This is a genomic window from Microbacterium sp. ZW T6_19 (genome assembly GCF_044987465.1).
Lineage (GTDB): Bacteria > Actinomycetota > Actinomycetes > Actinomycetales > Microbacteriaceae > Microbacterium > Microbacterium natoriense_A.
The window spans coordinates 1-57,217 of the sequence record NZ_JBJDRH010000017.1 but is presented as its reverse complement, the minus strand read 5'-3'; the positions used below and the strand labels follow the sequence as shown (position 1 = coordinate 57,217).

Annotated in this window: 47 protein-coding genes and 2 tRNA genes (1 of these 49 cut by a window edge); 21 read left to right on the top strand and 28 right to left on the bottom strand. The window is 68.8% G+C overall.

Features of this window, described 5'->3' with window-relative positions:
* On the top strand, window positions 1-636 hold the final stretch of the coding sequence (lysS, locus tag ACI3KT_RS18140; RefSeq protein ID WP_404905825.1) for a lysine--tRNA ligase. The gene continues 891 nt to the left of window position 1, outside the view; the window shows 636 of its 1,527 coding nt (coding positions 892-1,527); the start codon falls outside the window, past its left edge; it ends in the stop codon at window positions 634-636.
* Between the two features lies 1 nt (window position 637).
* On the opposite strand, the gene ACI3KT_RS18135 is transcribed toward lysS, so the two are convergent.
* Complete coding sequence (locus ACI3KT_RS18135; RefSeq protein WP_404905824.1) at window positions 638-1,735, bottom strand: DUF4192 family protein; 1,098 nt, start codon at window positions 1,733-1,735, stop codon at window positions 638-640.
* A gap of 112 nt (window positions 1,736-1,847) precedes the next feature.
* On the opposite strand from ACI3KT_RS18135, the gene ACI3KT_RS18130 reads away from it, so the two are divergent.
* The 3 genes from ACI3KT_RS18130 (at window position 1,848) to ACI3KT_RS18120 (ending at window position 4,349) form a co-directional block, all read left to right on the top strand.
* Entirely contained in the window at window positions 1,848-2,021 is a 174-nt protein-coding gene (locus ACI3KT_RS18130) for a hypothetical protein (protein WP_292907379.1), read from the top strand.
* Window positions 2,022-2,118: 97 nt separating this feature from the next.
* On the top strand, window positions 2,119-3,579 hold the full coding sequence (gene cls, locus ACI3KT_RS18125; RefSeq protein WP_292907377.1) for a cardiolipin synthase: 1,461 nt from the start codon (window positions 2,119-2,121) through the stop codon (window positions 3,577-3,579).
* A 32-nt stretch (window positions 3,580-3,611) separates the two neighbouring features.
* On the top strand, window positions 3,612-4,349 hold the full coding sequence (locus tag ACI3KT_RS18120; protein WP_404905823.1) for a hypothetical protein: 738 nt from the start codon (window positions 3,612-3,614) through the stop codon (window positions 4,347-4,349).
* A 2-nt stretch (window positions 4,350-4,351) separates the two neighbouring features.
* On the opposite strand, the gene ACI3KT_RS18115 is transcribed toward ACI3KT_RS18120, so the two are convergent.
* Complete coding sequence (locus ACI3KT_RS18115) at window positions 4,352-5,350, bottom strand: diacylglycerol kinase family protein (protein ID WP_292907373.1); 999 nt, start codon at window positions 5,348-5,350, stop codon at window positions 4,352-4,354.
* A gap of 55 nt (window positions 5,351-5,405) precedes the next feature.
* Here ACI3KT_RS18115 and ACI3KT_RS18110 point away from each other — a divergent pair, with 55 nt between their 5' ends.
* The gene (locus ACI3KT_RS18110; protein WP_404905822.1) at window positions 5,406-5,927 is read left to right on the top strand and encodes an RNA polymerase sigma factor; all 522 of its coding nucleotides are present in this window, start codon (window positions 5,406-5,408) and stop codon (window positions 5,925-5,927) included.
* A 32-nt stretch (window positions 5,928-5,959) separates the two neighbouring features.
* Here the strand turns inward: ACI3KT_RS18110 and ACI3KT_RS18105 are convergent, their stop codons facing one another.
* Complete coding sequence (locus ACI3KT_RS18105; RefSeq protein ID WP_307294424.1) at window positions 5,960-6,340, bottom strand: nuclear transport factor 2 family protein; 381 nt, start codon at window positions 6,338-6,340, stop codon at window positions 5,960-5,962.
* A gap of 113 nt (window positions 6,341-6,453) precedes the next feature.
* Here ACI3KT_RS18105 and serS point away from each other — a divergent pair, with 113 nt between their 5' ends.
* The 4 genes from serS (at window position 6,454) to ACI3KT_RS18085 (ending at window position 10,022) form a co-directional block, all read left to right on the top strand.
* A complete protein-coding gene (serS, locus tag ACI3KT_RS18100; protein ID WP_404905821.1) occupies window positions 6,454-7,743 on the top strand; it encodes a serine--tRNA ligase in 1,290 nt (429 codons plus the stop codon).
* The gene (locus ACI3KT_RS18095; RefSeq protein WP_404905820.1) at window positions 7,740-8,582 is read left to right on the top strand and encodes an HAD family hydrolase; all 843 of its coding nucleotides are present in this window, start codon (window positions 7,740-7,742) and stop codon (window positions 8,580-8,582) included. Before serS ends, ACI3KT_RS18095 begins: the two co-directional genes overlap by 4 nt.
* Window positions 8,583-8,624: 42 nt before the next feature.
* Window positions 8,625-8,709 (top strand) — tRNA-Ser (locus tag ACI3KT_RS18090).
* A gap of 59 nt (window positions 8,710-8,768) precedes the next feature.
* Window positions 8,769-10,022: an LCP family protein gene (locus ACI3KT_RS18085; RefSeq protein ID WP_292907363.1), complete on the top strand. Its 1,254-nt coding sequence runs from the start codon at window positions 8,769-8,771 to the stop codon at window positions 10,020-10,022.
* Between the two features lie 101 nt (window positions 10,023-10,123).
* On the opposite strand, the gene ACI3KT_RS18080 is transcribed toward ACI3KT_RS18085, so the two are convergent.
* Window positions 10,124-10,699, bottom strand: coding sequence for a TetR/AcrR family transcriptional regulator (locus ACI3KT_RS18080; RefSeq protein ID WP_404905819.1), 576 nt, complete (start codon window positions 10,697-10,699; stop codon window positions 10,124-10,126).
* Between the two features lie 93 nt (window positions 10,700-10,792).
* On the opposite strand from ACI3KT_RS18080, the gene ACI3KT_RS18075 reads away from it, so the two are divergent.
* On the top strand, window positions 10,793-13,084 hold the full coding sequence (locus ACI3KT_RS18075; protein ID WP_404905818.1) for a glycoside hydrolase family 3 C-terminal domain-containing protein: 2,292 nt from the start codon (window positions 10,793-10,795) through the stop codon (window positions 13,082-13,084).
* 138 nt (window positions 13,085-13,222) lie between these two features.
* On the opposite strand, the gene ACI3KT_RS18070 is transcribed toward ACI3KT_RS18075, so the two are convergent.
* Window positions 13,223-13,678 (bottom strand): MarR family winged helix-turn-helix transcriptional regulator, encoded by a 456-nt coding sequence (locus tag ACI3KT_RS18070; RefSeq protein WP_404905817.1) that lies wholly within the window; start codon window positions 13,676-13,678, stop codon window positions 13,223-13,225.
* Window positions 13,679-13,756: 78 nt separating this feature from the next.
* On the opposite strand from ACI3KT_RS18070, the gene ACI3KT_RS18065 reads away from it, so the two are divergent.
* Window positions 13,757-14,614 (top strand): SDR family NAD(P)-dependent oxidoreductase, encoded by an 858-nt coding sequence (locus ACI3KT_RS18065; RefSeq protein WP_404905816.1) that lies wholly within the window; start codon window positions 13,757-13,759, stop codon window positions 14,612-14,614.
* Here the strand turns inward: ACI3KT_RS18065 and ACI3KT_RS18060 are convergent.
* Window positions 14,600-15,811, bottom strand: a complete 1,212-nt coding sequence (locus ACI3KT_RS18060) for a low temperature requirement protein A (RefSeq protein ID WP_404905815.1) — start codon at window positions 15,809-15,811, stop codon at window positions 14,600-14,602. The genes ACI3KT_RS18065 and ACI3KT_RS18060 overlap by 15 nt on opposite strands.
* A gap of 28 nt (window positions 15,812-15,839) precedes the next feature.
* Window positions 15,840-16,619: an SDR family NAD(P)-dependent oxidoreductase gene (locus ACI3KT_RS18055; protein ID WP_404905814.1), complete on the bottom strand. Its 780-nt coding sequence runs from the start codon at window positions 16,617-16,619 to the stop codon at window positions 15,840-15,842.
* Window positions 16,620-16,741: 122 nt separating this feature from the next.
* On the opposite strand from ACI3KT_RS18055, the gene ACI3KT_RS18050 reads away from it, so the two are divergent.
* On the top strand, window positions 16,742-17,638 hold the full coding sequence (locus ACI3KT_RS18050) for an AraC family transcriptional regulator (protein WP_307294447.1): 897 nt from the start codon (window positions 16,742-16,744) through the stop codon (window positions 17,636-17,638).
* A gap of 70 nt (window positions 17,639-17,708) precedes the next feature.
* Here the strand turns inward: ACI3KT_RS18050 and ACI3KT_RS18045 are convergent, their stop codons facing one another.
* The 9 genes from ACI3KT_RS18045 to ACI3KT_RS18005 all read right to left on the bottom strand — a co-directional run bounded on the left by ACI3KT_RS18045 (window position 17,709) and on the right by ACI3KT_RS18005 (window position 32,639).
* Window positions 17,709-19,463, bottom strand: a complete 1,755-nt coding sequence (locus ACI3KT_RS18045) for a DUF5605 domain-containing protein (protein WP_404905813.1) — start codon at window positions 19,461-19,463, stop codon at window positions 17,709-17,711.
* A gap of 39 nt (window positions 19,464-19,502) precedes the next feature.
* A complete protein-coding gene (locus ACI3KT_RS18040; protein WP_404905812.1) occupies window positions 19,503-22,286 on the bottom strand; it encodes a family 78 glycoside hydrolase catalytic domain in 2,784 nt (927 codons plus the stop codon).
* On the bottom strand, window positions 22,283-23,797 hold the full coding sequence (locus tag ACI3KT_RS18035; RefSeq protein WP_404905811.1) for a family 43 glycosylhydrolase: 1,515 nt from the start codon (window positions 23,795-23,797) through the stop codon (window positions 22,283-22,285). Before ACI3KT_RS18035 ends, ACI3KT_RS18040 begins: the two co-directional genes overlap by 4 nt.
* Before the next feature lie 29 nt (window positions 23,798-23,826).
* Window positions 23,827-24,957: a serine hydrolase domain-containing protein gene (locus ACI3KT_RS18030; protein WP_404905810.1), complete on the bottom strand. Its 1,131-nt coding sequence runs from the start codon at window positions 24,955-24,957 to the stop codon at window positions 23,827-23,829.
* Entirely contained in the window at window positions 24,954-27,359 is a 2,406-nt protein-coding gene (locus ACI3KT_RS18025; RefSeq protein WP_404905809.1) for a glycoside hydrolase family 3 protein, read from the bottom strand. Before ACI3KT_RS18025 ends, ACI3KT_RS18030 begins: the two co-directional genes overlap by 4 nt.
* Window positions 27,356-28,207 (bottom strand): ATP-binding cassette domain-containing protein, encoded by an 852-nt coding sequence (locus ACI3KT_RS18020; RefSeq protein WP_404905808.1) that lies wholly within the window; start codon window positions 28,205-28,207, stop codon window positions 27,356-27,358. Before ACI3KT_RS18020 ends, ACI3KT_RS18025 begins: the two co-directional genes overlap by 4 nt.
* Window positions 28,204-30,099, bottom strand: coding sequence for a dipeptide/oligopeptide/nickel ABC transporter permease/ATP-binding protein (locus tag ACI3KT_RS18015; RefSeq protein WP_404905807.1), 1,896 nt, complete (start codon window positions 30,097-30,099; stop codon window positions 28,204-28,206). The genes ACI3KT_RS18020 and ACI3KT_RS18015 overlap by 4 nt, the downstream gene beginning before the upstream one ends.
* Window positions 30,096-31,037 carry an ABC transporter permease gene (locus tag ACI3KT_RS18010; RefSeq protein WP_292907333.1) on the bottom strand — a complete coding sequence of 314 codons (942 nt, stop codon included), beginning with the start codon at window positions 31,035-31,037 and terminating at the stop codon, window positions 30,096-30,098. Before ACI3KT_RS18010 ends, ACI3KT_RS18015 begins: the two co-directional genes overlap by 4 nt.
* Before the next feature lie 72 nt (window positions 31,038-31,109).
* Complete coding sequence (locus tag ACI3KT_RS18005; protein ID WP_404905806.1) at window positions 31,110-32,639, bottom strand: ABC transporter substrate-binding protein; 1,530 nt, start codon at window positions 32,637-32,639, stop codon at window positions 31,110-31,112.
* A 189-nt stretch (window positions 32,640-32,828) separates the two neighbouring features.
* Between ACI3KT_RS18005 and ACI3KT_RS18000 the strand changes: the two genes are divergently transcribed.
* The gene (locus ACI3KT_RS18000; protein ID WP_404905805.1) at window positions 32,829-33,509 is read left to right on the top strand and encodes a TetR/AcrR family transcriptional regulator; all 681 of its coding nucleotides are present in this window, start codon (window positions 32,829-32,831) and stop codon (window positions 33,507-33,509) included.
* Complete coding sequence (locus tag ACI3KT_RS17995) at window positions 33,506-35,923, top strand: glycoside hydrolase family 2 TIM barrel-domain containing protein (RefSeq protein ID WP_404905804.1); 2,418 nt, start codon at window positions 33,506-33,508, stop codon at window positions 35,921-35,923. Before ACI3KT_RS18000 ends, ACI3KT_RS17995 begins: the two co-directional genes overlap by 4 nt.
* 251 nt (window positions 35,924-36,174) lie before the next feature.
* Here ACI3KT_RS17995 and ACI3KT_RS17990 read toward each other — a convergent pair whose 3' ends face one another.
* From ACI3KT_RS17990 to ACI3KT_RS17935, 12 genes are all read right to left on the bottom strand, one after another.
* Entirely contained in the window at window positions 36,175-37,569 is a 1,395-nt protein-coding gene (locus ACI3KT_RS17990; RefSeq protein WP_404905803.1) for a rhamnulokinase family protein, read from the bottom strand.
* Between the two features lie 163 nt (window positions 37,570-37,732).
* A complete protein-coding gene (locus ACI3KT_RS17985) occupies window positions 37,733-39,769 on the bottom strand; it encodes a bifunctional aldolase/short-chain dehydrogenase (protein WP_404905802.1) in 2,037 nt (678 codons plus the stop codon).
* 37 nt (window positions 39,770-39,806) lie between these two features.
* Window positions 39,807-40,973, bottom strand: a complete 1,167-nt coding sequence (rhaI, locus tag ACI3KT_RS17980) for an L-rhamnose isomerase (RefSeq protein ID WP_404905801.1) — start codon at window positions 40,971-40,973, stop codon at window positions 39,807-39,809.
* A 2-nt stretch (window positions 40,974-40,975) separates the two neighbouring features.
* Window positions 40,976-41,341 carry an L-rhamnose mutarotase gene (locus tag ACI3KT_RS17975; RefSeq protein WP_404905800.1) on the bottom strand — a complete coding sequence of 122 codons (366 nt, stop codon included), beginning with the start codon at window positions 41,339-41,341 and terminating at the stop codon, window positions 40,976-40,978.
* Between the two features lie 144 nt (window positions 41,342-41,485).
* Window positions 41,486-43,162 carry a hypothetical protein gene (locus tag ACI3KT_RS17970; protein WP_404905799.1) on the bottom strand — a complete coding sequence of 559 codons (1,677 nt, stop codon included), beginning with the start codon at window positions 43,160-43,162 and terminating at the stop codon, window positions 41,486-41,488.
* Entirely contained in the window at window positions 43,159-43,914 is a 756-nt protein-coding gene (locus tag ACI3KT_RS17965; RefSeq protein WP_292907319.1) for an SDR family NAD(P)-dependent oxidoreductase, read from the bottom strand. The genes ACI3KT_RS17970 and ACI3KT_RS17965 overlap by 4 nt, the downstream gene beginning before the upstream one ends.
* Before the next feature lie 3 nt (window positions 43,915-43,917).
* Window positions 43,918-44,811 (bottom strand): phosphogluconate dehydrogenase C-terminal domain-containing protein, encoded by an 894-nt coding sequence (locus tag ACI3KT_RS17960; RefSeq protein WP_404905798.1) that lies wholly within the window; start codon window positions 44,809-44,811, stop codon window positions 43,918-43,920.
* A complete protein-coding gene (locus ACI3KT_RS17955; protein WP_404905797.1) occupies window positions 44,808-45,602 on the bottom strand; it encodes a sugar phosphate isomerase/epimerase family protein in 795 nt (264 codons plus the stop codon). Before ACI3KT_RS17955 ends, ACI3KT_RS17960 begins: the two co-directional genes overlap by 4 nt.
* Window positions 45,599-46,483 carry a triose-phosphate isomerase family protein gene (locus ACI3KT_RS17950; RefSeq protein WP_404905796.1) on the bottom strand — a complete coding sequence of 295 codons (885 nt, stop codon included), beginning with the start codon at window positions 46,481-46,483 and terminating at the stop codon, window positions 45,599-45,601. The genes ACI3KT_RS17955 and ACI3KT_RS17950 overlap by 4 nt, the downstream gene beginning before the upstream one ends.
* Complete coding sequence (locus ACI3KT_RS17945; RefSeq protein ID WP_307294503.1) at window positions 46,483-46,953, bottom strand: ribose-5-phosphate isomerase; 471 nt, start codon at window positions 46,951-46,953, stop codon at window positions 46,483-46,485. Before ACI3KT_RS17945 ends, ACI3KT_RS17950 begins: the two co-directional genes overlap by 1 nt.
* Before the next feature lie 8 nt (window positions 46,954-46,961).
* Window positions 46,962-48,794 carry a dihydroxyacetone kinase family protein gene (locus ACI3KT_RS17940; RefSeq protein WP_404905795.1) on the bottom strand — a complete coding sequence of 611 codons (1,833 nt, stop codon included), beginning with the start codon at window positions 48,792-48,794 and terminating at the stop codon, window positions 46,962-46,964.
* Entirely contained in the window at window positions 48,791-50,050 is a 1,260-nt protein-coding gene (locus ACI3KT_RS17935; protein WP_307299363.1) for an MFS transporter, read from the bottom strand. Before ACI3KT_RS17935 ends, ACI3KT_RS17940 begins: the two co-directional genes overlap by 4 nt.
* A 228-nt stretch (window positions 50,051-50,278) precedes the next feature.
* Here ACI3KT_RS17935 and ACI3KT_RS17930 point away from each other — a divergent pair, with 228 nt between their 5' ends.
* From ACI3KT_RS17930 to ACI3KT_RS17900, 7 genes are all read left to right on the top strand, one after another.
* Complete coding sequence (locus ACI3KT_RS17930) at window positions 50,279-51,016, top strand: FadR/GntR family transcriptional regulator (RefSeq protein WP_307294507.1); 738 nt, start codon at window positions 50,279-50,281, stop codon at window positions 51,014-51,016.
* A gap of 118 nt (window positions 51,017-51,134) precedes the next feature.
* Complete coding sequence (locus ACI3KT_RS17925; protein ID WP_404905794.1) at window positions 51,135-52,142, top strand: LacI family DNA-binding transcriptional regulator; 1,008 nt, start codon at window positions 51,135-51,137, stop codon at window positions 52,140-52,142.
* 59 nt (window positions 52,143-52,201) lie between these two features.
* Window positions 52,202-52,290, top strand: a tRNA-Ser gene (locus ACI3KT_RS17920).
* 216 nt (window positions 52,291-52,506) lie between these two features.
* Window positions 52,507-53,547, top strand: coding sequence for a LacI family DNA-binding transcriptional regulator (locus tag ACI3KT_RS17915; RefSeq protein WP_404905793.1), 1,041 nt, complete (start codon window positions 52,507-52,509; stop codon window positions 53,545-53,547).
* Window positions 53,544-54,506 (top strand): ABC transporter permease, encoded by a 963-nt coding sequence (locus ACI3KT_RS17910; protein WP_404905792.1) that lies wholly within the window; start codon window positions 53,544-53,546, stop codon window positions 54,504-54,506. The genes ACI3KT_RS17915 and ACI3KT_RS17910 overlap by 4 nt, the downstream gene beginning before the upstream one ends.
* Window positions 54,507-54,513: 7 nt before the next feature.
* Window positions 54,514-55,494 (top strand): carbohydrate ABC transporter permease, encoded by a 981-nt coding sequence (locus ACI3KT_RS17905; protein ID WP_292907281.1) that lies wholly within the window; start codon window positions 54,514-54,516, stop codon window positions 55,492-55,494.
* A 39-nt stretch (window positions 55,495-55,533) separates the two neighbouring features.
* Complete coding sequence (locus ACI3KT_RS17900) at window positions 55,534-57,147, top strand: ABC transporter substrate-binding protein (RefSeq protein ID WP_404905791.1); 1,614 nt, start codon at window positions 55,534-55,536, stop codon at window positions 57,145-57,147.
* Window positions 57,148-57,217 lie beyond the last annotated feature (70 nt).

Below are 57,217 nucleotides of genomic sequence, written 5' to 3'. Positions count from 1 at the left end.
GCGGCGCTCACGCAGGAGCTCGTGCAGAACGCGGCAGTGGCGGTGTCAGGTTCCACGACCGTGACCTGGGCCGACGGCACCGAGTACGACCTCGGCGGCGAGTGGGACCGTGTCTCGATGTACGAGTCGCTCTCGGCCGCGGCCGGTCGCGAATTCACCCCGCAGGATCCGGTCGAAGATCTCATCGTGTTCGCCGAGGCGAACGGCGTCGACCTTCCGCCGCAGGCCACCCACGGCAAGCTCATCGAGGAGCTGTGGGAGCACTTCGTGAAGGGCGACCTCGTGCGTCCGACCTTCGTTATGGACTTCCCCGTCGACACCTCTCCGCTCGTGCGCGAGCACCGTTCGGTCGAGGGCGTCGTGGAGAAGTGGGACCTGTACATCCGCGGCTTCGAGCTCGCCACCGGATACTCCGAGCTGGTCGACCCGGTGATCCAGCGCGAGCGCTTCGTGGAGCAGGCCAAGCTCGCGGCGCGCGGCGACGTCGAGGCGATGCCGGTGGACGAAGAGTTCCTGCGTGCTCTCGAGCACGCGATGCCGCCATCCGGGGGCATGGGCATGGGCATCGATCGGCTGCTCATGGCGATCACCGGCCTCGGCATCCGCGAGACGATCCTCTTCCCGCTCGTCAAGTAGTTCACGCCGCGTCTCGCGGTCCGCGCCGGAACGCCCACTCGGGCAGCATCCCGGCGCCGACTATCGTGCCCAGCAGCTCGGCCAGGCCGTACTCCGGGTCGATCTCGCGCACGAGCTGCAGGTAGTGCTCCGCGTGCGTCGCGTGCCCGAGAGCCCATGACAGCCACGCCGCGATCGTCAGTGGGGCGGGGCGCAGCCCGCGGGGCGCGCGGGCTGCAGCGAGCCTCGCCACGGTGAGCGCGTGCCGAAGCCGGTCGACATCGGGGGAGGGGCCGTGCCCGAGGAAGACGTCGCCCAGGTCGTCGGGGATCGCTGAGCCCGTGTCGGCGAACGCGTACTGCGCCTCGAGCGTGCGGACGCCGTCGTCGAAGGACGTCGCCCATTGCACGAGCGCGACGTCCCGCAGGAGCGGCCGGTCGAGACACCACAGCAGGGCGGCCGTGGCGAACGGCGGCTGCTCGTCGGGCGAGTCCAGCAGGGTCTCGAAGAACTCGGGGATGTCTTCGAGCATGACGAGCGCCGCGATCGCCAGCGGGTTCTCCGAGCCGTCGAGACGACTGTGCGCCTCGCGATCGAGCATCGCGCCGATGTCACGCAGCGCTCGCCCGACGTGCTCCTTCTCGACGAGATCGGCTACCGGCAGCTCGGCGCCGGCATGCTGGTCGCCCGCGAGCGGGTCCGATGCGGGAAGCGCGGCGAGCTCCGGGTCGTCTTCCAGATAGCTCGACCAGCCGGCCGGCGTCACGCACAGGGCGTCGACGATGCGCAGCCCTGCGTCTTCGGCGCACCCGAGCAGTTCATCGACCTGCACGATCAGCGGCAGCACGAGACCGTCGGGGGTGCGGCACGGGGTGTCGTCGCAGTACACGACGATCGCGACGGCATCCGCCCCCTCGACCTTCGCGATGAAGCCGATGGCCGCATTCGCATAGTCTTCGGGCGAGACGTCGTCGCGCGGCAGATCCAGACGCATGGCGCCGTGCGCCCGAGACCCGTGAAAGGGGAGCAGGACGAGGCTCTGCGAAGGGGCGAAGCCGGCGAGGGCGGGTACCAGGCCGAGGAACTCGGCGGAGTCGGATGCTCGGAGAAGTGTGGTCATTCCGAGAGTGTGCGAGATCCGGGATCGCCGTGGGGCCCTTCCACAGACGGAACCGTGCAAAGGCGGGGAAGCGCCGAATGTGCAGGAAGAGTGGCTCGCGTACCATGGAGGCATGGAGAACTTCTGGCTCACGGCTGCCTGGTCGATCCTGCCGACCCTCGCCGTGTGCACGGTCTTCTACTTCGTGATCCGCAGCATCCTTCGCTTCGACCGCACCGAGCGGCGCGTGCACGCCAAGATCGAGGCCGAGGAGCGCGCTGCTCGAGGTCTGCCTCCGCGCGCCTGAGCGAGGTCGCCGGCATCGGTTACTGTTAGCGAGAGCGCAGGATTCTGCGCTCGCCGCGACGATCCTCGCGGCACCGACTCGCTGAGAGGCTCCGCCGATGAGTGCCGATGCGTGGGGACTGTGGCTCGCCGCGGTCCTCGTCGTGATCGACATCTCGATCCGCATCACGGCGATCATCGTGATCCCGCGCAATCGTCGTCCGACGGCCGCGATGGCGTGGCTGCTCGCCGTGTTCTTCATCCCCTACATCGGCGTCTTCCTTTTCCTCCTGATCGGAAACCCGCGTCTGCCGCGCGCGCGCCGGCGCAAGCAGGACCAGATCAACGAGTACATCCACGAGACCAGCGAGCAGCTGCACTTCGGCACGCTTCGCCCCGACGCGCCGAACTGGTTCCCGCCGTTGGTCGAGATGAACCAGCGCCTCGGCGCTCTGCCGATCTCGGGCGACAACGGCGCGCACCTGATCGCCGACTACCAGGAGTCGCTCGACGCGATGGCCGAGGAGATCCGCAAGGCCACCGAGTACGTCCACGTCGAGTTCTACATCCTGCAGGCCGACGCCGCGACCGACAACTTCTTCCGCGCCCTCGAAGAGGTCTCCGCGCGGGGAGTGACCGTCCGGGTGCTGCTCGACCACTGGGCGAACCGCTGGAAGCCCCGCTACCGGGCGACGGTCAGGCGCCTGAACGGCATGGGCGCGGACTGGCACCTGATGCTGCCCGTGCAGCCTCTGAAGGGGCGGATGCAGCGCCCCGATCTGCGCAATCACCGCAAGCTCCTCGTGGTCGACGGCAAGGTCGCGTTCCTCGGCTCGCAGAACGTCACCGACTCCACCTACAACCTGCCGAAGAACATCAAGCGCGGCCTGCACTGGGTCGATCTGATGGTGCACATCGACGGGCCGGTCGTGCTCAGCATCAACGCGATCTTCGTGGCCGACTGGTACAGCGAGACCGACGACATCCTCGAGGAGATCGACATCACCTCGGCGCAGCCGGGCACGGGAGATCTCGACTGCCAGGTCGTGCCCTCCGGCCCTGGCTTCGAGGTCGAGAACAACCTGCGGCTCTTCCTCGGTCTTCTGTACGCGGCCAAAGAGAAGATCATGATCGTCAGCCCGTACTTCGTTCCAGACGAGGCACTGCTACTCGCCGTGACCGCGGCGGTCGATCGTGGCGTCGACGTCGAGCTGTTCGTCTCGGAAGAGGGCGATCAGGCGATGGTCTACCACGCTCAGCGCAGCTACTACGAGGTGCTGCTCAAGGCCGGTGTGCGCATCTGGATGTACCGGAAGCCGTACATCCTGCACACCAAGAGCCTCACGATCGACGACGAGGTGGCCGTGATCGGCTCGAGCAACATGGACATGCGCTCGTTCGGTCTGAACCTCGAGGTGTCGATGCTCGTGCGCGGTGAGGAGTTCGTCTCGGAGATGCGCGAGGTCGAGGCCCGGTACCGGGCGCTCAGCCGTGAGCTCACACTCGAGGAGTGGATGCAGCAGCCGTTGCGCTCGACCGTCCTCGACAACCTCGCCCGGCTCACGTCCGCCCTGCAGTAGCGGCTGTTCCGAGGGCTGGGTACCGTGGGGGCATGACCTCCCCCACGCGTCTGCTCCCCGTTCTCTCCGCGCTCGCCGGCGTCCTGCTGATCGCCGGATGCGCCTCGTCGAGCCCCGGGTCCACCACCCCGAGCAGCTCACCTGCTCCCTCGTCGAGCTCGTCCGGCGGCGACGACGCCGACCTCGACGGCACACTGCTCGACGACGGACGGATGTTCGCGGTCATCACCCAGGGATCGTCGTCGCTGGCGTGCACTCCCCAGATCACCCAGGTCACGGCGAAAGGCCAGGTGGTCGACGTGACCGTCGAGGACAAGACCGACCCCGCCGTGATGTGCACCGCCGACTACGCGCCGCGGGCCAGCATCGGGGCGCTCCCGGAGGGCGTCGACCCGACGAAGGAGATCACGCTGAACGTCACCTACGGCGAGGTCGTCGACGACGTCGATCTCGACGGCGACCCCGCGTTCACGGGGAAGCCCGGTTCATCGACCGACTACCTGCCCAGCGCCGGATGGATCGACGACGGTTCGCTCGTGCTGCTCACCTGGGGTTCGTCCACCTGCCCGCCGGTGGTTGAGTCGGTGGAGGGCGCGGGAGCGACAGGGACGGCGACCTTCGTCACCGATGACGGCGAGGTGTGCACCATGGACATGGCGCCGCGCGGGACGATCATCGCCTTCGCCGATGATCAGGTCGACGACGACGACGGCTTCACGCTGACGCTGGTCGGCGGCGGCCTCGACGGGACTGTCGACGTTCGCGGCTGAGGTCACAGCCGATCGGTCGGATGCCCGGCCGGAAGCGCGAGCAGCAGCGCTCCGGCATCCACCCGGCAGACCATGCGCACGGCCTCGCCGAACTCGTCGCCGTCGATCTGCACGGGAGTCGGCGCCGTGGCGGCGGCTTCGGCGGCTTCGCCGCGGAAATAGTGCACGGCCGCGTTCCGGCGATGGTGCTCGAGGGCCTTGCGCCCCACCTTGCTGCGGCGGAGCACGGAGTTGTCCCACCAGATCTTGCGCCACACGTTCAACCAGCCGAAGACGCCCGTGGGCTGGATGACCGCGATGTCGAGGGTGCCGTCGGCGATCGACGCCTCGGGTACCAGTTCGATGCCGGCGGGCAGCGTGCCGCAGTTGGCGAAGAGGATGCTGTGCACCTTCGCCGAATGCAGCCGCTCCTCGTCGACCTGGTACACGGCGCGGAAGGCCTGAGCCTTCGCGAGCGAGCGTGCGGCGCCATCGACGTAGGCGATCCAGCCGACCGTCTTCTTGAGATCGGAGCGCGTGTTCGCGATCATGTCGGCATCCAGCCCGATGCCGGCCAGCACGACGAAGGCGTGGGTCGACTTCTCACCGCCCAGCCTCGTGATCTCGGCCCAGCCGACGTCGATCGCTTGCCGGTTGTCGCCGAGAGCCGCGCGGATCATGGCTTCGGGTTCGGCGAGGGGAAGGCCGAGGTTTCGCGCGAGAAGGTTGCCGGTGCCGCTGGGGATGATGGCGAGAGGTACATCGGTCCCGGCCATCGCCTCCGACACCGCGCGTACCGTGCCGTCGCCGCCCGCGACGAGGACGACGGCGACGCCCCGTTCCAGAGCATCTCGGGTGAGACCCTGACCCGCGTCGGCCACGGTCGTCGGATAAAAGGCCGGATGCTCCCATCCCGCATCCCTCGACAGGGAGACCACCTGGGCGCGCAGGCGCTTCGCGTCGACCTTGAGCGGGTTGTAGACGAGAGCTGCCTGCGGTCGGGCCCCGGGGTAGGTCGTCATGGCGCTACTCTAATCCGGACGGAGGGCGGCGCCCCGACCTCGTGCGGGAGGGCATGTGAGCGACACGCAGGATCCGCGATCTCTGCTCGAGGCGATGGTGTCAGAAGACCCGCAGCGCCTGCGACGCCGCAGCATCTCCCTGGGCGTGGACCTCGACGATGCGGACGACGTCGCGCAGACCGCGCTGCTGAGAGCCTGGCGCTCGCTCGAGAGGCTCGAGATGCCAGAGCAGGGGGCCATGTGCTCCTGGCTCGACACGATCGCTCGGAACGTCGCGATCGACCTGGCCCGACGACGAGCCAGGCGCCCGGTCGGTGAGCTCGACCCGCAACAGGCGAGCGGCACACGCGTCGCCGAGCAGGTCGAGGTGCGGGTGATCCTCGATGGGGCGCTCGCCGCGGTGCGATCGCTGCCGGAGGCGCTGCGGGAGCCGCTGCTGCTCACCGTGGTCGACGGCCTCACGACGGCACAGGTCGCCGAGCGGCTGGGCATCGAGCCGGCAACCGCTCGGCAACGGATCTCGCGGGCGCGCAAGGCCATGAGCGCTTGCCGGAGATCAGGTATGGACGCGGACTGAGGGACCGGTCACGACCGGCCCCTCAACCCGCCTCAGGCCGTGCCGAAGGGATTGTCGACTGCATAGCGCCAGCCGTGCTCTTCGCTGTAGACGGCGACGTCGGCGGTCGTTCCCGCGAGCGAGATCTCGGAGCCGTCGGGTCCCGTGCCCGTGATCGTCCAGTCGGCGATCGCGAGCCCGACGCCCTCGGATTCGAACGTCTGGCGCACGGTCATCGTGATCGGCAGGTTCAGCCCCAGGAACTGCTCGAGCGCGCCGCGGACGCCGGCTTCGCCGGTGACGGGCTGACCCGGTGCGGGCACGAACACGACATCGGGTCGATTCAGTGCCATGAGGCCGTCGAGATCGCGCGCGTTGAAACGCGCGGCGAAGGCGAGGTTGAGCTGGTCGAGGGCGGTGACGGGAGTGGTCACGATGGATCCTTTCGCGGGGGATCGGCGCAGTGCCGACCTCTGCAGGGAAAGACGACGTCCGCCGTGGTTTGTGACGGACGGGGAGCATCGGAGTGCACACGTAGAATCGGAGGATGATCGACCTCGCTCTGCTTCGCGACAATCCCGAGATCGTCCGCCGCTCCCAGGCCGCCCGCGGAAACGACGTGGCGACCGTCGATGCGGCCCTCGAGGCCGACCGATCGCGCCGGGCGGCGCTCGCCGCGTTCGAAGAGCTGCGGGCCGAGCAGAACCTCTTCGGCAAGCAGGTCGCCAAGGCTCCGAAAGAGGAGAAGGCCGCCCTCGTCGCGCAGGCGAAGGATCTCGCAGACCGCGTCAAGCAGGCGCAGCAGACCGCGAACGAAGCCTCGGATGCTGCATCCGCCGCTCTCGCGCTGATCGAGAACGTCGTGATCGACGGCGTGCCGGCCGGCGGTGAAGCCGACTTCGTCGAGCTGCGACGGGTCGGCGACGTGCCCGCGTTCGGCTTCGAGCCTCGCGACCACCTCGAGATCGGCGAGATCCTCGGGGCGATCGACATGGAGCGCGGGGCGAAGGTGTCCGGAGCGCGCTTCTACTTCCTGAAGGGCATCGGCGCCCGCCTCGAGATCGCGCTGATGAACCTCGCGCTCGACAAGGCTCTGCAGAACGGCTTCACGCCGATGATCGTCCCGACTCTCGTGCGGCCCGAGATCATGCAGGGCACCGGGTTCCTCGGCGAGCACGCCGACGAGGTCTACCACCTCGACAAGGAGGATCTCTACCTCGTGGGCACGAGCGAGGTCCCGCTCGCCGGGTACCACAAGGACGAGATCGTCGACCTGTCGACGGGTGCCCTGCGGTACGCCGGCTGGTCGACCTGCTACCGCAGCGAGGCCGGATCGCACGGCAAGGACACCCGCGGGATCATCCGCGTGCATCAGTTCAACAAGCTCGAGATGTTCGTCTACACGAATCCCGAGGATGCCGAGGCCGAGCACCTTCGGCTGGTCGCCCTGCAGGAGGAGATGCTCACCTCTCTCGGTCTCGCCTACCGCGTGATCGACGTCGCCGCGGGCGATCTGGGTTCGAGCGCCGCGCGCAAGTACGACATCGAGGCGTGGGTGCCCACTCAGGGCGCGTTCCGCGAGCTCACCTCGACCTCGAACTGCACGACCTACCAGGCGCGCCGCCTCGAGACGCGCTATCGCCCCGATGACGGCGGCAAGACGCAGCCGGTCGCGACGCTGAACGGCACCCTCGCGACCACGCGGTGGATCGTGGCGCTCCTCGAGACACACCAGCAGGCCGACGGATCGGTCCGCGTGCCCGAGGTGCTCAGGCCCTACCTGGGCGGCATGGACGTGCTGGAGCCGACCCTTCGACAGGCTCAGGGACCCAAATGACCGACGCTTCGGCAGGCTCAGGGAATCCGTGGCTCATCGCCCTCGACGTCGACGGCACGATCCTGCTCCAGGACGAGACGATGAGCCCCGGTGTGCCCGAGGCGGTGGCCCGCCTTCGCGACGGCGGTCACCAGGTCACGATCGCGACCGGACGCAGCTGGATGGCCACGCAGCGGTGGGTCGAGGAGCTCGGTCTCGCACCGGAATTCGTGGTGTGCTCGAACGGCGCCGTGATCATGCGACTGGTTCAGGGCGAGTGGGTGCGCTGGAACGTCGAGACCTTCGATCCCTCGCCCGTGCTCGAGCTGCTCCGCGAGCGCCTGCCCGACGCGCGGTACATGGTCGAGCTCGGCTCCGGGCAGCGCCTGTACACGCAGCAGCTCGACGACTGGACTCTCGACGGCGGTCGTCAGGTGTCCTTCGACGAGCTCGCCGACGAACCCGTGTCGCGCATCGTGGTGGTCTCGCCGGGCCACGACGAGGAGGACTTCCACCGCTTGGTGGCGGATGCCGGACTCAACGAGGTCTCGTACGCGATCGGCTGGACGGCGTGGCTGGACATCGCGCCGAACGGCGTCGACAAGGGCACGGCGCTGGAACGCGTACGCACCGAGCTCGATGTCGACGGCGAGCGGGTGCTCGTCGCAGGAGACGGACGCAACGACATCGGGATGTTCGGCTGGTCCCGTTCGCTGGGCGGCCGCGCGGTGGCGATGGGGCAGGCTCCTGCGGAGGTGAAGGATGCTGCGGGTGAGGTGACGGACGACGTGCTCGACGGAGGTCTCGCGCGCGTCCTCAACACGCTTCCAGCGCCCGCCCAGGTCAGCGCGGGAGAATAGAACTCGGCTAGACTCACGGCTTGTCGGCAGATTCGTCTGTCGGGAGGGTTGTCCGAGCGGCCGATGGAGCTGGTCTTGAAAACCAGTGGGCAGAAATGTCTCAAGAGTTCGAATCTCTTACCCTCCGCTTCATGAGGGTGCGTCGCCGGGGAGGGAGGCGCATCACCGAGAACCGAAAGGCCCCGAGTGAGTCAGAACACCCGACGCCGCCGTACCATCGCGCGGCACGGCCAGCTGCGCACGCCGGGTCCGGTCAGTCAGCTCCTCAAGTTCATCGCGATCGGCCTCTCGGTCGTCCTGGTCAGCGGTGCAGCCGTCGTCGGTTACATCGTCTACGACTTCACGAGCACGGTGACCGCGAACGCCGTCGAGATCGAGGGCCAGAAGGAGCTCCCGCCGGACATCAGCGAGTACAAGGGCGGCTTCAACATGGTGCTCGCCGGCGTCGACACCTGTGAAGACGCGTACAAGCAGTACTTCGGCGCGCGTTGCACGGGCAAGGACTCGGAGGGCACCCTCAACGACGTCAACCTGCTCGTGCACGTCTCCGACGCGCCCCGCCGGATCACCGTGGTCAGCTTCCCGCGCGACCTGATGCTCCCGATCCCCGAATGCACCGACGCCGAGGGCGAGAGGCACTCGGCGATGAGCAAGCAGCCGCTCAACACCTCGTACACCGACGGAGGGCTCAACTGCGTCGTCCAGACGCTCGCGAAGCTCACCGGCCAGGAGATCCAGTTCGCGGCATCCGTCACCTTCGGCGGCGTGATCGAGATCACGAATGCGATCGGCGGCGTCGACGTGTGCCTCGCGAACCCGATCAAGGACAAGTACACGGGCCTCGACCTGCCCGCCGGCAACAAGACCCTGCAGGGCCTCGAGGCGCTGCAGTTCCTCCGTACCCGCCACGGCGTAGGCGACGGCAGCGACCTCGGTCGCATCGGCAACCAGCAGCAGTACATGTCGAACCTCGCCAAGAAGCTGATCAGCAGCGACACGCTCGGCAACGTGCCGGTCATGCTGAAGCTCGCGACGACCGCGATCGACAACCTCGAGACCAGCACGTCGCTGGCCGACCCGATGAAGATCGTGCAGATCGGCCTCGCCGTGAAGTCGGTGCCCTTCGAGGACATCGTGTTCCTGCAGTACCCGACGGCCACCGACCCCGACAACCCCAACAAGGTCGTGCCGAGCAAGGCGGCGGCGCAGGAGATGTGGGACGCGATCAACGCGAACGCCCAGCTGCAGATCACCTACGAGAACACCAAGAACGACGGCGTCGTCGTCACCGATCCGGGAACCACGGCGCCCACCGAGCCGACCGATCCGGCTGCCACGCCTGACCCGGCGGCGACCCCCGACAACGTGGTGGCGCTGCCCGACACCATCAAGGGCACGTCGGCCGCGCAGACCACCTGCTCGAACGGCAACGTCCGCTGACCGTAGAGCGGATGCCGTGGCATCCGCTCTACGGCGTCCGGCTGTCGCGCCGCGGCTGATTCGGTCGAACGAGCCGGGGGCGTGATCGATGCGTGCGCGACTCAGCCGCGCCGCGGGGCCAGCGCGTCGATGAGCCGTTCGACGATGTCGGCCATGTCGACGGTGGGATCGATCATCCACTGCAGCTGCAGGCCGTCGGCCACCGCCTGGAGGACGCGGGCCATTGTGTCGGGGTCGAGCGCGGGCTCACGCGTGGAGTCGCGGTGGAGTCCTGCCGCGACGGCCTCGCGCAGCCGCTCGCTGCGCTCGAGGAAGTACGAGTGCGCCGGATGCTCGGGATCGACGGCGTCGACTGCGAGGCGCGAGAACAGTTCGACGAGACCCGGAACCTCGGCGTTGTGCCTGATGACGTCGATCAGCCCCTCGCGCGGATCAGCGAGGTCGGCGAGACGAGGGTCCATCCCGTCGTGCTCGTCGCGTTTGCGCAGCACCTCGGTGAACAGCTCCTCCTTGCTGCCGAAATAGTGCAGCAGAGCAGCGGGCGTCACTCCGACCATGTGGGCGATCTGCTTGAGGGAGGCGTTCTGGTAGCCGTCGCGCCCGATGACCTCGAGTGCACTCTCGAGGATCTCCTCGCGCCGCGCGACGCCTTTCGCATACGAACCGCGCTGTGCCATGTCTTCAGAGTAATACTGAACATCGTTTGGAATCTAATACTTACCGTCGTATAGTTTTCGCAGGACATTGCCGTCAGCGCGAAAGGGACACCTGTGAGCACCGCATCCGATCTCACCCTCGAAGAGAAGGCCTCGCTCACCAGCGGCGCCGATTTCTGGACGACCAAAGCCGTCGATCGCGCGGGCATCCCGTCGATCATGATGACCGACGGCCCGCACGGGCTCCGCAAGCAGGCAGGCGGAACCGACCACCTGGGCCTCGCCAGCAGCGTGCCCGCGACCTGCTTCCCGCCGGCAGTGGGCATCGGCTCGTCATGGGATCCCGAGCTCATCGAACGCGTCGGCGCCGCGATCGGAGTCGAGGCCGCGATCGAAGACGTCGCCGTCGTGCTCGGCCCGGGCATCAACATCAAGCGATCGCCGCTGTGCGGTCGCAACTTCGAGTACTTCTCGGAGGATCCGATCGTCTCGGGCGTGCTGGGCGCAGCCTCGGTCCGCGGCGTGCAGTCGCAGGGCGTCGGCACCTCGCTCAAGCACTTCGCCGCCAACAACCAGGAGTTCGACCGGATGCGCGCGAGCTCCGACGTCGACCCTCGACCGCTGCGCGAGATCTACCTGCGCGGATTCGAGCGCGTCGTGAAGGACGCCGCACCCTGGACGGTCATGTGCTCGTACAACCGTCTCAACGGCGTGTGGACCTCGGAGGACCCGTGGCTGCTCACGAGCGTGCTGCGCGACGAATGGGGCTTCGACGGGCTCGTCGTCTCGGACTGGGGCGCCGTGAACGATCGGGTGGCCGGCGTCGCCGCGGGACTCGATCTCGAGATGCCGGCCACGGGCGGACGGACGGATGCTCAGCTCGTCGCCGCGGTGCGCGAGGGGCGCCTCGATGAGAGCGTTCTCGACACCGCGGCTTCCCGTGCGATCGATCTCGTCCGAAAGGCGGGAGAGCGTCCGGGGGTCGAGGGGCCGCTCGATGTCGACGCGCACCACGCCCTCGCGCGAGAGGCCGCCGGTCGTTCGATCGTGCTGCTGAAGAACGAGGGGTCGATCCTGCCGCTCGCGCCCGGCCAGAAGATCGCCGTGATCGGCGCCTTCGCCGCCGAGCCCCGCTTCCAGGGCGCCGGTTCCTCGCTGATCAACCCGACCCGGGTGGATGCCGCCGTCGACGCGCTGCGCGCCATCGCGGGCGACGACATCTCCTTCGCGCCGGGCTTCGGGGTCGAGGGCGGAGTCGTCGCGGCATCCGGTCGCCCTGCCGACGAACTGCGCGCCGAGGCCGTCGAGACCGCGGCCGCCGCAGAGATCGCGGTCGTGTTCCTGGGGCTGCCTGCGGCCGAGGAGTCCGAGGGCTTCGACCGCGACCACATCGATCTGCCACCCGTGCAGCTCGAGCTTCTCGACGCCGTGATCGAGGCGAACCCGCGCACCGTCGTCGTGCTGTCGAACGGCGGTGTCGTCGCCCTGCCGTTCGGCGATCGCGTGCCCGCGATCATCGAGAGCTGGCTGCTCGGCCAGGCGGGCGGCAGCGCCGTCGCCGACGTGCTCTACGGTGCGGTCAACCCCTCGGGCAAGCTCACCGAGACCGTCCCGGCGCGGCTCGAGGACAACCCCTCATACGGCAACTTCCCCGGCGAGTTCGGGCACGTCCGCTACGGCGAGGGTCTGCTGGTCGGATATCGCTGGTACGACGCCAAGGGGCTCGAGGTGACCTTCCCGTTCGGGTTCGGCCTCTCGTACACGACCTTCGCCTATGGACCGGCGACGGCTTCGGTGACCGACGACGGCGACATCGCGGTCTCCTTCGATCTGAGCAACACGGGCGATCGTGACGGACGTGAGGTCGTGCAGGTGTACGCGTCGCTCGCCGGCTCTGTCGTTCGGCGCGCGCCGCGCGAGCTCAAGGCGTTCGCGTCGGTCGCCCTCGCTGCGGGGGAGACCCGCGCGGTCGAGCTCGTCATCCGCCGTGAGGATCTCGCGTATTGGGACGTCAGAGTCGACCGCTACGTCGTCGAGGGCGGCGAGTACACGCTCGATGTCGCGGCGTCGAGCCGCGACATCCGCTCGGCCGTCACGATCGCGATCTCGGGCGACGAAGTTCATCTGCCGCTCGACATGAACTCGTCGATCGGCGACGTCATGGCGAATCCTGTGGCCGGGCCGGTCATGCAGGGCGCGCTCTCCGGTTTCATGGGCGACCTGGACGGCGTCGACGCGGCGGCCGCCTCGATGATGCCGAACGACGACGCGATGCAGAAGATGATGGCGTCGTTCCCGATCGGGCGCCTCGTCGGCTTCCCCGGGGTTCCCGTCACCCACGAGCAGATCGAGCAGCTCCTCGCCGCGGCGAACGCGGGAGTCTCCGCGCCGATTCCCGGTCGCTAGGCTTCGGCACCCGCTCGCTGAGCGAGTGAAGCGAGACGAAACGCGTGCCTCCCGCAGCCGACTGCAGGAGGCACGCGTTTCGTCTCGTCGCCGGCGCTCCTCGCTCGACGACCGGCCGGGGAGTGCGGCGCTCCTCGTTCAGTGCGTGCCGGGGTCGGTCGTCAGTTTCCCGAGGAGGCGTTCGAGCTCGCGGATGTCATCCAACGACCAGTCCTTGATGCGTCCGAAGAACTCGACGCCGCGCTCTTCCAGCGTGCGTGCAATCCGCGCCTCCCCCAGATCTGTGAGCTGGACGATCACTCCGCGACGATCCTGCGGGTCCGGGGCGTTGGCGACCAACCCGAGACCCCGCATCTTGGTGAGCAGCGTGCTCGTGGAGCTTCGATCCATCCCCACCGACTCGGCGATCACGCTGGGCCGTGCGGGGCCGAAGGCGTGCAGCCACCGCGCGATGTGGAAGGCGGCCGGCTGAAGCCCCTCGTGGAACTGGGCGGCGCTGCGCTCGCTCAAACCCCGCGTCGCGCTCAGGAGGGCATTGATCCGCTCGCCCAGGGCCAGCTCCACGGCAGACCGCGCCTGCTCGGTTGTTTGCATATCCAAACGATAGCATCTACAGTGATGGACATTTGCAAATCACTTCCGAAGGATGCGATGTCGAATCAGAGCAGCTCCATGTCCCCACCCGTCATCGTCCTCACCGGCGCCACGAGCGGCCTCGGACAACTCGTCGCCCTGCGCCTCGCGGAGCAGGGGGCGCACCTCGTCCTCCCCGCTCGCAACGCCCAGAGGGCAGCCGAAACCGCATCGCTCATCAGGCGAGTCGCACCGACCGCCACGGTCGAGACGCCCATCGCGGATCTCTCCCGCATGGACGAGGTCCGCAGGCTGGGCCGGGAGATCGCCGACGCCCACGCCCAGGTCGACGTTCTCGTCAACAACGCCGGACTCCATGCCTTCGAAGCGCGCACCACCGTTGACGGCTACTCCGAGATGATCGCCGTCAATTATCTCGCCCCCTGGCTGCTCACCCACGAACTCCGGCCAGCACTCGAAGCCGCGCCCTCCGCGCGAGTCGTCACGGTCGCCTCCGAGGCCTCACGCCGACACGGCACGCTCCGCCTGCCGGAGGACCTCACCGGCACCCCCGCTTTCCGCGCTCGCGGGTCCTCCGTGCTCTACGGCAAGAGCAAGCTCCTCGACATCATGTTCACGAAAGAGCTAGCCCGGCGAAACGCCACCACGAACGTCACCGCGCTCTGCCTCGATCCCGGCTTCAACGTCACCGGCCTCGGACGAGAAGTCCGAGGCGCCGCCATCATCGAACGGATCCTCAGATCTCTCCGCATCGGCGACCCCGACCGGGGCGCCGGACTCATCGTCCGACTCGCCACGCACCCCGACTACCGAACCCGAAACGGCGAGTACTGGACGGTCCGCGGCCCCCGTGCGATCGAGCCCGCAGCTCCCGGAGACGACCCGGCGACCCAGAAGGAACTGTGGCGGTACACCGAAGACCTACTCCTCAACTGAACGTGAACGGTTCGCGACGGGCTTCGGCAGGAGGTTTCGTTCCGCGATGAACAGCACGATGAGCAGGCCCACGACGCTCGCCAACGCCGAGAGAGCGGGGAGCATGCTGATCACCGGCGCCAGCACGAGGAAGATCGCGGCGATCGTGAGGCGTACGGCGTTCCACGTGCCGAGCAGCCGTCGCGCGAATGCTGCGGCTCCCACGAGGTAGCACGCGGTTCCTCCCGCGAGCGAGGCGGCTCCGAAGAACCCGAGACTCTCGGTGGATTCGATGTGTGCCATCGCGACCTCGAGGCCGAGCGCGGCGAGAACGATCCCGCCGACCAGCAGCAGGTGGAGGTAGGTGTACGCGCCGGTCGCAGCGCGCCCCCGGGCTGAGGCGTGGATGGCCTGGAGCGCGTGCTCGGCCTCGCCTGCCAGCCGAGTGAAATAGGCCCACCACAGCGCGATGCAGATGAGCATCGACAAGACCACACCGCTGAGTATTCCGACGCTGATCGGCTCAGTCGCAGCCCCGGCGCCGATACCGAGGATGGACTCACCGAGGGCGAGGATCACGATCAGTCCATGCCGCTCGGTGAAATGAGCGGTGGAGCGCACCGGCCAGGCGATGCCGATGCTCGTGCGGTAGGACACGATGGGCTCGATCGCGACTGCGGCGATCGAGCACCAGATCTGCCACGGGCCGCCGAGCAGAGCACCGACGACGAGGAGTGCTCCGGACGGAACGACGGAGAGGGCGACGGTGATCAGCGTGCGTCGACGGAGTGCAGGGTCCGCGAGCCACACGAAGACGATCGCATGAGCGACCCGGGCGACGAGATAGGCGCCGACGAACACGAGGGGACCGGACAGACCGCCTGGCAGATCGTCGTAGGCCTCCATGACGACGAGGCCGGCGACGAACATCGCGGTCATGCCGATGATCATCGCCACACGCACGACGCCGTGGTCTGCGTGGGCGACGTTGGTGAGCCATCCGTAAGCGGTCCAGGCCCACCACAGCAGCGCGAGGACGACCATCGCCTGCAGGATGCCGAGGGCATCATGCTGCTGCGCCATCAGGCGACTGAGCTGAGTGAACGCGAACACGAACGCAAGGTCGAAGAAGAGCTCCAGCGTGGTGACGCGATGGCCTTCGCGACTGGCGACCGCTCGGATCAGCGATCCGCCTGAGCCGAACGTGCGATCCTTCATGGCCCGACCCGCACCTTGCCGCGGACGCTCACAGTGCGTACCCTCCTGAAGCCTGGATGTCCTGGCCGGTGATCCACCCCGAGTCATCGGAGACGAGGAACGCGATGACCTTCCCGACATCGGCCGGCTCGCCGATGCGGCCGAAGGCGGTCTTCGCTGCGAGCCCTTCGATCACCTCCGGGAACCGCTCGAAGGCGTTGTCGCCCAGACGGGTCCGGGTGGGGCCGGGGGCGATGGAGTTCACGCGGATCGACCGGCCGGCGAGCTCCTTGGCGAGGAAGCGGGTGGCGATGACCAAGCCGCCCTTCATCGCGGCGTACCCGGAGTAACCGGGCTCCGTGTCACCGGGCCGCACGGAGCTGCTGGAGGTGTTCACGATCGCACCCCCGTCATCGATCAGAGGCAGGAGGGCCTGGGTGAGGAAGTACGGACCGCGCAGGAGCACCCGGTAATAGGCGTCGAACGCGTCCTCGGTCATCTCCTCGAAGCTCATGCCGCCACCGAAACCCGCGTTGTTCACCAGTGCGTGAACGCGATCCGCGCCCCACTCGCTCCTCAGCACGCGGGCGAGTGCATTCGCGAAGTCGGGAAAGGTGTCGGAGCGGCTGATGTCGAGCGGCAGCGCGACGGCGGTGCCGCCGTTCCCCCGGATCTCCTCGACAGTCCTCTCGGCCCCCTCGGGGCGTGCGTTGTACGTGGTGACGACGCCCATTCCGCGGGCGGCGATCTCGATGGCGGCGCCGCGTCCGATGCCGGAGCGCGCTCCGGTGACGACGACGATCTTCTGGTCAGGTGTCTTTTCGCTCATGCTTCAACACAACCGTCAGCCGCACGCGACGAGTTAGGGGAATCCCGTCGACTCCTTGCACAAAGCTGCCGTGCTCGACAGAAATGGATGCCTTCCACGAGGGTTGATGCTTCACTCTTCACATGTCCTTCGACGAGTTCCGCGCCCTCGTGGCGCGACATGCACCGGGTGGTATCAGTTCGACGACCATCCCCGGCGTGCTCGTGTCGCGGATGGACGATGGCGGTTCGCAGGACGAGTCCACGACGGGCACGATCCTCGCCATCGTCGCTCAGGGCACCAAGCGACTCTCGGTGGGAGGAACGGTCCACGACTACGGGGCGGGACAGTACCTGGTCGCATCCGTGGATCTCCCGGTCTCCGGGCACTTCACTGATGCCACTCCCGAGCACCCGGCGCTGGGATTCGGTCTGGAGCTGCGTCCGGAGGCGATCGCCGAGCTGATGCTCACCGCCGCTGCGGCAGAGTTCCCCCGACCGTCGAGGGGCGAGTCGTCGCCGCCGGCGATCGCGGTCGGCGACACCTCACCGCGGCTGCTCGACGCCACCGTCCGCATGCTGCGGCTGCTCGACCACCCCCGAGACATTCCGGTGCTCGCGCCGATGATCGAGAGGGAGATCCTCTGGCTGATCATGTCGGGCGATCAGGGCGCGACCGTGCGTCAGCTCGGGCTCGCCGACAGCAGCCTCAGTCGCGTCCGCCACGTCGTTCGCTGGATACGGGAGCACTTCGCCGAGGCGCTTCGCGTCGACGACCTCGCCGACCTCGCGAGGATGAGCCCTTCGGCGTTCCATCGTGCGTTCCACGCGGTCACGTCGATGAGCCCCATCCAGTACCAGAAGAGCATCCGGTTGCAGGAGGCCCGACTGCGCCTGATCGCCAGCCCCGGTGACATCGGCGCGACCGCGTATGCGGTCGGCTACGAGAGCCCGTCGCAGTTCAGCCGCGAGTACCGACGGGAGTTCGGGGCGTCGCCCAGCGAGGATGCCGTCTCGCTCCGGGCCTCATCAGGGCTCTAGCTCCGAGTGGCCGACTGCGACGCCCGTCGAGAGTTGCCGACGATCGGAGCGGCGAGGTCCGCGCGCGGACTCAGACCCGGGTGAGGCGCACGGCCATGAACTGCCGGCCGGGGAGCTCGACCCGGGCGGATCCGGCCGGGTAGGCGCCCGGCATCCGCTCCACCGTCATGTTCCACGTGTCGATCAGGTCGATCGTCCACTCGCCCTCCTCGAGCATGACGTTGCGGAAGCGCGGCCGGTTGAAGCCGAAGTAGCCGATCTTCACCCGGCCGGCGACGCCGCCCCACGGCACGTCCCAGTCGCCGGGCAGCGGATCCCAGACACCATCGGGAGCCTCGGCGAGCAACTGCTCGAGGAAGCGGATGCGGTCGGGCGACGAGCCGTGCAGCACCCCTCCCTTCGACCACCACAGCACCTCGTCGTCGAGCCCGAGCGCCGACGGCAGGTAGGTCTCGCCGTGGCCGACGTAGCCGCCGCGCACCGCCCCCTCCCAGAAGCGCCGCACCATCTCCTCCCCGGTGATGTTGCCCCAGCCCTGGTCGATGTCGCCCTCGTAGGCGCACTCGTCGATCACGACGGGCTTGCCCCAGCGCTCGCGCCACTCGTCGGTGTTCTCGGCGGTGCGGTACACGTCGACGCGCTGCACGCTCACATGGGTGATCCACGGCATCGAGTAGTCGTAGAACGGGCGGCAGTTGTGGATCGAGTTCAGATGCCCGAACGGATCCTCCGCGCCGACGATCGCGGCCAGGCGTTCCCAGTCGGCGGTGTCCTTCGCCCACAGCAGGTCGTACTCGTTCGCCATCGACCACCACACGTTCGCGAACCCGCTCAGCCGCCGCACGACGTAGCGCAGGTAGCGGTCGTCGACGGCCGGACCGAGGTCGGCGAAGCCCCAGCGGTCGTACGCGTGGAACAGGATGAGGTCGGCCTGGATGCCGAGCTCGGCCAGCTGCACGATGCGCTGCTCCAGACGGCGGAAGTGGGCGGGGTCGAACTGCTCCAGGTCGAAGCCGTCATCGAGTGAGCCGACGAACGGGAAGTCGGCCGGCTCGTTCGCGTTGTACAGATACGACTTCGGGAACACGCACATGCGCATCTTCGTGAACGGCGCCTCGGCGAGCGTCGCCAGCGTCTGCTCCTGCAGCTCTTCGGGCTGGTGCGTCCACGCGTAGGCGGTGGTGCCGAGCGGCCGGTGCCTCGTGCCGTCGGCGTGCCGGAAGTGGAAGCCGTCGACGCGCACCGGTCCGTGCGCGCCCTCGGCAGGAGACCCGACCGTGACGCATCCAGTCAGACCGTCGAGCGAGCGGGCGGTCGAGCGGGTGACGAAGCTCCACTCGCCCTCCACATCCGCCAGCGCCCGGATGATGTAGACGCCGTCGCCGTCGTAGAACCCGCCGACCCGCACATCCTGGCCGGCGCGGGTGAACACCGCCTCGAGCTCGACGTCGACGAACGGGTTGCCGTGCGAGGGTCCGTCGATACGGATCTCGAGTGGAGCCCACTGCGTGACCGTCTCCGGCACCGACAGCGCCGCCGAGCCGCGCGCGACGTCGTCGGCCTCGTACGCCGGATCGGGCGCGATCGCCGGCGCGTACGGAGGCCGCTGCACCTCGTCGCCGATCTCGGCGAGCTCGGCCCACAGCCGCTCGCGCGCCTCCGGCGTCTCGAGCGAGGGCACGAGGGCGATGAGCGATCCGAGGCGCCCGTCGCGGAACTGCACGGCCATGGGCGATGCGGCGAAGCCGGGCATCAGCCGTTCGAGCACGGCGCGGGCCGCGGGGTTGTCGAGGGCTTCTCCGAAGGTGGAGCGGCGGTCGAACATCAGGTCTCCTCTGTCAGGCGGGGGCGTCAGGCGGGGGCGTCAGGCGGTGGCGGCGCGCACGGCGTCGTCGACGCGGGCGAGCACATCGGGCGGGGTGAACATGAGAGCGGTCGACAGCGGTCGACCCGCACCCCACACGGTCCCTGAGCGCACGGCCTCGGCGCGGTCGGGATCGATCTCGGCGAGAGTGCCGAGCAGCGCACGGTACGCCCGCGGGTCGTCGATCACATCGGCGAGCGAGGCGTGCAGGCCCGGCAGGGCGGGAAGAGCGGATGCCGGGGGCTCCCGATACCGCCACTCGTGCGTGCCGGATCGCACCTCTTCGGGCGCGCCAGGCACCGACACCTCGGCGGTGGTGTTCGCGGGGACGACCGCGGTGACAACGACGTCGTCCCCGTCGCGCACCCAGGAGACCGAGGCGGTGCCGTAGGGCGTCTCGTGCCGGGCGGACGCATGGTCGAGCGCCGTGAGCGGTCGAGGGGCTATTCGCAGCCGACGGTAACCGGGGGCAGCGGGGGCGAGGCCGGCCACCGTGCGATGCAGCCAGTCGGCGACCGCGCCGAGCGCGTAGTGGTTGAACGAGGTCATCTCACCCGGGTTGACCGATCCGTCGGGAAGCAGCGAGTCCCAGCGTTCCCACACGGTGGTCGCGCCCTGCGTGACCGGGTACAGCCACGAGGGGCACTCGGTCTGCAGCAGCAGGCGTTCGGCGGTGGCGAGGTGCCCGGTGTCCGTGAGGGCGTCGGCGACGAGCGGGGTGCCGACGAAGCCCGTGGCGATGCGGTAGCCGCCTTCGCGGACGAGCGCCGCGAGGCGGTCGCCGAGAGCGGCGCGCTGCGCGGCATCCGTCACGAGCTCGAACTCGAGGGCGAGAGCGTAGGCGGTGACGGCGTCGCTCATCATTCGCCCGGCCGGAGTCACGTACTCGGCGATGAAGGCCGCGCGGCTGCGCTCGGCGAGAGCGGCATATGTCGCGGCATCCGTCTCGTTCCCGAGCAGGCGTGCGGCATCCGCCACCTGCCGCAGCGACCGGGCGAGGTACGCCGAGGCGACGATGTCGGAATCGACCTTCGCCTTGCCGGGCTGGTCTGGCGGAGCGGCCGGATCGAGCCAGTCGCCGAGCTGCATGCGTCCAGCCCACAGGCCGCTGTCGCCGGCGTCGCGGAGGACCGCATCGACCCAGTCGCGCATGCTCGGGTACTGCGCGGCGAGCACCGCGCGGTCGCCGAAGCGCTCGAACAGCACCGTGGGGACGACGGTCGCGGCATCGCCCCACGCGGCGGGAGTCGCTCCGCCGGATGCGCCGAACCCGGGGAGCGCGGCCGGGACGACGAGAGGCACCGCTCCGTCGTTGCGCCCCTGCTCGAACGCGAGGTCGCGCAGCCAGGAGGTGAGGAAGCCGTCGCAGTCGTACAGGAAGCTCGCGGTCGGGGTGAACACCTGGATGTCGCCGGTCCAGCCCAGCCGCTCGTCGCGCTGGGGGCAGTCGGTCGGGATCGACAGGAAATTGCCGCGCATGCCCCACACGACGTTCTCGTGCAGGCGGTTCACCAGGGGGTCGGATGCCTCGAACCAGCCCGTGCGGGTCATGTCGGTGTGCAGCACCACGGCCTCGACGTCGGCAGGGGAGACGTCGAGGCCGGTGATCTCGGCGTAGCGGAAGCCGTAGAAGGAGAAGCGCGACTCCAGCACGTCGTCGTCGCCCGACAGATCGAAGGTCGCGGTCGCTGCGGCGTTGCGCAGCGGCCGCAGCGCGAGCTCGCCGTCTTCGAGGACTTCGGCGTGCCGGACGACCAAGCGGGTGCCGGCGGATGCCGTGGCGCGGATGCGGAGGCGTCCGACCAGGTTCTGGCCGAAGTCGAGGATGCGGCCGCCCGATGGCGTCGCGATCACCTCGGCCACGGGGAGCGTCTGAATCCGTCGGACCGGCGGGGCGATGCGCGCCTCGGGCACCGGGACGTGCTCGAATCCGGGCATGGCGGCGGCGCCCACGCGCGCCGCCGTCCACGCGGTCGCGGCGCGGCGCAGGTCCTGATGCTCTCCGGGGTAGATGCCGCTGTCGACGACAGGACCGTCGCCCGCGGCCTCCCAGCCGGCGCCGGTCGCGGCGAGAGTCTCGACGACGCCGTCTGCGTAGGTCACGCGCAGCTGGGCGAGGAACGAGGGCTGGGTGCCGTAGAGGCGGTCGGTGAACGTGAAGAAGCCGTACTTCTCGGTGTACCAGGCACCGGCGATCGTGGCGCTCAGATCGTTCCGCCCCTGGCGGAGGAGGGCGGTGACGTCGACGGTCTCGTGCACGAGCCGATCACGGTAGGCCGTCCACCCGGGGGCGAGCACGTCGTCCGAGACCGGCGCGCCGTTCACCGCGGGCTCGGCGACGCCGAGAGCCGACCAGAACAGCAGCGCGCGTTCGACGGGCCGGTCGAGCGTGAACTCCGTGCGCACCTCGGCGGGCTGCGCCTCGCGCTCGGCGTCTGCCAGGCCGACCGGCTGGGCGATCCACTCGCCGTCGGCGAGGAACCCGGCCGACACGGTCAGCGGGGAGCTCCAATCGGTCTGAGCACCGGACGAGGCGGTGACGCGCACGCGCACTTCCCGGCTGTCGCCGGGCGTGAGCGGTTCGAACGGCCAGGCGACGAGTGCGCTGTCCGCCCCGTCGACGACGACCGTCTGCGCCCCGTCGGTGAGCTCCGCCGACGACTGCAGCCAACCGGTATCCGTCGTCGTGACGATCCAGCTCAGACGAGGCGTCGGCGTCGCGACGAAGGTCGTGTCGTCGCGCAGCTCCGCCTTCAGCGTCGCGATACGAGCAGCATCCGTCATTCGTCGTCTCCTTCTGCGCTCCAGCTGAGCAGAGCGACGGCGCCGGTCACGGCGTACACGCCGATGACGCGGCCGGTGAACGACTCCGCGGTCTCGGATGCGAGGAACCGTCCGTCGACCTGGGCGAGGTCGATGCGCTCGCCGCCGACCGTGGCGGCGAGGTGGAACACGTCGCTCGTGCGGGGGAAACCGCCGCTCCCCTCAGGGCGGCGCGAGTCGATGTGCAGGTCGACCACGCCGCCGGAGAACGGGGCCGTCCACTCCTGCACGAGGTCGGCGACGACGGCGCGTGCGATGATCACGCCGTTCCCCACCTCGATCTCGACGTGGAAGCGCTCGTCGTAGCGCACGGCGAGGCCACCTGTGCCGTCGCCGACGTCGATGCGCGCGGTCGTCGCGCAGGTCAGATGCTCCTGCCGCCGGCCGACGAAGACGGGCCGGGGGTCGTTCATGGTGCGGCCGTCGCCGTGCAGCACGATCGCGTCGGGACGGGCCTCGAGATCGACGAGGGATGCCGGGGTGGCGCGCACCGCGATCCACTCGCCGTCGAGCTCGCGGGTCTCGGCGAAGTCGATGTCGACGCGGGTACCCGGACGCACGTTCAGCTGCACGGGGTCGATGGCCGGCCAGCCGTTCTCCTCCCAGCGCACCGCCGTCACGAAGGTCTCGCGCCCGAGAGCAGAGAACGCGCGCGTCATGCTCCGGGGGCGCACGCCGAGCAGCACGCACAGCCAGTCGCCGTCCGGACCGATCACGAGGTCGCCGTGGCCGGTGTTCTGGATCGGCCGGATCGTCGATCGCGCCGAGACCAGCGGATTCTGCGGAGCGGTCTCGAACGGGCCTTCCGGGGAGTCGCCGCGGGCGATCGACACCCCGTGCCCGCGTTCGGTGCCGCCCTCGGCGATCATGAGGTACCAACGGCCGTCGACCACGTAGAGGTGCGGAGCCTCGGGGAACTGCCCGCCCGTGCCCGACCAGACCGAACGCGGCTCCTCAAGGGCGACGTGGTTCTCGAGGTCCACGCGCACCTGCTGGATGCCGAGGTGCTGACCCGCGCCCTCGCCGCCGAGGATCAGGCCCGAGAACGTGATGTAGACGGTTCCGTCCTCGCCCCACGCGATGTCGGGGTCGATGCCGTCGATGGAGCCAGAGCCGTCGTCCTTCAGGATCAGGTCGCCGTCGCTCCACGGCCCCGCGGCGTCGGTGGCGGTGAAGTGCAGCATGCCCCGGCCCATCGCGTCGGTGATGACGAGGTGGAACACGCCGTCGCGGTGCCGGATCGTCGGCGCCCACGCCCCGCCCGCGGTCGGCACATCCTCGACCGCGAGCTGACCGGGCCGGGTGGCGACGTGGCCGATGAGCTCCCAGTTCTCGAAGTCGGTCGAGCGGTGGATCGGGATGCCGGGCAGGTACTCGAAGGTCGACGTGGCCAGGAACCACTCGTCTCCCACACGGACGACCGAGGGGTCGGGGTGGAAGCCGTTGATGAGGGGGTTGTGCAGCGTGGTCATGCGCGGTGCCTTCCGGAGGCGGGAGAGGGTCAGGAGAGGATGCGGCCGAGGTCGCGGGCGAGCGCGACGGCGCGGGGGTCTGCGCCGCCGGGCCACGGACCGCGGGCGATGGTCCACGCGAAGGCGAGGCCGGTGTCGGGGTCGACGCAGGCGAGGGCGCCCATCGCTCCGTCGTGCCCGAAGGCGCGCGGGCCGCCGAAGGCGAGCTGCTGCGAGGGCTTCTGGAACACGATCGCGTGCGCGCGGTCGTGCTGGTGCAGCACCTCGTCGTAGCCGCGGATCTGCTGCTGCCCGACCTGCGACACGGTGTCGGCCGAGAGGAAGGGAGCGGCTCCGTCGACACCGGTCACGGCGGCCGCGAAGAGCCGGGCGAGCCCCCGGGCGGTCCCGGTGCCCGAGGTTCCGGGATGTCCGTATCGCCAACTCACCGGGTCGCCGGCGAGGTCGATGGCGCCGCTGCGCGAGGCGAAGACGACGGGGCCGAGAGCCGAGGACGATGGCACCGTGGCGTCCGACACCGGTCGCACCATCGGCAGCAGCGGAACCAGGCGCTCCTCTTCGGATGCGGGGAGGCCGAGGTAGAAGTCGACGCCGTGCGGGGCACGGATCTCCTGCTCGTAGAACTCGTGCAGCGTGCGGCCGGTCACCCGGTAGACGAGCTCATCGCCGAGATTGCCGATCGTCAGAGCGTGATAGCCGAACGCGCTGCCGGGATACCAGAACGGCCAGCTCGCGGCGAGACGTTCAGCGGCGGCGTGATGATCCAGCAGCTCGTCGGCGGTCAGCGCGGGCGCCGCCTGCGGCAGGCCTGCCTGATGCGAGAGCAGCTGCCGCACGGTGACCGAGCCCTTGCCCTTGGCGGCGAACTCGGGCCAATAGTGAGCCACCGTCTCGTCGAGATCGAGCTCTCCGCGCTCGACGAGAAGGCCGACCGACAGGCCGAGCGTGTTCTTCGTGACGGAGTACGGCACGGTGGCGGAGTGCTCACCGAGGTGCGGGCCGCCCCAGGCATCGAGTACGGGAACACCCTCGAGGAAGGCGGCCACCTGGAACGACAGGTCGGCGTCGGAGGCGAGGAAGCCCTCGAGACGTGCGACGATCTCGGCGAGCCGCTCGTCGGCGCGCCCCTGAAGAGCACCGGTCAGAGCCGAGAGAGTCATGCCTGCTCCCACTCGACGCTCAGCGGCAGCTCGGCGACCGAGGAGCCCACGCGCAGCGTGTAGGCGCCCGGCTCGACCGCCCACTCGCCGGCCCAGTGCGCCAGACGTCGTGCCGGTACCGGCACGACCGCGGTGACGGTGCGGCCGGGCTCGGCATGCACGACGGCGAACCCGACGAGCCAGCGTGCCGGGCGGTCGACCGTCGAGTCGGTGCGCTCGGCGTACACCTGCACGACCTGCTTGCCGGCGCGTGCGCCGGTGTTCGCGAGGGTCACCTCGACCGTGTCGCCATGGCGCTGCGCCGTGCCCCACGACCACGTCGTATAACCGAGACCGTGACCGAACGGGAACGCGGGTCGGGCACCACTCCTGAGCCACGCGCGATAGCCGATGTGCAGTCCCTCGGAGTAGACGAGACGTCCTTCGACCGGGGTGACGTCGGTCACCGGCACGTCGGCCAGCGCGGCGGGCCACGTGGTCGGCAGGCGTCCGCCCGGCTCTGCGGAGCCGGTGAGCACGTCGGCGATCGCATGCCCGAACTCCTGGCCGCCGAAGTAGCCCTGCACGATCGCGGCGACCTCGCCCGCCCAGGGCAGCACCACGGGGGAGCCCGCGTTCACGACCACGATCGTGGGCGTGCCGGTGGCGGCGACAGCGCGCACCAGATCGTCCTGTCGGCCGGGAAGGTCGAGGTCGACGCGGTCATAGCCCTCCGACTCCACCTTCGAGTTCGTGCCGACCACGACGATCGCGACCTCGGCCGCGCTCGCCGCGGCGGCCGCGCGGGCGATCAGCTCATCGGGATCGGTGCGCTCGGGGGCGATGCCCAGTGTGACGCTGAGAGCCCCGTCGAGGGCGCCGCGCGACTCGCGCGTGAACTCCGCGCGGAGGTCGACGGCGCGGCCCGCCTCGACGGACACCGCGGCCGTGATCGACGGCGGGTTCAGGAACGCGGCGCCCAGATCCGTGCCCTCGATCACGGGGACGTCGTCGAGCACGAGCTCGCCGTCGACGAAGACGCGACCCGGGTTGGCCCCGGCGAAGCCGAGCTGGATCTCGCCGCTCTCGGCCGGGGTGAACCGGGTCTCCAGCACGATCGTGCGGCTCGCGCCGATCGGCGCATCTCCGCCGAACCACACCAGCGCCGTGGCCCGGCGGTTCTCGGCGAACAGCTCGGTGCCCTCGGCGTCGTGGAACGAGACGCGCAGCCCCGGCTCCCCGGTCGCGGGGTTCACGATCGACTCGAGCGGGATCTCGGCGACGCCCTCCTGCACGACCGCGCCGATCTCGTAGCCCACCTCGGCACCGGGCAGAGCGGCGCGGATCGCGTCGAGCGGCGAGACGACCTTCTCTGGCAGCACCGTCGCCGATCCGCCGCCCTGCGTGCGGGCGTCCTTCGCGTTGTGGCCGATGATCGCGACCTTCGCCAGCGCGGACGCATCCAGGGGCAGCACGCCGCTGTTCTGCAGCAGCACGGTGCCCTCGATCGCGGCCTCCTTCGCGAAGGCGGGCCCGTCGAGCGGAGCGGGGGTGACGGCATCCGTTCCCTCCAGGGCGCCCACCCGCTCGGCGAGCAGCAGGATGCGCAGCACCTTGCGGTCGACGTCGGCCTCCTGCACGCGGCCGTCGCGAACGGCCTCGACCAGGTCGGCCCACGCCGGAGCAGGACCCGGCATCGCGAGGTCCTGCGCGGCGGCGGCGGAGTCGAGCGAACGGACGGCCGTCCAGTCGCTGACGACGACGCCGTCGAAGCCCCATTCGCTGTTCAGCGGGTTCTCGAGCAGGTCGTTCTCGGTCATCGTCACGCCGTCGACCGAGTTGTAGGCGCTCATGACCGACCACGCACCGGCCTCGACGGCGCGCTCGAACGGCGCGAGATAGACCTCGCGCAAAGTGCGCTCGTCGACCTCGACGTCGACTGTGAAGCGGTCGGTCTCGGAGTCGTTGGCGACGTAGTGCTTCGGGGTGGCGGCGACGCCGTTCTCCTGCATGCCGCGCACGTAGGCTGCGCCGAGCTCGGCCGTGAGCTCCGGGTCCTCGCTCAGACACTCGAAGTGCCGGCCGCCCAGCGGAGAGCGGTGCAGGTTGATGGTCGGGCCGAGCACGACGTCGACCCCTTTGCGGCGGGCCTCGGATGCTGCGGCCGCGCCATACCGGTAGGCGAGGTCGGTGTCCCAGGACGCTGCCAGCGCCGAGCCCGAGGGCAGGTTGAGCGAGGGTTCTCGCTCGTCCCAGCGCGGCCCGCGCACCCCGGCGGGGCCGTCGGAGAGCGTGAGCGCACGCAGCCCGATCTCGGGCAGCGGCACCGTCGTCCAGAAGTCGGCGCCCTGCACGAGGGCCGCCTTCTGCTCGAGCGTGAGCTTCTCGAGCAGGGGGCGGAGGTGGTCGGTCGAGGCGGTCATGCTGCGGCTCCTTCTGAGGCCTTCTGCGCGTCGATGAGCGCACGGCGGTCGGCGCGGCGCTTCTGCTGCGCGTCGGGATCGGGTACGGGGGCGGCGAGGAACAGCCGCTGGGTGTACGGATGCTGCGGGCGTGCCGTGACCTGGTCGCCGTCTCCGGTCTCGACGAGCTCGCCCCGGAACATCACGGCCACGCGGTGGCTGATGTGGCGGACGACCGCGAGGTCGTGCGAGATGAAGAGATAGGCGACGCCGGTGCGCTCCTGGATCTCGATGAAGAGGTCGAGGACACGCGCCTGCGTCGACAGGTCGAGGGCCGACACCGGCTCATCGCACACGATGAGCTTGGGATCCAGCGCCAGCGCGCGGGCGATCGCCACGCGCTGGCGCTGCCCGCCCGAGAACTCGCGGGGCAGCCGGCGGGCAGCATCCGCCGGCAGGCCCACCCGGTCGAGCAGGTCGGCGACCCGCGCGAAGGCCTCTTTCGCGGCGACGCCGCGCGCGGTGAGGGGCTCGGCGAGGATCTGCGCGATCGTCATCGAGGGGTTCAGCGAGGAGTACGGGTCCTGGAACACGACCTGGATCTCGCTCGCGAGGCTGCGGCGCTCGCGGCGGTTCAGGTGCCCGATCTCGCGGCCGTCGTACTTCACCGAGCCGCCCGTCACGGGAGCCAGTCCCAGCACGGCTCGGCCCAGCGTCGTCTTGCCCGAGCCGGACTCGCCGACCAGGCCCACGGTCTCGCCGGGACGGATGTCGAGCGAGACGCCCTTGAGCGCGTGGAACGGCTGCGCGCGGAACCCCTTGCCCGGATAGGTGACGTCGAGGTCGGCGACCTCCAGCAGATTGGTCATGACCGGCCTCCTTCGGCGGTCACCGCGGTGGCTCCCGCGGTGATGAGCGGGCCGCGGGCCGGACCCTCGTCGAGGATCGCGTCCAGCAGCGACTGCGTGTAGGCGTGCGAGGGGGTGCGCAGGATCGTGCGGACGGGGCCCTGCTCGATGAACAGGCCCTGCTGCATGACGGTCACACGATCGCACAGATCGGCGACGACGCCGAAGTTATGCGTGACCAGCAGCATCGCCATCTGGCGTTCGCTCTGCAGGTCGCGCAGGAGGTCGAGCACCTCGGCCTGCACCGTCACGTCGAGGGCCGTGGTGGGCTCGTCGGCGATGATGAGGTCGGGGTCGGTCGACACGGCGCCGGCGATCAGCACGCGCTGCGCCATGCCGCCCGAGACTTCGAACGGGTACGCCTCGAACGTGCGCCTCGGGTTCGGGATGCCGACGCGGTCGAGCAGCGCGAGCGCCTTCTCGGTGGCCTCCTTCTTCGACAGACCCAGGTGCGCGCGCAGAGGTTCGACCAGCTGGTATCCGATCGTGAACGAGGGGTCGAGGTTGCTCATCGGCTCCTGCGGGATGTAGCCGATGCGCTTGCCGCGGATGCCGGCGTAGGCCCGCTCCGAGGCATCCGCCAGCTGCGTGCCCTCGAAGTCGATCGAGCCGGCGGTGACCTGCCCGCCGCGGGGAAGCAGTCCCAGCACCGCGAACGCGGTCTGGGTCTTGCCCGAGCCCGATTCGCCGATCAGGCCGTGAACCTCGCCCTTGCGGATCTGCAGCGAGACGCCGTGGACGACTTCGATGTCTTCGCCCTGCGTCTGCTGGTACCCGACCCGCAGGTCGGAGATCGTGAGGATCGGCGCGGCGTCGAGCGCGCGGGTGCGATCATCGTCGGGGTGCACGATGGTGTCGCCGATCACCGGCAGCTCCGTCGAGTCCTCGAGGGCGTCGAGATCTCCGCCCGAGAGGCTGAGCGACGTCGTCACGGCGGCGATCGAGCCGGTCGCCGTGGTCACGGCACGACGGCGACGGCGCCGCACGACCGTGGTGCGCTCGAGCACGTCGCGCATGCCGTTGGCGAGCAGCGTGAGAGCGATCGCGGTGAGGGCGATCGCGAGCGACGGCCACACCATCAGCAGGGGCTGCTTGTAGATGTTCGCGAAGCCGTCGTTCAGCATGCCGCCCCAGGTGGGGACGCTCATGTCGCCGAGGCCGAGGAATTCGAGTCCCGACTGGATCGCGATCGCGATGCCGGTGATGATGGCCGACTGGATGATGATCGGCGCGCGGACCACCGAGAGGATGTGGCGGCCGATGATGCGCAGGTCGGAGAGGCCGGAGACGAGGGCGGCGTCGACGTAGAGCTCGCCGCGCACCCCGGTGACCGCTGCGTAGACCAGCCGGTAATAGGCGGGTGCGAGCAGGATGCCGAAGATGAACATCGCGAGCCACACGCTCGGGCCGAGCACGGTGCGCGCCGCGAGCAGCACGACCATGCCGGGCAGAGCCATCACCAATGAGGTGATCCAGGACGCGACCGAGTCGAACCATCCGCGGTAGTAGCCCGCGATCAGACCCGAGATCACGCCGATCACGAGGGCGGTGACCACCGCGACGAGGGCGGCCGCCAAGGTGATCTGCGTGGCGGCGAGCAGCCGCGACAGCACGTCGCGGCCCGCGCTGTCGGCGCCGAGCGGGTGAGCTGCGCTGGGGGTCGCCAGCACGAGCTTGAGCGAGGCGACGTTGGGATCGAACGGGGCGATCCAGCGCCCGATGACGGCCACCACGATGACCAGCACGAGGAAGATCAGCGAGGCCAGCGAGACGGGGCGGCGGACGAGGCGGCGCATGAGCGAGGTCTTCATCGCCGGCGTCGGCACTGCCGTGGGTACTTCGATGGCGGTCATGAGAGTCGCACCTTCGGGTTGAGAGCGGCCTGCGCGAGGTCGATGACGAGGTTCACGATGAGCACGATCAGGGCGAACGCGATCACGACGCCCATCACCACGGGGATGTCGCCCTGGGTGGTCGCGGTGACCGTGAGCTGACCCATGCCGGGCAGGGCGAACACCTGCTCCACGATGACGGCGCCGCCGAGCAGTCCGATGAACTGCACGGCGAGCACGGCCAGGGCGGGGCCGCCGGCGTTGCGCAGCACGTGCTTGTACACGACGCTGCCGGAGGAGAGGCCGCGGGCGCGGAGGGTGCGCACGTAGTCGCGGGACATAGCGTCGATCACCGAGCCGCGCACCTGCTGCGCGACCGCCGCGATCGCCCCGATCGACAACGCGACGATCGGCAGCGTCACCGAGGTGACCCAGCCGCCGAACGAGTCGGTGATCGGGATGTAGCCGGTGGCCTTGAACCAGTGCAGGTTGATCGCGAAGAGCAGCACGAGGTACAGCGCGATGAGGAAGCCGGGGATCGCGAAGCCGATCACCGAGATGAACTGCACCAGCGCGTCGACCCAGCCGCCGCGGCGAGCAGCGAGCACGCCCAGCACGATCGCGAGGACGGCCGAGATGAGGGTGGCGCCGATCACGAGCGAGAGGCTGACGCTGAGGCGGCCCGACAGGCTCACCGAGACGAGCTGGCCGTTGAACCATGAGCGCCCGAGGTCGCCGGTGAGGGCGGAGGTGAGCCAGTCCCAGTACTGCACGGCGAGGGGACGATCGAGTCCCAGCTCCGCCGACTTCTGGGCGACGAGTTCGTCGGTGGCGTTCTGGCCGAGGATGCGACGCGCGATGTTCGCGCTGTCGAGGAAGAGGAGCCCGAACGTCACGATGGATATGACGGCGAGCAGGACGACGCCGGCGAGTACCCGGCGCACTATGAACATGAGCATGCTGCGCTCCTGTGTCTCAGAGGAATTCGGGATCCGGCCCGCCCGCGAGACGGGCGGGCCGGAGGGACCGGGTCAGGACTTCGGCGTGAAGTCGTAGATCGCGGGATAGGCGTTCGTCGGGAGCATCTCGACGGTCGTGTTCGCGTCGGTCGCGAAGCTGCCCTGCACTCGATAGAACGGGGCGAACCACGCCTGCTCGACGATGTACTTGTTGAGCTCCTTGGCGACGGACTCCTGCGTCTTCTCGTCGCCGAACTGGATCTGCGAGATGTACTCGTCGACCTTCGGGTCGTCGTATCCGAACGGGTTGAAGATCGCGGTCGGGGCGATCATGAACTGGATCAGCTGCCAGTCGGGGTTCTGCTCGAGAGCCATGAACGACGCGGCGTACTTCGGGGCCAGCAGATCGGCGATGAAGTTGTTGCCGGGGTCGGTGTACTCGACCTTGATGCCGACGTCGTTCAACTGCTGCTCGATGAGCGTGTACGTGCTGGCACCCAGAAGCGTGGACGACGGCATCGACAGCGTGAGTCCGTCGGCGTAGCCTGCTTCGGCCAGCAGCTCCTTCGCCTTCTTCGGGTCGTAGGTGTAGTAGTCGTCGAGCTCGGGGTCGTACGCCGCAGACGACTTCGGGAACACCTGTGTGGTCACCGTGCCGTTGCCGGCCTGCAGCGCCTGCAGCAGCCCGTCGCGGTCGAACGCGTAGTTGAGCGCCTGACGGACGCGCACATCCGCGAGCGCCGGGTTCATGGTTCCCGCGCGGTCGAGCAGCAGCAGTCCCTGGAAGTCGAGCTCGTTGGCGTTCACGGTCCAGCCGGCGCCTTCCACCTCGGCGAGGTTGTCGTTGCTGGCGAGCTTGACGCCGTTGGCCTCGCCTGCCTTGATGGCGTTGAGCGATGCCGTGGCGTCGGCGAGCACGTTGATCACGAGCTTGTCGTAGTGCTGCACGTCCGGGTTCCAGTAGTCCGGGTTCTTCGTGTAGGTGTAGCTCGTGCCCGTGACGGTCGCCGCGGTGTCGAGCACGTAGGGGCCCGAGCCGATCGGGTTGGTGGCGAGATCGTCGTTGTCGAGCGACTCTCCGCTGCCGACGAGCCCCGGGTCGCGGGTGAGGTAGTTCAACAGCGCCGGGTTGGGGGCGTTCAGGGTGATCACGACGGTGGTGTCGTCAGGGGCCTCGAAGCTGGCGACGTCGGCGAAGTAGTTCGCGTCGGGAGAGGTGCCGGACTTGAAGCGATTCAAGTTGTCCACGACGACCTGGGCTGTGAGCTTCGAGTCGTCCGAGAACGTGACGTCGTCGCGGAGGGTGAGGGTGAGCACCGTGTTGTCGTCGTTGTACGACCAGTCGGTGGCGAGCCAGGGTTCGATCGTGCCCTCGGGGGTGGCGAGGAGCAGCGTGTCGAACACGGCCTGGTAGTACGGTGCGCGGTTGCCCCATTCGGAGCCCGCGGGGTCGAACGTGGTGGGGGGCGTGATCGCACCCAGAGTGAGAGTGCCGCCACTTCCTTCTCCGGTGCCGCCGCCGTCGGTTGCGCCTGAGCAACCGGTGAGAGCGAGAGCGGCGATGGCGAGGGTGGCTGCTGTGGCCTTCCAGCGGAACATCATTGGTCCCTTCATCGGGTGGGCGATACCCCTGCGGATCGCCTCTGTCGAGCGAAGCTAGCAGCAAAAACGAGTGTCCGCTAGGTTTTTGGAAGAAAACCTAGCGCTTACTCGGAATTCGTTATAGAACGGTCATTGAGGGGGCCAGAGGAGAACCGCGACGAGGCGGAGAACTGGGATACGGTGACAGCGATGACGAACACCACCACGACGACGAAGGCACCGCGCCGAGCACGCGGCGAGTACGCCAAGACGCGCAAGAGGCGCGAGGCGATCCTCGACGCCGCTCTCGAGGTGTTCGCCGAGGGCGGCTATCGGTCCGGATCCCTGCGAGAAGTCGCTCAGCGGGTCGGCATCAGCGAGGCCGGCCTGCTGCACCACTTCCCGAACAAGGTCGCACTGCTCGAGGCCGTGCTCTCGCGCCGCGACGATCGCTCCCGTGAGATGGTGCCGCTCGACTCGGACGACCCCCATGCCGCGCTGCGGGGAGTCGTCGCCCTGGCCGCCTACAACGCGACGGTTCCCGGTGTGGTCGAGCTGTACTGCACGTTGTCCGCCGAGGCCACCGCCCCGGACCACCCCGCTCACGCGTACTTCACTCGTCGCTACGAGACCACCAGGGCCGCGTTCCTCAAGTCGTTCAGCACGCTCGGCAGCCAGGGGCGGCTGCGGCCGGGCGTCACACCGCGGCGAGCGGCCATCGTGCTCATCGCGCTGTGGGACGGGCTTCAAGTGCAGTGGCTGCTCGACCGCGACATCGTCGACATCGCCGACGCGCTGCACGAGTGCATCGATGCGCTCGCAGACGTCGACTGGGCCGAACCGGGAGACCCCTCCGACGCGGTCGCGGGCAGTGACGAGGACGCCGGATGACCCGCCTGCCTTTCGCCGACGGCTGGACGGTGGGTCCGAAGCTCGGCGCCTTCGAGGCGAAGGACGCCGACAGCGCTCCGGTCGCGGTGCACGTGCCGCACGACGCGCTGCGAGACCTGCCCCGCTCGGTCGACGGCGGGCAGGGAGTGCACAGCGGGTACATCCCGGGCGGCGTGTTCGTGTACGCGAAGAGCTTCGACGTGCCGGACGACTGGCGTGACAAGACCGTGCGCATCGAGTTCGAAGGCGTCTACCGCGACGCCACGGTCTGCATCAACGGCGACTTCGCCGGGCACGAGGCGAACGGCTACGCCGCCTTCGTGATCGACGCCGACCCGTTCCTGCGCTTCGGCGAGACGAACACGATCACGGTCGAGGCCCGCGTGCACCGCGACAGCCGGTGGTACACCGGAGGCGGCATCTACCGACCCGTGCACCTGATCGTCGACGACCCCGTTCACATCGCACTCGACGGAACGAGCGCGACCTCGAGCGACATCGAGGCCGAGCGCGCGATCGTCGAGATCGCGACCACCGTCGAGAACGGCACCCGGCATACCGCAACCCGTCGGATCGCCTGGACGATCACCGACGACGACGACGTGGTCGCGGCATCCGGAGACTCTCCTGTCACCGTGCTGCCCGGTGAGACCGCCACCGCCCGCGTGCGGCTCGCTGTGCCGTCGCCGCGCCTGTGGGGCCCGGAGTCTCCGCACCGCTACCGCGTGCGGACGGTGCTGACGGATGCATCCGGCGAGGTGACGGATGAGGAGGCCACTGCCTTCGGCATCCGCCGCCTGCAGCTCGACACCGTGCACGGACTGCGCGTCAACGGCGTGACGGTCGACCTGCGCGGCGCGTGCATCCACCACGACAACGGCCCCCTGGGCGCAGTGTCGATCGCGGATGCCGAGGAACGCCGCATCCGCCTTCTCAAGGCCGCGGGCTTCAACGCGATCCGCAGCGCGCACAACCCGGCGAGCCGTGCCCTGCTCGACGCGTGCGACGCGCACGGCATGCTCGTGATGGACGAGCTCACCGACGTGTGGACCCGGTCGAAGACCGTGTTCGACAGCTCGATCGGCTTCGACGAGCGCTGGCGCCGTGACGTCGCCGCGCTCGTCGCGAAGGACCGCAACCACCCGAGCGTCGTGCTGTACTCGATCGGCAACGAGATCCTCGAGCTGGCCACCCCGCACGGCGCCACGTGGAGCCGTCGCCTCGCCGAGGAGTTCCGGCGCCTCGACCCGACGCGGTTCGTGACGAACGGCATCAACGGCATCATCGCGAATCTTGACCGCATGGCCGAAGCCATGGCCGAAGCGCAGGCGGCCGACCCGAACACGATGATGGCCGACATGGGCGAGCAGATGGCGCTCATGAACGCCTCGCAGCTGATCACGGACTCGACCGAGGAGTCGGCGGCCGTGCTCGACGTCGTCGGGTTCAACTACGCCGATTCCCGGTACGACCTCGACGCCGACCTCTTCCCGAACCGCGTGATCGTGGGATCCGAGACCTTCCCCGACCGCATCGCCTCGCTGTGGGCCGACGTCAAGCGCCTGCCGCACGTCATCGGCGACTTCACCTGGACCGGCTGGGACTACATCGGCGAGGCCGGGATCGGGCGCGTCGACTACACGGATGCCGAGGGCTACGAGCCGACCGGGACGGCGGGCCCTTTCCCGTACCTGCTCGCCGACTGCGGCGACATCGACATCACAGGTCTCAGGCTGCCCGCCTCGTACTACCGCGAGATCGCATACGGGCTGCGGGCTGAGCCGGCGATCGCCGTGCACCGTCCGCAGCACCACGGCCGCCCCGTCGCCAAGACGCCGTGGTCGTGGGACGACGTCGTGTCGAGCTGGTCGTGGGGAGTGCCCGACGGCTCTCCGGTCACGGTCGACGTGTACGCGCAAGCCGACGAGGTCGAGCTGATGCTCGACGGCGTCGTGCTCGACCGGGTCGCGGTCGGCGAGCCGCGGCCGCTGATCGCGCGCTTCGAGACGGAGTACCGCCGGGGAGAGCTCACCGCGGTCGCCTTCGCGGGCGGTGCCGAGGTGGCCAGGACCTCCCTGCGTACTGCGGGCGCGCCCGTGCTGTCGGCGCGAGCCGAGTCGCCGTCGATCTCGGCGGACGGCCTCGGCTACGTGGAGATCACGATCGCGGATGCCGACGGCACGCTGCTGTGCGACGCCGATCGGCTCGTGACGGTGACGGTGTCGGGTGGTTCGCTCGCGGGCCTCGGATCGGCGCGGGCGCGCACCGAGGAGACCTTCGCGGGACCTTCCGTGACGACCTGTGACGGCCGCGCGCTCGCGATCGTGCGCGCGGATGCGGCGGCGACCGAGGTGACGGTGACGGTTACCGCCGAGGGGTTCGCTCCGGCATCCGCTGCCATCGCTGTGGAGTAGCCGGGCCGCACGGGCGAGGTGCGCGTTGTGGTCGGCTCTTTCAGCGAGAGGCGGCAGTTGGGCGCACTTCGCTGTCTGCAACAGTGGGATGCCTCGGTTGGTCGCGCCTTGTGCGCGCCGGGGTGCGTGTTGTGGTCGCGTTCTCGGCGTGAGGCGCCAGTTGGGCGCACCCGGATGCGGGACGACGGGGCGCAGATCCCGGGCATCCGTGCGTTGGCACCGTCGTTCGCAGTCGGTCGCTGCGGCCCGGATCAGCCGCGCGGCTCGTAGCAGACCAGCTCGTGCGTCGCCGCGACGAGGGCCCGCAGCCCCTCGAGGGTCGCCGGAGCGGCGCCGAGCGCGCGGCCCTGAACCAGCACGTTGCCGAGCGCGGTGGCCTCGACGGGGCCGGCGAGCACGGGCAGACCCGCGCGGTCGGCCGTGGCCTGGCAGAGCAGCCGGTTGAGCGATCCGCCGCCCACGACGTGGATGCAGTCGATGTCGCGCCCGGCGAGGGCAGAGGCCGTCTGCACCGCGTCCGCGAAGGCCGCGGCGATCGATTCGACGATGCTGCGCGCGAAGGCGGGACGCGAATCGGGCGTCCGGTCGCCGAGGAGTGCCGCGATGCGGCGGGGCATGTCTCCCGGCGCACTCAGCGAGGGGTCGTTCGCGTCGAAGAGCGGGAACTCGCCGGCCACCGCGGATGCAGCCGCGAGCAGTTCCGGCAGATCGATCACCGTGCCGTCCTCGGTCTCCCATGCGCGAACGCTCTCGCTGAGCAGCCAGAGCCCTGACACGTTGTGGAGGAAGCGGTAGCGCCCGTCGACGCCGAGCTCGTGGGTGAAATCCGCGTCGCGCGCGGCATCCGTCACCCGCGGCTCACGCAACTCGAGGCCGACGAGTCCCCAGGTGCCGCACGAGATGTACGCAGAACCGGCGCTCGAGAGCGGGACGGCGACGACGGCCGAGGCCGTGTCGTGCGACCCGACCGCGATCACGGGGAGATCCTTGCCGATGCGTTCGGCCAGACCTGGGCGCAGGGCGCCGATCACGGTGCCGGGGTCGACGAGAGGCGGGAGGATGCCGGTCGGGACGCCGATCCGCTCGGCGAGTTCACGGTCCCACGCCGAGGTCTCCACGTTCAGCAGACCGGTCGTCGAGGCGTTCGTGCGTTCGGCGACAGCGACGCCGGTGAGCAGGAAGGCGATGAGATCGGGGATCAGCAGGGCCGTGTCGGCATCCGCCGTCCTGCCGTCGACGCGGTACTGGTACAGCGTGTTGAAGGGCAGGAACTGCAGACCGTTGCGGCTGTACAGCTCATCGAACGGCACGCGCGCGTGCACCTCGGTCACCCCGCGTTCGCTGCGACCGTCGCGATAGTGGAACGGCTCGGCGAGCAGTTCACCGTCGCGCAGCAGACCGTAGTCGACGGCCCATGAGTCGATGCCGATGCTCTCGATCGACGGTTCGCGTCGCACGGCCTCGGTCAGCCCGGCGACGACGTGCTCGTACAGCGCGTCGAAGTCCCAGTGCAGGCCGTCTTCACGTTTGACAGGGCCGTTCGGGAACCGCGACACGAGTTCGAGGTCGAGCACGCCCTCGCCGATCCGGCCGATCATGACCCGTCCGCTGGTGGCGCCGAGGTCGACGGCGGCGACGGCGGTCACTGGTGGCTCCTGCGCTGGTCGGAATCACGCGTTTCGTCTCGTCGCTTCGCTCCTCGCTCAACGAACAGGGCTCTGCCCCCTGGTCGTTGAGCGAGCGGAGCGAGCGCCGTACTGAGCGAGCGAAGCGAGTCAAAGTGACGAAACGCGGCGACGGCGCGCATGCTCATCGCAGGAACGCGGCGGCGACGCCGGAGTCGACCGGGATGTGCAGGCCGGTGGTGCGGCTGAGCTCGGGGCCGGTGAGCACGTATACGGCATCCGCCACGTTCTCGGGAACGACCTCGCGCTTGAGGATCGTGCGGTTCGCGTAGTACTGGCCGAGGTCCTCTTCTGCCACACCATAGGTAGCGGCGCGGTTGGCGCCCCAGCCGGAGGCGAAGATGCCCGAGCCGCGCACCACGCCGTCGGGGTTGATGCCGTTGACGCGGATGCCGTGCTCGCCGAGCTCGACCGCGAGCAGGCGCACCTGGTGGGCCTGGTCGGCCTTGGTCGCCGAGTACGCGATGTTGTTCGGGCCGGCGAAGACGGAGTTCTTCGAGGAGATGTAGATGATGTCTCCGCCGAGCTTCTGGTCGATCAGGACGTGGGCTGCGGCCTTCGAGATGAGGAAGGAGCCCTTCGCCATCACGTCGTGCTGCAGATCCCAGTCCTTCTCGGTGGTCTCCAACAGCGGCTTCGACAACGACAGGCCAGCATTGTTCACGACGAGGTCGACGCCGCCGAACGCCAGCAGGGCCTCGTCGATCGCAGCCTGCACGGCATCCGCATCCGCCACGTTCGCGGCGACGCCGATCGCGACATCGCTGCCGCCGAGCTCCGCTGCCGCAGCCTGCGCCTTCTCGAGGTCGAGGTCGGCGACCACCACGCAGGCGCCTTCGGCGGCGAGACGCACGGCGATTGCCTTGCCGATGCCGCTCGCGGCACCGGTGACGAAGGCGATGCGCCCCTGATGAGATTTCGGCTTCGGCATCCGCTGCAGCTTGGCCTCTTCGAGCGCCCAGTACTCGATGCGGAACTTCTCGGCGTCGGAGATGGGGGAGTAGGTCGACAGCGCCTCGGCGCCGCGCATCACGTTGATCGCGTTGACGTAGAACTCGCCGGCGACGCGGGCGGTCTGCTTGTTCGCGCCGTAGGAGAACATACCCACGCCGGGGATGAGGACGATGAGCGGATCGGCCCCGCGGATCGCGGGGGAGTCGGCGGTCGCGTGCGCGTCGTAGTAGGCCTGGTAGTCGGCGCGGTACTCCTCGTGCAGCTCGTGCAGGCGCGCGATCTGCTCCTCGGCGGATGAAGTGGCCGGAAGATCGAGGATCAACGGTTTGACCTTGGTGCGCAGGAAGTGGTCAGGGCAGCTCGTGCCGAGCGCGGCGAGTTCGGGCGCACGTTCGGAGGAGAGGAAGTCGAGCACGACGTCGGCGTCGGTGAAGTGGCCGACCTGCGGCTTGTCGCGTGAGGCGATGCCGCGGATCGTCGGGGCGAGGGCGGCGGCGCGCTGACGGCGCTCGATCTCGGGCAGAGCCTCGAATCCCGCGCGCACGGCGCCAAACGGCTGTGCCGTGCCGTGCTCGGCGATGTAGGCGGCCGCGGTGTCGATGATCCAGAGCGAGTTGGCCTCGGCCTCTTTGCTGGTGTCTCCCCAGGCGGTGATGCCGTGACCGCCGAGGATCGTGCCGATCGCCTGCGGGTTGCGGGCCTTGATCGCAGCGATGTCGAGCCCGAGCTGGAAGCCGGGACGGCGCCACGGCACCCAGACGACCTTGTCGCCGAAGATCGTGGCGGTGAGCTCCTCGCCGTCGGCGGCGGTCGCGATCGCGATGCCGGAGTCCGGGTGCAGGTGGTCGACGTGCGCGGCGTCGACGAGCCCGTGCATCGCCGTGTCGATCGACGGGGCGGCTCCGCCCTTGCCGTGCAGGCAGTAGTCGAACGCCGCGACCATCTCGTCTTCGCGCTCGACGCCGAGATAGACGTCGACGAGCGCGCGCATGCGGTCGAGGCGCAGCACAGCCAGGCCCTGCTCCTTCAGCGTGCCCAGGTCTCCACCGGAGCCCTTGACCCAGAGCAACTCGACCGGCTGCCCCGTGACCGGATCTGTCTCGGTGCCCTTGGCCGAGGTGTTGCCGCCGGCGTAGTTCGTGTTCTTCGGGTCGGCGCCCAGGCGGTTCGACCGCTCGATGAGAGCGGCGGCGGTGGGATTCGTCATCAGATGCGTCCTTAGTCGAGGTTCGAGATCGGCGCGCTCAGGCGCCCCAGCCGGCCTGCACGCCGCCCACGCGGTCGGTCGCGATCTCGGCGAGGTAGCCGGAGTCGGCGAAGGCCTTCATCGGGTCGCCGGGGAGGCCGCGACTCTCGCGCCACTCTGCGAGGGCGGGGCGGACGTCGGTGTAGAACGCGTCCATGAAGAGGCGGTTGGCCTCGAGCACGTCGCCGGAGCGCTGCGCCGCCGTGAGCGCCTCGCGGTCGACGAGCAGTGCACGTGCCGTCATCTCCTGCACGTTCAGCACCGAGCGGATCTGCCCGGGGATCTTGTCTTCGACGTTGTGGCATTGGTCGAGCATGAAGGCCACGTCGGGGTTGTTCAGCCCTCCGCCCCGGATGACCTCGACGATGATGCGGAACAGCTGGAACGGGTCGGCCGCGCCGACGATCAGGTCGTCATCCGCGTAGAAGCGCGAGTTGAAGTCGAACGATCCGAGCTTGCCGAGGCGCAGCAGCTGCATGACGATGAACTCGATGTTCGTGCCCGGCGCGTGGTGGCCCGTGTCGAGGCAGACCGACGCCTTGTCGCCGAGGGCCGCGACCTGCGCGTACGACGTGCCCCAGTCCGGCACGTCGGTGTGGTAGAACGCCGGTTCGAAGAACTTGTACTCGAGAACCAGTCGCTGCTCGTCTCCGAGTCGCGCGTAGATCTCCTGCAGCGACTCGTGCAGTCGATCCTGACGGCCGCGCATGTCTGCCTGGCCGGGGTAGTTCGACCCCTCGGCGAGCCAGATCTTCAGGTCGCGCGACCCCGTCGCATCCATCACGTCGATGCAGGCGAGATGGTGATCGATGGCCTTGCGTCGCACCGCGACGTCTTCATGGGTGAGGGCGCCGAACTTGTAGTCGTCGTCCTGGAACGTGTTCGAGTTGATCGTGCCGAGCGAGACGCCGAGGTCCTCGGCATGACGGCGCAGGTCGTCGAAGGAGTCCACGAGATCCCACGGGATGTGCAGCGCGACCGAGGGGGCGAGAGCCGTGTACCTGTGCACCTGCGCGGCATCCGCGATCTTCTCGAAGGGGTCGCGCGGCGTTCCCGGCGTTCCGAACACCTTGAAGCGGGTGCCGGAGTTGCCGAACGCCCAGCTGGGCAGCTCGATCGCCTGATCCGCGAGGGCGGACTGGATCTCGGGGGTGAGGACGGACATCGTCACTCGCTTTCTGTGATGGTGTCGGTTGCGGACAGCTGTGCCGCGAGGTTGAACACTTCGATGAGGGGTGCTGCGGCCCGATCGGGGCGTCCGGTGAGATCGACGAAGAAGCGGCTCATCTCCGATTCCCACCGTGCGGCAGTCTCGGACGCAGCGAGGTACGCCTGTGCTGCGGCATCGTCGTCTGTCTCGTAGTAGCCGACCAGCATGCCGTCGTCGCCGAGGAACAGCGAGTAGTTGCGGCGACCGGAAGCCGCGATCTCGGCGAGCATCTCGGGCCAGACGGCGCAGTGGCGTGCGCGGTACTCATCGAGCAGTTCGGGGCGCACCTGTAGTCGGAAGCACACGCGAGTCGTGGTTGTCATCAGTGCGGTCCTCCATGGACGATTTGAATCGTTTCAAGAATACGGATGACGAGTGCCGTGCGCAACCTCGGCCTCCCGAGAAGAGGTCAACCGCGCGAGAACAGGATGTTTCTCGCGCGTGCGTCCTGTTCTGGTGCGATTGACCTATCGGCGGGTGATGCGGCTCCAGGATCCTGGAGCGAGGGCGACGGATGCCGCATCCACCGAGAACGCGCGCTCGATGCGGTCCAGGTTCGCGACGAGTACCGTGTCTGCACCATCGCGCCGCGAGCCGATGGCCCAGATGAGTCCGTCCGGGCTCGGGCCGGTGAGCAGCTCTCCGCAGGCCAGGGCCTCGAGCGCGGCGATGGCCTCTGCGGCGGGCGTGCCCTCGAGGCCGCGCGGACCGGTCGTCTCGAACCAAGACAATGTGGCGACCCCCGGCACGGCCGATGCGGCAGCGCTCGCGACGACCCAGGCGGCGAGTTCTGCCGATGTCTGCCTCTCGTCCACCGCGCCGGTGAACTGTGCACCGTATCCCTTCGACAGGTCCGCCCTGTCAGGGCTGGGCTCGGGCGTCGTCGCGACGTTGTTGAATCGCGGTCGCAGCGAGACCGGTCCGATGTGCACCGGCCGCCCGTCGGCGATCCGCACGCTCTGCTCTGCGATCAGACGCTGCACGGCGACCGCCTCGACGAGCTGCTCGGTGTCGAGCGCATGGAACAGCGGAGTCGTGTTCACGACGATGCCGTCGACCTCACGAGGGATCCGCGCCTGCTCTCGATTGAGCTCGGTGAAGTGCGAGCGGGAGCCGGCGAGCAGCGGTGCGTGCACGGGGGCGGTGGCGAGTGCGGCGCGCGTAGCGCCGAGGAGGCCTGCCGTCGTGATGTGCTCGTCGCTGTCGAAGGGCGTGATGCGGAGCACCTCGACCTCGCACAGCGCGGCTGCGGCTGCGGAGAGCTCCTGGGCGGTTCCGCGCGTGACCAGGCGAACGTCGAGTGGTCGCCCGTCGGCGGCGGCTCGTGCGAGTGCGGCAGGCCAGGTCGGCGTCGTGAGGTCGAGCTCGACCACGCGGAACGCCCCGAGATCCGCCGCCGCCACGGGGTCGGGCGCTGTCGACGCCTCGACGCCGATCGCGGGGAACGCGCCGGCTGGGCGCAGCTCGATCACGTCGGCGCCGATTCCGCGCGTACCCCTCTGCGCGCCGCTCGCGCGGATCGTGATCGACTGCCGCACGGCTTCTCCGGCATCCACCCGATAGGGGTACGGAAGGGCGAGCGGACGACTGTAGGTCTTGAACGAGGCGTCCGTCCAGTTGCGCTGGTCCTCCATCTCGAAGACATCGCCGTGGAAGGTCAGCACGACGTCGTCGAGGCGCAGTTCGCGTATGTCTCGGATCGGCTGGTGCGGGCTGATCGCTCCGGGGAAGACGACGTCCTCGGCTGCACCGTCGGTGTGCACGACCACGGCGGGGCGCCCGGAGTCGGACGCCGGATGCAATGCGACGAGACCGATGCGGCAGGCGTCGAAGCCGATCTGGTTCACGCCGGCCCAGGCGATCATGAGCTCGCCGCCGTGCACCGTCGCGCGCAGCGTCGAGTCGAGGAGCGCGCCGAGCCCCTCGTGCCGCAGCGACACCGTGAGCGCGTCGGGTTCGGCGGTGACCGCCGTCACCAGCACCGGCACCGTCTGCCAGCCGCGATCGCGAACCGCGGCACGCACTCCGCGCAGGACGATCGCGTCGTGATGGCGGATCTCGGCCAGCTCGTCGCCGCGGAGTTCGAGGCTCCACTCTCCTGCCGACCACACGACCGCATCGGTCCGCCACCACGACGCGCTCACAGCGACGTCATGCCGCCGTCGACCTGGAAGGTCGCGCCCGTCGCGAAGGAGCCGTCGTCGCTCGCGAGATAGACCATGATGCCCGCGACGTCGGCCGGTGTGCCTGCGCGGCCGATCGGGATGCGGCTGATGATCGCCGCGCGGGACTCGGGGTCCTCGCTGATCGCGGCGACGAGCGGCGTCTCGGTGTAGGCCGGCTGCACGGTGTTCACCCGTATGCCCCGATCGGCATATGCAGCGGCGACGGCCCGGCCGAGACCGTGCATCCCCGCCTTCGACGAGCTGTAGGCCGTGAAGTCCTTGCCTTCTCCGTTGACCGCCGTGGGGCTGCCGGTCAGGATGATCGACCCTCCGCCGAGCTTCAGCATCGTCCGCACCGCGTACTTCACGGTGAGGAAGGTGCCGGTCAGGTTGATGTCGATCGTGCGCTTCCACACGTCCAGGTCGAGGTCGGCGATCGGCGCATCCTGGCCGAACAGCTGCACGCCGGCGTTGGCGACGACGACGTCTGGTGCCCAGCCGGCCTCTTCGACCTCGGCGAAGGCCGCGGCGACCGCGGTCTCGTCGGAGATGTCCATCGTGACGGCGCGTGCGCTCGCGCCGATCGCGGCTGCAGCCTCGGCCGCACCTTCACCGTTGCGGTCGGCGAGGATGACGCGGGCGCCCTCGTTCGCGAAACGCTGTGCGACCGCCAGGCCGATGCCCAGGGCGCCGCCCGTGACGAGGGCGGTCTTTCCGTGAAGTCGTGTCATCTCTCAGCGCTCGATGTGGTCCAGGTGCAGCATCCGGGCGAGGTTCTTGTCGAGCTCGTCATCCTGGAAGATCTTCTTCCAGTCCTCCTTGATGATGCTCTCACGTCCGTAGTCCATCGCGATCAGGCAGGCGTCCGAGAACGGGTTGTCTCCGCGGAGCCCGTTCGCGAGCGCGACCTGGGTGTGCCCGTAGAGGATGCTGCGGGCCGCCGCCTCGGGGACGCCCATGGTGTTCACGGTCTCGTGCAACGCCTCGTTGAGCAGCGCGCCGATCATGCAGGCGACCGTCTCGACCAGCGTCGGCTCGAGCTGGGCGAGCTGCTTGATCGTGACCCAGTGCACGTCGATCACGGGAGCATAGATCGCGCGCACGGTCGCCTCGACGATGGCCTTCTTCGCCTCGTCGTCGGACTCGATCGCCGCGATCGCGTCCTGCGGCGCGGCGATGCCGCCGAAGGTGTCGGCCCACTGCTCCGGCGTCTCGCGCTGCAGGAAGATCGAAGGGTGGCACGGGTGCGCCACAGCCTGGATGACGTCGTCCCGTGTGGTGAGCAGGCCCGCATAGGCCGCCGCGGGGTCGAGGGTCAGGACGATCGCGCCGGAACGCAGCTGCGGCACGAGGTCGGCCGTCACGGGCCCCAGCGCCAGGTCGGGCACAGCGAGCACGACGATGTCGGCGTCGGCGACCGCGGTCGCGGCATCCGTGAGCTCGCGACCGGCGTCGATCGTGCGCTGCTGGCCCGCGGGCGAGTTCTCGACGTACCAGACCGTGTGCGCGGTCTTCAGGAGGTTGTCGGACACGCGCATGCCCATCTTGCCGCCCGCGCCGATGACGGCGATCTTGTATGTTGCCGCGCTTGTCGAAGGGGTTGCCGAGCTTGTCGAAGTATCGCTCATGATGTGCTCCTCAGATGTTCGAGAGTGATGCGGGTCCATTCCCGCTCGGTTCGGATGGTGGTCTCGGCGTCGCCCTGCCAGGGCAGCCAGTGCTCGACGATCTCGTTGATCTCGCGTTCACGAGGTCTGATCGTGGTGAGCAGATGGGGGTAGTCGTGAAGCCCGGTTCCCATGGCGGCGCCGGAGTACGTGAACCCCACCCAGCCGTCCTGCCGGGCGAAGGCGAAGTCCTTGACGTGCACGTTCTTGACGAAGGGAGCGGCGAGCTCGACGCACGTGCGCGGCTGCTCGAGGCGGGCGACGACGTTCGCCGGGTCGAGGCAGATGCCCAGCCGTTCGCTGCCGACTCTTTCCACGAGACCGACGAGATCGGCGGTGCCGACCTGCTCGTACGTCTCCAGCGCGAGGTCGATCCCTGCGGACTCGAAGGAGCGGATGCTGCCGCGCAGCCAGTTCTCGGCCTCGTCGAGCGTCGGTCGCGACTCGGGGCCGTAGAGCATGCTGCGCACCAGGCGGGCGTCGAACACCTCCGCAAGCTCCAGGAGCTGCCGCAGATGCTCCGGCTCCACCCCTTTGGTGCCGAGCTCGATCGTGAGCCCGAGCGCGCTCGCGGCGGAGGCCGCGTTGCGCAGCTCTGCCGCGCTCATCCACTCGAGGGGGCCGTAGTCGCAGATCTGGAACAGGTCGACGCCCTGCGCTCGAGTGTCTTCGAAGGCGCCGATCAGGGTCAGCGGTTCCGGCACCCGGTCGGAGTGCTGCCAGAAGTACGAGTACGTGCCGAGGCCGATCATGCGTCGGCTCCGTCGGGGGAGTCGACAGGCTCCGCGAGCCCGCGGGGTCCCTGAGCAACTCTGCTGGCTCCCTGAACAACTCTGCTGGCTCCCTGAGCAACTCTGCTGGCTCCCTGAGCCTGTCGAAGGGCGGCCAGTTCTGCTGCTTCGTCGACCACACGCAGGAGGGCGTCCGGGTCGTGGGCGAAGCGCCCGAGGAACACGCCGTCGACGGCGTCGCCGAGCGAAGTCAGCAGCCCGGGACCTGCGGCTCCTCCGTAGATCACGGCGGAACCGGTGCGGTCGGCATCCGTGTTCACCGTCTGACGGAGTGCCGCGGCGACCACCCGGATGTGCTCGTGCCCTGCGGGCTCGGGGGCGCCGATCGCCCACACGGGCTCGTAGGCGACGATCACGGCCCCGGCATCCGCCCCCTCGAGCGCGGAGCGCAGCTGCGCGACGGCCACGACCGCGGCATCGGCGGGGCTCTGCCGCTCGGTCTCTCCGATGCAGAGCAATGGAGTGATACCCGCGCGCAGGGCGGCGCGGGTCTTCGCCGCGGTGACCTCGTCGGTCTCGCCGTACAGGCGGCGGCGTTCGGCGTGACCGATCTCGGCGATCGTCGCGCCCACTTCGGCCAGCTCGGCGGCGGACACCTCGCCCGTGAAAGGGCCGGAGTCCTCGGCCGAGACGTCCTGACCGCCGATGCGCACGGCGGTCCCGGCGAACGCGCTGACGGCGGGGAGCACCTGCAGGTACGTGGGCGTGACGAAGAGTTCGACGGCGCCGCTGCGGACGGCGGCGTGATCGCGCACCCTGGCGGCGACCGCGTCGAACCAGGAGCGCGCCCGCTCGTGCCCGAAGTACATCTTCAGGCTCACGCCGACGGTGACCTGCGACATCAGCAGGATCCGGTGCTCTCGTAGGCGTCGATCACGGCCACCTTGTCGGCGCTCGCGCTCGAGGTGTCGAAGCGGTAGGTGAGCCACTCGCGCACGAGCCGGCGGGCGAGCTCGATGCCGACGACCCGCTGACCCATCGTGAGGATCTGCGCGTTGTTCGAGAGCACTCCGCGCTCGACCGAGAACGAGTCGTGAGCGGTGACCGCGCGGACACCCGGCACCTTGTTCGCGGCGATCGCGACGCCGAGGCCCGTGCCGCAGATGAGCAGAGCGCGGTCGGCCTCGCCGGCTGCCACGAGTTCGGCGGCCGCGATCGCCACGCGGGGATAGGCGGTGTGGCCGTCGGCATCAACGCCCACATCGATGACGGAGGCGACGCCGTCGCTGCTCTCGAGGTCCTTCTTGAGGATCTCCTTGTAGTCGAATCCGGCGTCATCGCAGCCGATCACGAGGCGGAGCTGGTCGGTCATGAGGTTTCCTATCGATTGTCGGGGGTCGCTGAGCCCGCGCTGCGGGTCGCCGGGCCTGTGCCCTGGGTCGCTGAGCCCGCGCCCTGGGTCGCTGAGCCTGCGCCCTGGGTCGCTGAGCTTGTCGAAGCGTCGGCGAGCAGGTCGCCGAGAGCAGTGGTGATCAGCGCGAAGGAGAACGCGCCGGGGTCGGGGGTGCCGATCGCGTGCTCGCCGTGCGTGCGTGCACGACCCATCCGCGGGAGAAGGTCGGCACTGGCCTGAGCCGCACGGGTGGCGGCGGCCGCGGCGCTCGTCCATGCGTCGACAAGGCGTGAGCCGTCATCGAGAGCCGCGGTCAGCGTCGTGGTGAACGGCACGAGGGCGTCGACCATGGTCTTGTCGCCGACCTCGGCCTTGCCGTAGGTCTGCACGCCCCGCACTCCGTCGGCGACACCGGCGGCGAGGGCCGCGGCATCCGGGCTCCCCACGTCTCCCAGATGCGAGGCGACGGCGTTGAGGATGACGCCCCAGAGCGCTCCCGAGGTGCCGCCGGCCCTGTCGGCCCAGGCGTCTGCCGCACGCTGCAGGGCGGTCTGCGCGCCGGCACCCGCCTCGACTGCAGCCGTGCCGGCGGCGAGAGCCGCGTGCGAGCCGCGCTGCATGCCGATGCCGTGGTCGCCGTCACCGGCGATCGAGTCGATGCGGCCGAGTTCGTCGACGTTGTCGTCGATCGTCCGCACGACGACCCGCAGAGCCTCGCGCACGTGCTGCGCGAGGGATTGCGACTCCTCGTCGCCGGGGACGATCAGGTCCTCGGCCGCGGTGATCTCGGCGGCCTCGGCCTGGGCGGCCGCGACGACCGATCCGCGGCGGTAGGCCGGAGCGTCGACAGGAGTGTCCCAGAGACGCTCGAGCTCTTCGTCGAGCCAGAACAGGCTCAGCGAGGTGCCTGCCATGTCGAAGCTCGTGCAGTACTCGCCCACGTGCGGGTCGACGATCACGGCCCCCGCCTCCGTCAGCAGTTCGGCGATGCGCCGGTAGACGACGAACATCTCCTCGTACTTCAGCGAGCCGAGACCGTTGAGGATGGGAACGACGCGGGCGCCCGCGACAGCGACGCCGTCTGGTACTTCGGCCAGGAGCCTGTCGACCAGGAGCGCTGCGAGTTCGTCGGCCGTGGGGATGCCGGTCTCGTCTACGCCGGGCTCGCCGTGGATGCCGAGGCCGATCGCCATGCGGCCTTCCGGCACAGTGAACAGCGGGGCAGGGGCGCCGGGCAGCGTGCAGCCCGTGAAGGCGACACCGAATGAGCGGGTCCGCTCGTTCGCGAGCGCTGCGACCCTGGTCACCTCGTCGAGGTCGTAGCCGGCCTCGGCCGCGGCTGCGGCGGCGCGGAACACGGTCAGGTCGCCCGCGATTCCGCGGCGCTTGTGCTTCTCGGCCGGCGCGGCGCTGAAGATGTCATCGGTCACGGTGACGGTCTGCGCGGGGATGCCCTCTGCGCGCAACCTCTCCTGAGCGGCGTCGAAGTTCAGCACGTCGCCGGCATAGTTGCCGTAGCTGAAGAACACGCCGGCCCCGCGGTCGGCGGCCTTCGCGACCGCATACACCTGCTGCGTCGAGGGCGAGGCGAAGAGGTTGCCCATCGCGGCGCCGTGGGCGAGGCCCTGCCCGACCAGGCCGCCGAAGGCCGGGTAGTGACCGGATCCGCCGCCGACGACCACGACCACCTGCCCCTCGGGCACGACCGTGCTGCGGACGACGCCGCCGGGCACGCGCCGCACGGAGCGAGCGTTCGCGGCGACGAAGCCCTCGATCATCTCGTCGGCGAAGTCGGCGGGATCGTTCCACAGGCGGGTCACGATGCGACCTCTTCGACGAGCGCCGGGGCGGTCGTGCGCTGGCGGGAGAGGACGACCATGAGGACGGCCGAGAGCAGCATGAACCCGCCGACGATGAACATCGGGATCTCGTAGCCGCCGGTCCAGTCGTGCACGGCGCCGGTGATGTACGGGGCGCTGAAGCCCGCCAGGTTGCCGATCGTGTTGATCAGGGCCACGCCGGCTGCGGCGGCGACGCCGGTGAGGAACTGCGTCGGCAGCGTCCAGAAGTTCGGCAGAGCCGCGAAGATCGCGCAGGCGGTGATCGTGATGACGGCGATCGTGGCGGCGGGGGAGCCGGCGAACAGGGCGAGCGGGATCGAGACGGCTCCCGCGATGGCCGGTGCCGCGATGTGCCAGGTCTTCAGGCCCCGCTTGCCGGCATCGCGCGACCAGAAGTACATCACGATGGCGGCGGGGAGGTACGGGATCGCGGTGATAAGCCCCTTCTGCACGACGTCGTACGTGACGCCCGACTGGGCCTGGAAGCCCTCGATGATGGTGGGCAGGAAGAACGCCAGCGAGTAGAGGCCGTAGATGAACCCGAAGTAGATGAACGACAGCATCCACACGCGTCCGCTCGAGAACGCGAAGCGCGCGGACACGTGCTTCTGCTCGGCGCCGGTGGCGGCTCGTTCGGCCTCGAGGGCGCCGGTCAGCCAGGTCTGCTCCTCGGCGGTCAGCCACTTGGCGTCGGATGGTTTGTCCTTGAGGTAGAACCACGCGATGACGCCGACGATGATCGCGGGGAGCGCGACGCCCATGAACATGAAACGCCAGCCCTCGAGACCGAAGAACGTGCCGTGCTGCTGGATCAGCGCGCCGGCGAGCGGGGCGCCGATCACGGTGGTCAGGGGCTGTGCCAGGTAGAACAGCATGAGGATGCGGCCGCGGTACTGCGCGGGCACCCAGAGGCTCAGGAACAGGATCGCCCCGGGGAAGAAGCCGGCCTCGGCCACTCCGAGGAGGAAGCGGAGCCCGATGAGCTGCTCGAAGTTCTGCACCCACGTGAACAGCAGCGCGACGATGCCCCAGCTCACCATGATGCGGGCGAGCCAGCGGCGGGCGCCGAAGCGGTGCAGTGCGAGGTTCGACGGCACCTCGAGAAGGATGTAGCCGATGAAGAAGACGCCTGAGGCGAAGCCGAACTGAGCTGCGCTCAGACCCAGGTCGTCGTTCATGCCGTTCGGCGACGCGAAGCCGATCGCGGTGCGGTCGAGGTAGTTGATGAAGAACATCAGTGCCACGAAGGGCACGAGGCGGATGGCGACCTTGCGGATCGCGGACTTCGCGATCGGATTCTCGGTCGGGGGGTTCTGGTCCACGGTGACTCCTGGCTCATCGACGGTGATCGAGGGGTGTGCGGATCCAGTGTGACAAACCGGTTGACCAATTGCAAGTGATTTTCAGGAACCGGTTGACCAAAATCTGCCGTGCATTCCGATGCCCTGCCGTAAGTTGTTGACATGCCCGCGTTTCCAGACGACCGCTCCGCCGAGATCACGGCCGCGCTGGGCGTGCTGCCCACGGGCACTCCGGTCTCCGAGGTCGCCAGGCGCATGCTCGACCTGTTCACCGGCGGCTCCATCGCCGCCGGCACTCGGCTTCCGCCTGAGCGGCAACTGGCGACGACGCTCGGCGTGGGGCGTTCCGCGGTGCGCGAAGCGCTCGCTGCGCTCGAGATCCTCGGCATCGTCGATGTGCGCCCCGGCTCGGGCACGTATCTGCGGGGAGCGGCGAGCGAGCTGCTGCCTCAGACGCTGCGCTGGGGGCTGCTGATCGGCGAGCGCAACACGGCCGAGCTGCTCGAACTCCGCGAAGGGCTCGAGATCTTCGTGGCGCGCCTCGCGGCCACCAGGGCGGATGCCGCGATCGTCGCGCGTCTGGAGAAGGATGTCGCGCGCATGCGCGAGTCCTACGACGACCTCAACGCCTTCGCGCGTGCCGATCTCGACTTCCACCACGCGCTCGCAGAAGCCGCGGGCAATGCGACGCTCACCGATCACCTGCACGTGATCCGCTCGCTGCTGCAGGTCTACGCCGACCGAGCCGTGCACGACCGCGAGCACGCGCAGCTCGCGACGGCAGAACACGACGCAGTGCTCGCCGGCGTCACCGCGGGCGACGGCGATGCCGCGGCATCCGCGATGGCCGTGCACATGGCCACGGCGACCGCTCGCCTGCTCGCCGAACGCTCCGGCTGACGGTCATGATCGAGCCGGCGCGGAGGTCGTCGACGCGGTGCGAGCGCGCAGGTGCATCCGCTCGCCGAGATCGGCGATCAGTGAGAGTATTGGGGCGATTTCGGAACAGAGGGTGGCGATGGCCGTTGGGGTGAAAGACGTCGCAGCCGCGGCGGGCGTCTCGGTCGGCACCGTGTCGAACGTGCTCAATCAGCCTGAGCGCGTGTCGGCGCGCACCGTGGAACGGGTGCAGCGCGTCATCCAGGAACTGGGTTTCGTGCGCAACGACGCCGCTCGGCAGCTGCGCGCGGGACGCAGCCGAAGCATCGGACTCGTCGTCCCCGACATCGGGAACCCGTTCTTCGCCGAGGTCGCCCGTGGCGCGGAAGACAGGGCAGCGGATGCCGGCATGACCGTGCTGCTCGGCAACAGCGACGAGCAGGACGCGCGCCAGGAAGCGCATCTCGAGCTGTTCCAGGAGCAGCGGGTCAACGGGGTGCTGCTGACGCCGGCATCCGACGATCTCACCGCCGTGCACCGCTTCGTGTCAGGTGGGATGCCGGTGATCCTCGTCGACCGGGAGGTCGAGCAGGGCGTGCTGCCCTCGGTCTCGGTGGATGACGTCGAAGGCGGGTGCCTGGCCGCGGAGCATCTGCTCGCCTCTGGCCGACGCCGCATCGCCTACGTGTGCGGTCCGCGGTCGGTGCGGCAGGTCGCCGACCGGCTCGCCGGAGCGGAGGCCGCGGTGCACGCCGTGCCGGGAGCCGAGCTCGAGGTGATCGAGCAGCCCTCGCTCACGGTGCTGCAGGGCCGCGCCGCGGGGGAGTCTCTCGTTTCTCGTGAGCCGTCCGCGCGACCGGACGCCGTGTTCGCGGCGAATGATCTGCTCGCCGTCGGGCTGCTGCAGGCGTTCAGCTTCGGTGCCGCAGTGCGGGTTCCGGAGGACATCGCGATGGTCGGCTACGACGACATCGACTTCGCCTCGGCCACGGTCGTGCCGCTGAGCTCGGTGCGCCAGCCCGCTCGGCTGTTGGGCTGGACGGGCGTCGACCTGCTGCTCAAGGAACTCGACGGCGTCGAGCACGACCGGCGGGTGCGGTTCCAGCCCGAACTGGTCGTTCGGGAGTCGTCGGCACCCGATTCGTGACCGCCCCCGAGAACCGTTACACTTGCAGGGTGCATCCGAACCTTCGGGTCCAGATGCCTGGAGACGTCGCATAGTCCGGCCTAGTGCACCACCCTGCTAAGGTGGAGTTCCCTTACGGGAACCAGGGGTTCAAATCCCCTCGTCTCCGCAGTAGAAGTCCTGCTCGCATTCTGAATCCCGCCTCGTTCGCATTCCGAAGTGAGCCTCCCGACTCTGTGCCTCCCGTCCGGTGTGATCGGGTGAGACCCTCCTCTTGAATGGTCACCGGTCGCGACGATGTCCGCGGTCATGCTTGACACATCACCCTCCCCGCGGATATGTTCTCCCGTAGTCATACGATTAACTGATTCACGAGGAGGTGGACATGGGGCGCAGGGCGAGCGAGACCGTCACGATGCGACAGGTCGCTGAACGTGCCGGCGTGTCCCAGGCCACCGTGTCCCTTGTGCTCAACAACGTCGGCGGAAGCCGCGTCAACGACACCACTCGTCAGCGGGTGCTCGAGACGGTCGACGAGCTCGGGTATCGGACGAACGCGTTCGCGAAGTCGCTGCGCAGCGGCGAATCAGGGATGATCGGATTCATCTCCGACGAGGTCGCCAGCTCGCCCTTCGCAGGGCACCTTCTCAAGGGTGCACAGATGCTCGCCTGGGAGACCGGCAATGTGATCTTGAGCGTCGACACCTACAACGAGCCCGACCTCGAAGCTGCGGCGATCGACATGATGCGGTCGTACCGGGTCAAGGGCGTCGTGTACGCCTCGATGTATCACCGTGTGCTCGATCTTCCCGAAGGGCTGCAGTCGGTCCCGACGGTGGTGGTGAACGCACAGGAACGGAATCAGCTCGTCGCCAGCGTCTTCCCTGACGAGGAGGGCGGCGGCTACGCGGCCACCCGGCAACTGATCGAGGCCGGACACACGCGCATCGCGATGATCAACATCCAGCCTGAGGACAGCGACCTCCCCGCCGGCATCGGCCGACTGGCCGGCTATCGCCGGGCGCTCGCGGAGGCGGGGATCGCAGAGCCAGCAGGCTTCGTCAAGTACGGCGGCGGCGTCGTCGAGGACGGGCTCGCGCTCACTCTCGAGCTCATGGATGCGGGCGATCCGCCGACCGCAATCTTCTGCGGCAACGACCGGACCGCCTGGGGCGCCTATCGGGCCCTCGAGTCACGGGGGCTGCGCGTGCCCGACGACTGCTCGATCGTGGGCTTCGACAACCACGCGACGCTCGCCCCGATCCTCGATCCCGGTCTGTCGACCATGGAGCTTCCGTACGAGCAGATGGCGCGCACCGGAATCGAACTGCTCCTCTCCGGTCGCGGGCAGCTGTCGATGTCGAATCCCATTGAGTGCGTCCCGATCCTGCGCGGATCGGTCGCTGATGCGAAGGTGCATGCATGACTACACACGCTCCCGCCGAGCCCAGTCCGGCGATCCCCAAGCGCAAGGGCCGACTGCGTTCGCACGCTCGGCGTGCCGTGCGATCGTGGCAGTTATACGTACTACTAGCCCCTGCGGTCCTCTACATCATCGTGTTCAAGTACTGGCCCATGTACGGGGCCCAGATCGCGTTCCGCGACTACAACCCGGCTCTCGGGTTCGCGGGCAGCCCCTGGGTGGGGTTCGAGCACTTCGTCCGGTTCGTCAGTTCGTTCCAGTTCGGACGGCTCATCGAGAACACCTTGACCGTGAACGCGCTCGGACTGCTGATCGCGTTCCCCGTGCCGATCGTCCTGGCGTTGGTCGTGAACCAGCTGCAGAGCCCGCGGTTCAAGAAGTTCACCCAGACCGTTCTCTACGCGCCGTCCTTCATCTCGGTGGTCGTCGTGGTGGGCATGATCTTCCTGCTGTTCTCCCCCCGGTCCGGGATCGTCAACAACGCGATCACGCTGTTCGGCGGAGAGCCGGTGTTCTTCATGGGGTCGCCCGACTGGTTCCGACCGCTCTACATCGGCTCTGACATCTGGCAGAACGCAGGCTTCTCGATGATCGTCTATCTCGCCGCGCTCACCGCGATCGACCCGGCCCTGCACGAGGCGGCTCGAGTCGACGGGGCCAACAAGTGGCAGCGGATCAGGCACATCGACATCCCGGGCATCATGCCGGTGATCACGATCCTCTTCATCCTCGCCATCGGGAACCTGTTCAATCTCGGGTTCGAGAAGGTCCTGCTCATGCAGACCGACCTGAACCTGCCGACGTCCGAGGTCATCCAGACCTACGTCTACAAGATCGGCCTGCAGCAAGCGCAGTTCAGCTACTCCGCGGCGATCGGCCTGTTCAACTCCCTGATCAACCTCGTCCTGCTCCTGACCTTCAACTGGGTCGCGAAGCGCGCCGGACAATCGACCCTTTGGTGATGACGCCATGACTGACACGATCTCCGCTTCGACGGCATCCGCTCGTTCCACCCGTCGTGACCCGTCCGCCTCCCGACACGTCTCCCCGCCGCCGCGCGCCCGTTGGCGGGAGCGCGCTGCCGATCCTGTCTTCAACATCGTCGCAGTGGGGATGCTGGTCGTGGCGATCATCGCCATCCTCTACCCGCTCTACTTCATCGTGATCGCCTCGGTGAGCGAGCCCTCGGAGATTCTGAACGGCAACGTCTGGCTCTGGCCGCAGGGCTTCACCTTGGAGGGCTACACGCGGATCTTCTCCGACGCCACCATTCTCAGAGGCTTCGCGAACTCGGTCCTGTACACCGTGGTCGGCACTGCGATCAGCGTGGCGACGATCCTGTGCGCCGCTTACGCGCTCTCCCGGAGGGACCTCTACGGCCGCACGTTCTTCATGCTGCTGTTCATCATCACGATGTTCATCGATGGCGGTCTCATCGCTCGGTACCTGGTGGTGCGCGATCTCGGGATGCTCGACACGATCTGGGCCATCGTCCTCCCCGGCGCGGTCGGGGTCTGGAACCTGATCATCGCTCGCGCCTTCTTCGAGAACAACGTGCCGGGCGAGCTCCGCGAAGCCGCGCAGCTCGACGGCGCCAACGACTTCCGCTTCTTCTTCCGCATCGTGCTGCCGTTGTCGAAGCCGCTCATCTTCCTGATGATCATGATCCATCTCGTCGCGAACTGGAACGCGTTCTTCGACGCTCTGATCTTCCTCGACGACGAGAGCAAGTATCCGCTGCAGCTCGTCCTCCGCAACGTCCTCATCCAGTCCGAGGTCTCGTCTGCCGGCGGCACCGGCGCGCTCGATTCGTACGCGGCCGCACAGCGGCTGGGCGAGCTGATCAAGTACGGAATGATCGTCGTCTCCACGATCCCGCTGCTGATCGTCCTCCCGTTCATGCAGAAGCACTTCACCAAGGGCGCGCTCCTCGGCGCCGTCAAGAGCTGACCCCCTCCGACCCCCCCCATCCCGAACAGAAAGCACATCATGAGACATCGCCGTTTCCTCATCGCTTCATCCGCCGCGATCGCCGGCACCCTGCTGCTCGCCGGCTGCACCGCCGGTGGCGGCGCCGCAGAGATCGAAGACCATTCGAAGGACTTCGGCTTCAACGCCGAGGGGCTCCCCATCGTCGACAAGACGCTCACGCTGACCTTCGGCGGATCGAAGGCCGCGCTGGCCCCGGAGTACTCAGAGATGGAACTCGTGCAGCAGTGGGAGGCCGATACGAACATCGCGATCGATTGGGAGAACCTCCCCGACCAGGTCTACGCGGAGAAGAAGAACCTGATGCTGGCCAGCGGCGAGCTGCCGGACGTTCTCTTCAACACCGGACTGTCGGATGCCGAGATCGTGCAGAACGGGACCAACGGGACGCTGCTTCCGTTGGAAGACCTGATCGAGGAGCACGCGCCGACGCTCACCGCGATTCTCGAGGAGCGCCCCGACATCCGCGCCGCGATCACGGCCTCGGACGGCCACATCTACACGCTGCCCTCGGTCGAAGAGCTCGGCCTGGTCGCCTATCCGAACTTCCTGTACATCAACAAGTCCTGGCTCGACGCCCTGGGGCTGCCGATGCCCACGACGATCGATGAGTACCACGATGCGCTGAAGGCGTTCGCGACGCAGGACCCCAACGGAAACGGGGCCGCCGACGAGATCCCCCTCAGCTTCCGCACCGATTCGTTCGCAGCCAACCCGCACGATCTGATCGCCGCGCTCGGCGGCCAGCCGGAGAACAACGACCACCGCATCGTGCGCGACGGCAAGGTGGAGTTCACGGCGGACACCGACGAGTACCGCACCGGAGTCGCGGCCCTCGGGGACTGGTACGCCGAAGGCCTCATCGACCCCGAGTCGTTCTCACAGGACGATGTGGCATACCTCTCGAAGGGCAAGTCGGGTACCGAGATCCTCGGCTCCTTCTTCTGGTGGGAGCTGAAGGAGATGGTCGGCGATGACCGCATGAGCGACTACGCGCTGGTCGGCATCCTCGAAGGCGTGGACGGCGAACGGCTCGCCAGCGTCTCGAACAATCAGGAGATCAGCCGAGGCGCCATGGCGATCACTCGGGCGAACAAGTACCCGGCTGCGACCATCCGCTGGGCCGATCGGCTGTTCGATCCGGTGATGTCCGCACAGTCGAACTGGGGCCCGATCGGCGTCACCCTGCAGGAGGACGCCGACGGCATCCTCGTCCAGATCCCCGCCGCGGACGGTGAATCCGAAGGCGAGCGCAGGCAGCGCGTCGCGCCGGGCGGGCCGAAGATCACGACCACCGACGACTTCGAGTCGGTCGTCGCGCCAGAACCTCGAGCCAAGGAGCGACAGGATCTCGTCAACGAGTTCTACGCCCCCTACCAGGCCAACGAGGGATACCCGCCGGTGCTGCTGTCGAACGAGGAGCTCGACCGGGTGTCGTTCGCCACCGCCGACATCAACACGCTCGTCAAGGAGAAGTTCGCCTCGTGGATCGTGAACGGGAACATCGACGGCGAATGGGACGGCTACGTCTCGCAGCTGAAGACGCTCGGCGTGGATGACGTGATCGACACCTATCAGCAGGCCTACGACCGGTTCCAGAAGGGCGGCGAGTAGCCCTCGCCGAGGTGGGGCGACGTCCGTCGCCCCACCTTCTCCCTGCTCTCAGCGATTCCCGACTCCCACC

Coding starts and splice junctions, on each gene's coding strand:
- rhaI (WP_404905801.1), bottom strand. CDS start 40,973: ATGTCCGTCCTCACCCCCGAGATCCAGTCCGCCCTCGCGGATCAGGCG.
- ACI3KT_RS18055 (WP_404905814.1), bottom strand. CDS start 16,619: ATGAGCGAAAAGACACCTGACCAGAAGATCGTCGTCGTCACCGGAGCG.
- ACI3KT_RS17960 (WP_404905798.1), bottom strand. CDS start 44,811: ATGAGCGATACTTCGACAAGCTCGGCAACCCCTTCGACAAGCGCGGCA.
- ACI3KT_RS17995 (WP_404905804.1), top strand. CDS start 33,506: ATGACCCGCCTGCCTTTCGCCGACGGCTGGACGGTGGGTCCGAAGCTC.
- ACI3KT_RS18130 (WP_292907379.1), top strand. CDS start 1,848: ATGGAGAACTTCTGGCTCACGGCTGCCTGGTCGATCCTGCCGACCCTC.
- ACI3KT_RS17910 (WP_404905792.1), top strand. CDS start 53,544: ATGACTACACACGCTCCCGCCGAGCCCAGTCCGGCGATCCCCAAGCGC.
- ACI3KT_RS18115 (WP_292907373.1), bottom strand. CDS start 5,350: ATGACGACCTACCCCGGGGCCCGACCGCAGGCAGCTCTCGTCTACAAC.
- ACI3KT_RS18045 (WP_404905813.1), bottom strand. CDS start 19,463: ATGTTCGACCGCCGCTCCACCTTCGGAGAAGCCCTCGACAACCCCGCG.
- ACI3KT_RS18095 (WP_404905820.1), top strand. CDS start 7,740: ATGACCGACGCTTCGGCAGGCTCAGGGAATCCGTGGCTCATCGCCCTC.
- ACI3KT_RS18120 (WP_404905823.1), top strand. CDS start 3,612: ATGACCTCCCCCACGCGTCTGCTCCCCGTTCTCTCCGCGCTCGCCGGC.
- ACI3KT_RS17935 (WP_307299363.1), bottom strand. CDS start 50,050: ATGTTCTTCATCAACTACCTCGACCGCACCGCGATCGGCTTCGCGTCG.
- ACI3KT_RS18015 (WP_404905807.1), bottom strand. CDS start 30,099: ATGACCGCCATCGAAGTACCCACGGCAGTGCCGACGCCGGCGATGAAG.
- ACI3KT_RS17945 (WP_307294503.1), bottom strand. CDS start 46,953: ATGACCGACCAGCTCCGCCTCGTGATCGGCTGCGATGACGCCGGATTC.
- ACI3KT_RS17975 (WP_404905800.1), bottom strand. CDS start 41,341: ATGACAACCACGACTCGCGTGTGCTTCCGACTACAGGTGCGCCCCGAA.
- ACI3KT_RS18070 (WP_404905817.1), bottom strand. CDS start 13,678: ATGCAAACAACCGAGCAGGCGCGGTCTGCCGTGGAGCTGGCCCTGGGC.
- ACI3KT_RS17985 (WP_404905802.1), bottom strand. CDS start 39,769: ATGACGAATCCCACCGCCGCCGCTCTCATCGAGCGGTCGAACCGCCTG.
- ACI3KT_RS18050 (WP_307294447.1), top strand. CDS start 16,742: ATGTCCTTCGACGAGTTCCGCGCCCTCGTGGCGCGACATGCACCGGGT.
- cls (WP_292907377.1), top strand. CDS start 2,119: ATGAGTGCCGATGCGTGGGGACTGTGGCTCGCCGCGGTCCTCGTCGTG.
- ACI3KT_RS18020 (WP_404905808.1), bottom strand. CDS start 28,207: ATGACCAATCTGCTGGAGGTCGCCGACCTCGACGTCACCTATCCGGGC.
- ACI3KT_RS18005 (WP_404905806.1), bottom strand. CDS start 32,639: ATGATGTTCCGCTGGAAGGCCACAGCAGCCACCCTCGCCATCGCCGCT.
- ACI3KT_RS17930 (WP_307294507.1), top strand. CDS start 50,279: ATGCCCGCGTTTCCAGACGACCGCTCCGCCGAGATCACGGCCGCGCTG.
- ACI3KT_RS17900 (WP_404905791.1), top strand. CDS start 55,534: ATGAGACATCGCCGTTTCCTCATCGCTTCATCCGCCGCGATCGCCGGC.
- ACI3KT_RS18065 (WP_404905816.1), top strand. CDS start 13,757: ATGTCCCCACCCGTCATCGTCCTCACCGGCGCCACGAGCGGCCTCGGA.
- ACI3KT_RS17905 (WP_292907281.1), top strand. CDS start 54,514: ATGACTGACACGATCTCCGCTTCGACGGCATCCGCTCGTTCCACCCGT.
- ACI3KT_RS18040 (WP_404905812.1), bottom strand. CDS start 22,286: ATGACGGATGCTGCTCGTATCGCGACGCTGAAGGCGGAGCTGCGCGAC.
- serS (WP_404905821.1), top strand. CDS start 6,454: ATGATCGACCTCGCTCTGCTTCGCGACAATCCCGAGATCGTCCGCCGC.
- ACI3KT_RS18025 (WP_404905809.1), bottom strand. CDS start 27,359: ATGACCGCCTCGACCGACCACCTCCGCCCCCTGCTCGAGAAGCTCACG.
- ACI3KT_RS17925 (WP_404905794.1), top strand. CDS start 51,135: ATGGCCGTTGGGGTGAAAGACGTCGCAGCCGCGGCGGGCGTCTCGGTC.
- ACI3KT_RS18035 (WP_404905811.1), bottom strand. CDS start 23,797: ATGACCACGCTGCACAACCCCCTCATCAACGGCTTCCACCCCGACCCC.
- ACI3KT_RS18080 (WP_404905819.1), bottom strand. CDS start 10,699: ATGGCACAGCGCGGTTCGTATGCGAAAGGCGTCGCGCGGCGCGAGGAG.
- ACI3KT_RS17955 (WP_404905797.1), bottom strand. CDS start 45,602: ATGATCGGCCTCGGCACGTACTCGTACTTCTGGCAGCACTCCGACCGG.
- ACI3KT_RS17950 (WP_404905796.1), bottom strand. CDS start 46,483: ATGTCGCAGGTCACCGTCGGCGTGAGCCTGAAGATGTACTTCGGGCAC.
- ACI3KT_RS18060 (WP_404905815.1), bottom strand. CDS start 15,811: ATGAAGGATCGCACGTTCGGCTCAGGCGGATCGCTGATCCGAGCGGTC.
- ACI3KT_RS17965 (WP_292907319.1), bottom strand. CDS start 43,914: ATGACACGACTTCACGGAAAGACCGCCCTCGTCACGGGCGGCGCCCTG.
- ACI3KT_RS18010 (WP_292907333.1), bottom strand. CDS start 31,037: ATGCTCATGTTCATAGTGCGCCGGGTACTCGCCGGCGTCGTCCTGCTC.
- ACI3KT_RS17915 (WP_404905793.1), top strand. CDS start 52,507: ATGGGGCGCAGGGCGAGCGAGACCGTCACGATGCGACAGGTCGCTGAA.
- ACI3KT_RS18000 (WP_404905805.1), top strand. CDS start 32,829: ATGACGAACACCACCACGACGACGAAGGCACCGCGCCGAGCACGCGGC.
- ACI3KT_RS18030 (WP_404905810.1), bottom strand. CDS start 24,957: ATGACTCTCTCGGCTCTGACCGGTGCTCTTCAGGGGCGCGCCGACGAG.
- ACI3KT_RS18135 (WP_404905824.1), bottom strand. CDS start 1,735: ATGACCACACTTCTCCGAGCATCCGACTCCGCCGAGTTCCTCGGCCTG.